Here is a 55,621-nt window from a genome sequence, read left to right on the forward strand (position 1 = left end):
GTGCGGGCGCGTCACCCGTGCGCCGGAGAGCGAACGCGGATTCGGCGCACGAGTCCGCCGGGAACTCAGGGCCCCCAGGGCGAGTGCTGACGAACAGATGCTCGGGAACAGGGAGTTGCGGGCGGCGGCCCGGCCGGCCGAGGCGCTTGGGGACCCGTTGCCGCGTCGGCGCCGTTAACCTTGCGGTATGTCAGAGCGTGTCATGCCCGGTCGCGCGGACAGCCTGATCACCCTGGGTGCCGCGGACGCCCTGTGGGTCGATCTGACGGCCGGCAGTGCTGTGCCGACGGCTCCTGGGGCGTTCACCTGCTCTCCCGCCCACGCCCGGGCGGGGTACGTCCTGCTCGGCGGCCAGCTGGTGGCGACGGTGAGGGCGAGCGGCGGTCAGTGGAGTGTTTCGGAGATCGAGGTGCGCCGGGCGGCTGCGGAACTGAACGCGGTCAGAATGGACCGGCAGGACCTGGTCCGCATCGGTCCGTTTCGTGGGGCGCCGAGGCAGGAGGGCGACGAGGAAACGCCGCTGCGCTGGCGCCGGCGCATCACGGGGGAAGTGCAGGAACGGGGCGGCCCCGAGCGAGCGGCACGACGTGAAGTCGGCCGGCCGTACCATCTGGCGGGGATCGACTGGCGACAGATACTCGTGGAGCGGGACCGCGACGGGACGCGGCGGACGTGGTGGCTGCCGCGCGCTGTGGTCAGGCTGCTGGACGCGGCCGAGCACGCGGAGACGCAGTGGGTGCAAGCGGCGCGGACCCGCCGGGCGGACGCGGCCGCCACCGAGCCGCCCTCCCACCCCCGGCAGGCCCGGGACGCCGGCGCCCGGCAGACAACGAGCCCCGAAGGCCCCACCGCCTCACCGCGCCCGTACGACGGAGAGCTGGAAGGTCAGCTGTACTCGGTGCTCAGCAGGAAGCCCGGTACCTCCCGCAGGGTGGCCGGGTGGGTGTGCGCCGTCTGCCGCGGCGGGCCCGCGGCAGTCCTCGACCACTGCCACGAACACGGCTACGTCCGCGCCCCCGTGTGCCAGTCCTGCAACACACTCGAACGTCCCGATCACCTGTACAGCAACGACATCCGCGTGGCCAACCGCTACACACGTCTCTTCCACACCGACACCGAGGACTGGCTGCGCCACTGGCACCGCTGCCCCGGCTGCCGCGCACGCACCACCCTGCCCCTGCCGCACCTCGCCGCATGGACCGCCCACACAGCCTGCCGATCGCTGCGCCCGACCCACCGCGCCCCCGGCGGGCGCAAGCCCTGCGGTGTCCTGCGGGTGTCCTGGACGGGCAGTCAGAACACGCCCCGTTCCTGCCTGCTCACGGTCGCGGTCGACTGCTGCCCCTCCGGCGAGCACCGTGTCCTGGCGCGCGTCCCCTACCGCGAAGCCGCCGAGCGGTTTCGTGTCTGGTTGGCGGAGACGGCCCCCGCCGTGGCCGCCGCGGCCGGTCCTGACCGCCTGGACGGCCTTCCCGCCGAGTCCCGGCCGGTCGTCGCGGACACCAGCGGCGAGGGCCTGGCACTGTTCTGAGCGGGCACGGGAGACCTGACACCGTTCCTGTTCACCGTGGCCCCCGGGCCACTGCCCGCGCTGCCGTCCTCAGCCACGCCGGTCCATTCGATCATGATCAGGGTCGGGCAGTGCGGGCAGCAGCACGACCCCCGCCTCCGCGTACGCGGCGCCGGGATCGGGCCGCTTATGGCGGTAGCCGAGTGCAGTGAGTCGGGCGTCTTCATCCTTGGTGATCCACGCCAGCCGCAAGCCGTCAGAGAGGATCTGCACAATCGCGCCGACGGAATCAGCGTAGGTCAGGGCGTTCACGATCTGGCTGACGGGATTCACGTGCTCGTAGTGGAACACCGCTCGCTTGGGATCAAACCTGGTCTGGGAATGCCACGTCTCCTGTCCCAGGTCGACCCCGATGGCTGCGGCCTGCTCAGCGGCAGCGACGCTGACCTGCGGATGTCGGGCATCGGGTATGAGCATGTCGCAGAGCTTGCGAACGTCGACGGAGACGGACTCCCTCAGTCGGGCTCGCTGGTGCTTGTCGAAATCCAGCTCGTTGAGCGCGCGGGTCTTGTCGAGCAGACCCTGGGCGAACGGGCGACAGATGTAGGCGAAACGAGTGGTGACCACGACAGATCCCGTTCACGAGTTCGGACACATGGGGTGGTCCGGGTCCGGGTTCAGCAACTCCCTGCGCATCGCCCATCCCCGACAACCCCGAGCCCCGCGGCCTGCTTTACCGGAGAGCCCACCGCAACGGATCAAGAACCCTCCGCCGGTACCAGGCCGCCCTCCGACTCGATCAGCTCCCCGGCGGCGGTCAGCGCGTCGATGTCGGCGGTCAGCGCGTCCCGGATGTCGGCTCCGAGCCGCGCCCACCCGAAGAAGCGGGCGGCTTCCCGCAGCAGGTCCTCACGGTGCACGCCGGGTCCTTCGTCGACCACCTGCCGGAGCACGAAACGCCGTTCCGCCGTGGGAACCTCCGCCACCCGCCGGGCGCACCAATCCGTCGGCGTGCGGGCGAACTCCGTCTCGTGGCCCGGCATGTCGTAGGCCGTGCCGACGTGGACGATCTTGCCCTGCTTGAGCAGGCGGCGTAGAGCCCGGTCGATGCGGTCGCGGACCACCTGGCCGGCTCGTCCGATGCCCCACGCGAGGCGGACCCGGGTGTAGATCACCTCCTTCTCGACGGGGCCTTCCACCTCGACCACGCACAGCGCCACGTCCGCCACTACGTCGAGGGCGTCCGGGTCCTGCAACTCCAGGCCCCACAGGCCCAGCCGACTACTGGACCTGTCACGTACCTCTGCCAGCAGGCGGGGGGAGACCTCCTGGTAGGGGCGGCTCCAGGGCGCGGGGCCCTCGTCGACCGTCACGAACTCCACTCGCGGGGCCACCGGACCGCCTGCCGGTCGCGCCGGTTCCACCGATTCCGCCGGTTCTCCGGCCTCCGCGCGCGCGGAGCTTTCCACGGCCTCCGTCGTTCGGCCGCCACCGATGCCGCGGCCGCCGTCGCTGTCGTCCTGCCCCACCGGTGGCGTCACGCGCACCGCATGCGGGTCCTCCGCACACGCCGTCTCCACCGCGGCCCGCAGCCGTGCCATCGCGTCCCGGCGGTTGCGATACCAGTCCGTGCCCCAGATGCGGTGCAGCCGCCAGCCCAGGTCGCGCAGGACCGCTTCCCGGAGCCGGTCGCGGTCGCGAGCCGCCCGCGAGGAGTGGTACATGGCGCCGTCGCACTCGATGCCCAGCGCGTACGTGCCGGGCGCGCCCGGGTGCCGTACCGCCATGTCGATGCGGAAACCGGCGACCCCCACCTGCGGCTGGACGTCGTACCCCCAGCCGCGCAGGACGTCGACGACCTCCTCCTCGAAGGGGCTCTCCGGAGCCGCGTCCGGATCGGCGGCCTGCGTCTGAAGGATCGCGGGACCCAGCTGGGCGTGCTGCAGGTACCGCTTGAGGTGCTGCACGCTCTTGTTGGCGCTGTCCGGCAGATCGCCTCCGTGGAAGGAGGCGACGACTTCCATGCGGCGCCGGGCACGGGTCACGGCGACGTTGAGGCGCCGCCAGCCGCCCTCCCTGTTGATGGGGCCGAACATCGACAGCAGCTTGCCGCGGTGGTCGGGACCGTAGCCGATGGAGAGGATGATGACGTCACGCTCGTCGCCCTGGACGGTTTCGAGGTTCTTGACGAAGAAACCGTCGAGCCGGCCCTCCGTGAAGTGGTGGTCCAGGTCCGGGCGGACCGCCCTCGCCTTCTGCACCGCCTCCTCGATCGCCTCCGCCTGTGCCTTCGACAGCGCGACGACGCCGAGGGTGTGCGCGGGGCGGGTGTCGAAGTGGTGGATGACCCGCTGGGCCACTTTGGCGGCCTCAAGGGGGTTGTCGCTGTTCCCGCCGCGGTCGTAGACGCCGTCCGCCTTGATGAACTCCACGCCGATGTCCGGGCCCTGTTCCAGCGCGCCCGGGAACGTGACCATGGAGTTGTCGTAGAAGTCGTGGTTGCTGAAGGCGATCAGGTTCTCGTGCCGGCTGCGGTAGTGCCAGCGCAGGGGCAGCCCGCGCAGGACTCCGCTGGCCTTGCACATGTCGAGAATGGACTCGAAGCCGTCGGTGGCGTCCTCGTCCCACTCGTCGCCGTCGTCGCCGTCCCCGGCCGCGGCGAAGAACGAGGTCGGCGGCAGCTGCTTCTGGTCACCCGCCACGATGAGGGCCTTGCCCCGGTAGACGGAGTTCACCGCGTCCTGGGGCAGCACCTGGGACGCCTCGTCGAAGACGACGACATCGAACTCGAAGTCCGGTGGCAGGAACTGGCTGACCGTCAACGGGCTCATCATGAAGCAGGGCTTGACCAGCCGTACGACGTCGCGCGTCTGCGTCAGCAGATGCCGTACGGGCATGTGGCGGCGCTGTTTCTCCGCCTCGCGGCGGATCACCGCGGCCTGCCCCACCGCCGTCCGGCGCGGACGGCGGGCGTTGCAGGCGGCGATGACCTCGGCGTGCGCCGCCGCCACCAGGTCCTGGTCCGCCCTCTGGAACCGCTCCACCAGCTGGTCCCGTTCCACCGCCCGCATCGGCTTCAGCCTCTGGTCCGTGCCCAGCTGGTGCTCGACCCAGGCAGTGAGCACCGCACGCTCCATCGCGGCGGGGAAGTCCTCGGCGGAGGCCTCTCGGCGCGCGAGCTGGTCGGGCAGCCCGTCGAGGTGGTAGCGGCGCAGCAAGGCCAGTGCGTCGGTGCGGCTGATCCACGCCTCCGGGCCGAAGGGGTCGCGGTCCAGGCGGGTCAGGACGGACCCGGCCGCGGAGAGGGAACCGGCGAGTTCGCGTCGCAGCTCCTCCGTGCGCTCGGGCTCGAAGTACTGGGCGAGTGCCTCGCGCTGGCGGCTCCAGTCGTCGGCGCGGGCCGCGACCGATGGGTCGGCGGGCGCGGTCAGCATCAGCCGGGCCGCTGCCTGCGGCAGGGACGCCGAGTGACCGCCGTGTGCGGCACGGCGGACCTTCTGGGACCAGTCCAGAGCGTCCAGGACCGCGTCACGGTCCGTGTCGACACCCCGGTAGAGGGCGCCGAGAAGGCTCCGGTTCGCGGCGTCGTTCTCGGCGAAACCGGACTCGGCGGCACGGGCGGAGACGACGGCGGCCACCGCTTCCCTGGCCCGGGACAGGGTCAGGCCCTCGTCCCCCTCCATGACGCGGTCGGTGGAGCGGATGAGGTCGGCCGCGTCCTCGAAGGGCTCCACGTGTGCCCTCAGCCAGCTCGCCGCCCGGTCGAGCGGGCCACCGGCGAGTACCGTGCCGACCGCGGCCACCTGCGGCTGCCGGGTGTACTCCTGCCAGAGGTCCAGGTCACGGCGGATCTGATCGGTCTGTGCGAGGAGTTCGCGTGGTTCGGGCCTGCCGTCGGCCAGTACGTCGACGAGGCTGCTCCGGCGCGCGGGGTCGGTGAGCGCGTCGGGCGCGAGGCGGGCGGTCAGCCGGGCGGAGTCCAAGGCGGCTCGCAGGGCCTCGGTGTCGGGGCGCCCTTGCAGGACGTAGCGGCCCAGCAGCTCGCGTTGCTGCTCCGTCGCGTACGGTCCCGGTCGCTGTCGCGTCAGGTCCAGACCGCGGCGCAGGAGTTCTCCCACAGGTTCGTATCCCGTTACGCCGTCGGGCGCCTCTTCGCGCAGGTCGTCCGCCTGCGTGTCGAGTCCCCCGTACCACGGGCCGAGAAGGCCGCGGTCGGATACGGCCTGGGCGTCGAACGCGGCTGTCTCCTTCTGGGCCGCGTGCGCGGCCGTGACCGCGGCGCGCGCTGCGGCGAGCGTGTGGGCGGAACCGGGGCCACTGTCGCGGCGGCCGACCGAGGCGACGGTGTCCAGCAGCGCGACGGCCTGTCGCAACGGGGCGAGGTGGGCGCGCAGCCAGCGGGCGGCGGCGTCGAGTGGCAGCTTGGCGAGGTCGGCCGCCTGCGGAGCCGGCGACGGGCCGTCCAAGTACTGTCGCCACATGGCGAGTTCACCGCGCAGTGCCGTGCCCTGCTCGACGAGTGCGGATTGCGGCTCGCGGCCGTCGGCCAGGTGAGTGGCCAGCAGGCTCCGGCGGTGGGGGTCGGCGACGGTTTCCGGCGCGAGTGCGTGGACCGCCTCGGCGTGCGCGAGTGCCCTGCGCAGGGCCGGGACGTCGGGCAGAGCCGTGCCCCGATAGCGTCCGAGCAGCTCGGCGTGGGTCGAGGCCAGTGACCGTAGCTTCCGGTGCGCGGTGTACCAGGCGTCGGCCAGGGGCAGCTTGTCGTACAGCTCGCCACGCCATGAGCCGCCGTGTGTCAGCCGGGCCACCAGCTTCCGGTCGGCCCGGATGCCGCTGGACAGCATGCCGGCGAGTCCCTGGCGGCCCGCCATGAGCCGGTGGACGGCTTCGGGCAGTTCGGGTGTGGAGACGACCTCGGGCAGGAAGGTCCCATGTGCCGCCTCGGCCGCGGCGGCCAGTTCTTCGGCGGCCGAGGAGATCTCCGCGACGGCTGCCTGGACCCCGGGTAGCGCCCGGGGGTCGAGCCACGCGTCGAGCGTGCGGTCCGAGGCGGCGGCGACTTCCACGAGCGTGGCCAGGTCCTCGGCCTCGGACATCGCTTTCGGTCGAGCGCACCCGAGGCGGTCGGCCACCGAGTCGGCGTGCCCGGCGGCCGTCTCAAGGGTGCCGGCGAGCGTGTCGAACCGCTCCGCCAGCTCCGCGGCCTCCCGGCCGGTCAGCGCCGCGATGTCGGCGCCGGGCGGTTCCAGTGCGGCGAGGGCCTGCTCGTTGGCCGGTCGCTCCGCACTCACTTCCGGACGCAGTTCGGCCCATCCGGGGCCCGCGTGGTCCGTGGCGAGGGCCTGGGCGGAAAGCACCTGGTCCCGTCGGGTGAAGAAGTCAGCGAGTGCGTCGGCGATGGCCCCGACCGCCGCCTCCTCCGCGCGCGCGGGGCCGTCGGGGACCAGCCACTGCTCAAGAGGGCGGTGTTCGGTGGCGGCCACGGCGACCACGTCACACAGATGACGTGCTTCCGCGGGGCTGCCGGGATGCGTGAGCCCGGTGAGGTGGCTGACGCGGGTGAGGCTCCGCAGAGTCCGCTCCAGCACACCAGCGGTCTCGTCGAACTCCCCGGCGAGCTGTCGCGCTCGCTCTTCCGTGAGTCCGGAGAGGTCGAGGCCGCGCGGCGCCATCGTCGAGAGCGCCCTCTCGGCCTCTCCCGGCTCGGCCGTCAGCCTGGTGGACAGCTCCTGCCAGCGCTCGCCCACCGTTGCCCGGACGGCGGTGCGCGTGCGCTGCGCCTTGCGCAGTTCCGCCAGGAAGGCGTCGACCCGGTCGTCCACCTCGTCGGCGAAGGCATCCGTGGTCAGCCACGCTTCCGGCACGGGACTGCGCACGTCGAGCAGCCGTAGGAGCCCGATCAGACGGTCGATTCCGCTCTGGTCCGTGACGGGTACTCCCTCGGATGCGAGATCCCGGTACCGGTCGACCGCCGTCGCGAGCGCGTCCCGCGCCGCCTGGGCCTGCTCCAGCACAGGGCGGGGATGCGGCAGGCCGGCTCGCAGGCCACGCCAGGGGAACGTCGGATCGGCGACCGCCTCCCAGGCGTCGGAGATGGCTTTCGTCGCCTCGACGATCAGGCGCAGGTCCTCGCCGCCGAGCGTCTCGGCGCGAAACGTCGCCTGCGCACCCGCAGGGATGTCGTCACCATGGCTCAGGTACGCCACCGGCGCCTCGGACAGTCGACCCACCTGACCGAGCACGTCGTGCAGGGTCCGTCCCAGCGGGTCGCGGACCTCGTTCATCGCTTCGGCGTAGGAGCTGAGCGCCAGGCGCAGTTCTCTGGCCTGCGCCAGGGTCTGCTGCGACAGCTGCGGTGCGCGCGGCTCCTCCCCGAGCGCCCGGCCCAGTTCCTGGGCCACCGCCTTGCGGCTGGTGTTGTGACTGTGGAGGGCCAGAGCGTACGAGTCGAGTCCGACCGACTTCAGCCGGTCGAGGACGACGTCGAGGGCCGCCGCCTTCTCACTGACGAACAGCACGCTGCGGCCCGCGTGCATCAGACCGGCGATCATGTTCGTGATCGTCTGGCTCTTCCCGGTGCCGGGCGGGCCATCGAGGACGAACGACCGCCCGGCCACGGCCGCGGCGACGGCCTGCCGCTGCGAGGCGTCGGCGTCGAGCACCAGCGGGCTGTCCTCGGGCGGGCTCAGTTCGTCGATCCGGTCGAGCTCGATCTCCTCGAAGTCGAAACGGTCGGAAGCGAGTCCGGAACGCGGGCCGAGCGCCATCGCCCGTACGAGGTCGCTGCCGAGGACCCGGCCCTCGTTGTCCAGCAGGTCCTGGTACATCGACTCCTTGTGGGAGGCGAAGAGCGCGAGTACGACGCGCTCGGAGACCTGCCATCCCGGCTTGCCCGCCACCGCGCGGGCCGCGGCGGAGAGCACCGCCTGCAGATCCGAAGGGTCCTGTTCGGCGACCGGCGTCCAGTCGATGTGGAACTGCTGCAGCTTCACTCTCAGGGCCGGGTTGAGACGTGGTTCCTCGTCGTCGCTCGCCCTGAGGCGGATCCGGCCGTTGCGCGTGCGCTCGATGACCGCCGGGATCAGGACCAGGGGGGAGTCGCTGCCCGTCTCGGCTCCGTCCTCACACCAGCGGAGCATGCCGACGCCGAGGCTGAGGGTCCAGAGGCCGTAGTCGTTGAAGACCTGCGTCGCCTTGGTGCGCAAGCTGTTCAACGCGCGCAGGAGAGAGGGCGCGGTGGTCTTCTGGGTGACGATTCCGCCGGTGCGGTCGCCCTTCTTCGCCAGAACCACGTCGCCGGGGCCCATGCCCTCGCCGGCCACCGGCTCCTCGTCCGGGAGCGGCGCGAAGTCCCAGCCCCGGGCCAGGCCTTCGACGAGCTCCTGCGCGGACGGGGTCGAGATCTCCAGTGTCGCCGACTTGGTGTGGCGGAAATTGAGCAGCCGGTTGCGGCCGCTCAGGTCCACCAGAGAGGTGCGCCAGTTCTCAAGCATCGCCTTGAGGCGGTCGAGTTCCTGGCTGCCCCCGAAGTCACCCGAGTTCGTCACGCTGGTCCCTGATGTCGTCGCCTCCGGGCCAACGGAGCACCGGCCTCGACGGCAGTGCCCCATGCCGTCAACGCAAAGCGCGGCCACGGACGTCCTGACTGTCCTGGTGGCCGCACAAGTCCCGTTGATCCCCCCTGGACGTGGAATTCTACGGTCAGCACACCAATGCGTGAAGCGCTAACTACGAATGGTTCTCCAGCGCGCACGAAACCCGGTGCCGCCCGGCGCGCAGCTCCTTCGTGAACAGCGACGGATCAGCGAGCGAAGGAAGCACCACCCACTCCCTCGGTCGGTACACGACTTCGACAGGTCCGCCCGTTCAGTGCGGGTGCATGCTTCGGGTACTTCTCAGCCCCGCATGTTCCCGCAGAAGCCGGACGACGGCGCCGAAGGTCCGGAGACTGTCGCACGGATCGGGCTCCCGCTCGGCTCAGCGTGACGGCAAGATGCCCGTACCGTCGGCCAAGGGGGCCCGTACGCTGACGCACCGTACGAGCGTCACTCCTGGAACGCGCCCCCGCGCGCCCGCCACGGTGGCCCCATGAGCGCAACCCTTCCCCAAGCGCCCCGCACCGTGGCCACGTTCGCCCAGCTCCTGTCCTCCACCCGCCGAGGAGCCCGCCTCGCCCGCCTCCTCGCCACCACTCAGCTCCGCACCTGGGACCTGTCACCCGACGTGACCGAGCGAGCCGAGCAGATCGTCGCCGAACTCGGCGCCAACGCTGCCCTGCACGGCCGCGTCCAGGGCCGCGACTTCCGGCTCGCTCTCACTCTCGACATCACGACCGGCCTCCTCCGCATCGCGGTCACCGACGCCAAGGGCGGGCAACTCCCCGTCGTACCGACCGACTCTGCGACGGACGGCGAGACGGGCCGCGGTCTGCTCATGGTCAGCGCGCTGGCCGACCGCTGGGGCACCGAACCGCATCCGCCGGGCGGCAAGACCGTCTGGGCCGAGGTGAGCCACCGTTCCAGCTGACATGGGACGCCCGCCCCGGCCAACAGACCGGCGAGAGTTCCCCGTTCGCTTCCAACGGTCGTCTTCGTCGCGCTACCGTCCCCACAGGTGAACCCGAGGGGACGTGACGTACGGAGCGTCCCTCGGACGCGGCATTCGGGCGACGCGGACCCCGGCGGCCGCGCGTCCGGCTTCTCCGTCCACCCGCTCCTCGTACCGCTCGTCAACGAGCTGGGAGACGAGGACGAGTCGTGACCACCGACCGGACATCGCACGGCGCGCAAGCGGCCGGCGAGGACGCGCTGCTACCCTCCGCGCCATGTCCCATGGAGCAACGCGGGAGATGCGCTCTCCGATCCTGTCCATCCACCCGTACATTCCGGCGTTCAAGCAACACGACAAGGTCATCTGTTCCATGGCCACGAGCGGCGAGTGCGACAAGAAGCTCGTCGCGGAAGTGCGCACCGAGTTCCGCGACGGCAGCGTCCATCACTGGCGAGTGTGCGGCGAGTGGCTGACCACCCATCCGTCAGCCGTTGCCCACATCAAAACGAACGGCTTCCAGGAGCCCGTCCGGGCCGAACTCGACCTCGAAGGCCACTGATCCGGCGAGGTCGCGCCACGCAGGCCCAAAACGCTCCACACCCCCTGCGACCCTCACCGGTCCGGCATCACGACGCGATGACCGACGGCGTGGACATGTGGGAAGCAGCGGCCTGGTTCGACCGGAGCACCGCCGCCAAGGACGAAGCCGGGGCGGAGCAGGAGCGCAAGCAGGTGCTGGCCCAGTTCCCCTGGAGGGTTGGCCCACGCTGCCCCTGGAGTGCTAGGCCCTGGCCTGAACCCGTCCGGTCCGGGAATGACATACTGCCGACTCATGGAGTTCGGCACCCAGTGCTTGGGCAGCATCAAGGGCCAAGCACTACGACCGCCACGGTGTCAGCGCCGCCGACATGCACCAACTCCTCACCTGTGGCGTCAGCTACGCCCCAACGCGGTGATCGTCCATCCCTGGCCGGGCGGCCACGCTCATCGCGTCCTCCGGGTCGATGGCTCGCAGGGCAGGCTCGGTATCATTCACGTCATCGGCATCGACACCCACGCGCCCCCTCAACGAGCGGTCGCGCGGCTTACGGAGCGGGCCGCATGGGCGTGCTGGCCGTCGCGCACTGAGCATCGGACGCAGGCAATGACTTTCGCCGCAGCGCCGTCATCCGTTCCAGACGATGTTGCAGACGTAGACGCACTCGTGCCGGGGGACGGCGAGGAACTGGATGAAACCGCGACCGCCGAAAATCGGGAAGTTCCTCAGCCCACCGGGTTTGTCTTCGGGTCTGCTACCTGCCGTCTCGGCGTCACGGCCCAGCGCGGCGATTTCGGTGGCGATGCGTTCCACCTCTGCGACAACGCCCACGGGGAGCCCGGCGGTCAGGTACTCCTCGCTCGGGTTGTAGTCCCACTTCCAGTCGGTCACAGTCCGGCCTCGGCCTCCGCCTCCGCGTGGATCCTCCTTATCTCGGTGATGGCATCCGCCGGATCCTGCACCCCGCCGCTCACCACGTCCTCCAGGTGCCGCAGGCGTGCGGCACGAGAGGGATAGCGCTGGATCGCGACGAACACACCCCACGTATGGACGAAGGTGCGTAGCGGCGCCAGAGACTGGGCCTGCTGAGCACTGGTGGTCGCGTCGACGAGATCACGGACGAACGCCGGCATACGGCTCGGTGTGAGCTCTTCGACAGCGGCACGCAGGGCGTCGGGGGTCAGGGCGGGCATGGGGATGAGCGGTTCACCGGGCTGCGGCTGCGCGTGCAGTGCGGTCACGGTCGTGCTCCCGGTTCGATGGTGGGCATTGGCTGCGGTCTAGACGGTACCCGCACCGCGCCGGTTCGTCGGTCGGATCAACGCATGGACATGAGCCGATCACGCTCGGTCGCTGGTCGATGAGCGGGTCACGTCGCGCAGAAAGAGCGTGCCCCGGGGGTGCGGGTCAGGCCGCAGCCGCCTCCCAGCGGTACCCCGCGCGCGTTTCGTCGTACGGGCGCAGTAGCGGTTCCAGCTCCGTGCGTCGAGTTCGGCATCGGCCGGCGGGAGGGTCAGCGACGCCCGCCGCATGCGGACGCTCCAGGTCGCTGGGTCAGGGAAGACGGACAGTCGGGGCACCAGGACACACAGGACCAGACCCTCACGGAATGGAGCCAGGCCCACACCTTCAGGCGGCAACCTTCGGAGAAGGAACGCTCGTTGAAGACCACCGGCTCGTCCAGAACGCGTACGGCGCTGGCGATCGTCGCCCGGCCGATGACCCGTCCCAGGTCCCGCGTCGGATTCCGGAAGCATCCGCGCGTGGTGCAGATGAAGACCTCTTCCCTCCCCTCCAACGCGCGCGCCGCCTTTGACCGGCCTGCCGGGAACGCCATCCGCTGCTCGGTGATTACCCAGCTCAGTGCGGTGCGGTCTCCGATGATCAGCAGGTGCGCGGGGGCATGCGGTCACTTTAGCGGCCTCGCTCGGCCGGCCCGAGACTGTCAACACGTACACAATTTCGAATAGCTGGAATCCAGTAATTGCGTTGACAGTGCTAACAGAGGATCATCATGCTTGATGGTGCCAACAAAGTGCATCAGCAGCCCGCGTGGCCCCTTGTGCCGCGCCCATACAACGGGGAACGACCATGACCGATCAGCCTCCCGCCTCTCTGCGTGATCTCCTCCTCGACCGCCTGCACCACTCCGGCCTCGCACCTGAGGTACAGGAGCTCCTGCACGAGCTGGTCCCCGACGAGGCGGCCAGGAGCAGCGGAGGGCGAGCCGGACCCGTGCAGCTCCGGTCCATCACCGCGGCGGGCTGGCGTGGCATCGGTCCGCGGACCACCCTCGAACTGCCGCCCGGGCCCGGCCTGGTCGTCGTGGCGGGGCCGAACGGCTCCGGCAAGTCGAGCTTCGCCGAGGCCGCCGAGACGGCGCTGACCGGCCGCAACTCCCGGTGGGACGGGCGGCGGGCCACCGACTGGCAGAAGGGCTGGCGCAACCTGCACAGCCCCGACGTCACCCCCGAGGTCTCCGTCGTGCTGTCCGTCGGCGAGCAGAGTGAAGCCGTCACCTTGCGGCGGACCTGGCACGGGCCCAAGGTCGACGAGGCCCGCACGCGGGTCGAGGGGGCGGACGGCTCGGAGCGGAAGCTGGAGGAGGTCGTCGACGCCGAGGCGCTGGATCTCGCCCGGCCCTTCCTGCCGTACAGCGAACTAGGTTCGATGATCAACGGCACGCTCGGTGGGCTGCACGACGCCTTCTTCAAGCTCCTCGGGCTCGAACTGCTCGCCGAGCTCGACGGCCGGGTCAAGGACGCCGTGAGTGAGTGCAAGCAGACGGTCGATCGCACGGACGCGCTCACCGCGCGGCTCCTCGGCGATCTGGTCGCGCTCGACGACCCCAGGGCCCGCGAGGCGGTCCAGGCGCTGTCGGGAGCGAAGCCCGATCTCGGCCGGGTGCGTGCGCTGCTGGAGAGCCGTGCTCCCGCCGCGGAGGCGGAGCTGGCCCGGCTGCGACGGCACGCGACTCTCACCGGGCCGGACCTGGCGGAGGTCGGTGGTGCTGTCGCCCGACTGCGGGAGGCCGCCGCGCATGCGGAAGAGGCCCGGCACGGCACCGCCGAGGAGGCCCGCCGCATGGCCCGGTTGCTGGAGGCCGCGATCGAGCACCAGCGGCGCTCCCGGAACACGGACTGCCCGGTCTGCGGAGCCGAGAACCGGCTCGACCGGGAGTGGGCCGAGCAGGCACGGGGGGAGGTGGAGCGACTCCAGACGGCCGCCGCGGACGCCGAGGCCGCCCGGCAGGAGGTGGCGGTCTCGCTTCGGGCCGGACACGGCCTCGTACAACCGGTCCCGGTGTGGCTGCGGGGCGAGCCCTCCCCCCTTGCGGCGGTGTGGCAGGAGTGGACCCGGTGCCGGGACATCACCCACCCCAGGGAGCTGGCGGACCGCCTCGAGCGTGCCGCTGCCGCGCTGGACGACGCGTGCCGGCAGGTGCGGGAGGAGGCGGCCCGGCGGCTCGCCGAGCACGACGGTGCCTGGCAGCCGTTCGCCGTACGGCTCGCCGAGTGGCTGGGCGCTGCGGAGGCGAAGGAGGCCGCACTCGACCGGGGCAGGCACGCGCGCAAGGCGCGGACCTGGCTGCGGCCGATCATCGACGAACTGCGGGACGCACGGCTGCGGCCCTTCGCCCGGCGGTCCCAGGAGGTGTGGCAGCTGCTGTGCGAGCACAGCAGTGTCACGCTCGGATCCGTCACCCTCGCCGGCACCCCCGGCCGCGGCAAGGTCGTCCTCGACGTCTCCGTGGACGACATGTCCGCGCCCGCCTACAGCGTGATGAGCCAGGGCGAGCTGCACTCCCTGGCGCTCTCCCTGTTCCTGCCGCGCGCCACGCACGCCGACAGCCCGTTCGGCTTCCTCGTCATCGACGACCCCGTGCAGTCCATGGACCCCGAGAAGGTCGAGGGGCTGGCTCGGGTGCTCGACGCCTGCGCCCGGGACAGGCAGGTGATCGTCTTCACCCATGACACCCGGCTCCAGCAGGCTGTCGCGCACCTCGGCATCAAGGCGACCATCCTGCGCGTGAGCCGCCAGACCGACTCGGTGGTGGGCGTGGAGACTCTCACCGACCCGGTGGAACAGGCTCTCGCGGAGGTGCGGGCCATCTCCCTGGACCCCGACCTGCCGCAGGCGGTGGCCGATCACGTGCTGCCCGCCATGTGCCGGGTGGCGGTGGAGGCCGCCTGCCTGGAGACGGCGCGACGCAGGCTCCGCGACGAGCAGGGACTCGGGCTGCGGGCGGTCGAGGAGCGCGTCCAGTCCCTCGATCGCACCAAGTCGTACGTGTCCCTCGCCCTGCTCGGCGACGAGCAGCAGCACGCCCGTGCGGCCGTCGAGCGGATCTGTCCCGGAGGCTGGACACTGATCGAGACCTTCAACTCAGGTGCTCACACGTCCCTGCCGACCGTCGACGACCGCAAGAGTCTCGTCCGCCGGACCAAGGCGCTCGCGACGGCCATCCGGAGCGGCACCGGGAGTCAGAACGCCGGGGGTGCCCGATGAAGGCGTCCCCGGAGACCCTCGTGACCGCCGCCGCCCGTCTCCTGCTCTGCGAGCCCGGCACCGTGAACGCCCTTGCCCCCGGCCTGCGCGCCCGTGCCGCCGCGGTCCTGCTCCGCATGGCGCTCGACCAGGCCCTGGACGCCTACTGGCAGCGGGTCACTCCGTCGATGACGCGGATCGGCAAGCACCGGATGCTGTGCCTGGAGTGGTACGCGGGACACGACACCGCCCGCCGGTGCCGTACCACCTGGTCGGCGCTGAGCGCGGCATGCCACTACCGCACGTACGAGCTGCCCCCGGCACCGGCGGAGATCCACACCCGGTTACTGGAGGTCACCGCCCTCCTCGCGGCCCTGCGCGCCAGACCGGACACGGCTTCCGTCCCGACGTCGGCAGAGACCTGAGTGCGGGTGCCGCACCTCGGTGCGCGGCCCGCCCTGGGAGTCCACTGTCGGCGGCGCCCCCTATCGTTCTGGTCAACGCACGGTGCATGAATGGGGAGAATGTGACCATGGCCGACGACGGCACGCCGTACCCGGAGTTCCGGCTGAGGCTGCCCAACGGCGGCCCCGAAGCCCGGGGCCGGCTGTTGACCGAGAAGGGGACGAACGGGAGCCAGAAGTTCGTCGTCCTGGCCGGCTCTCCCGGCCGGTCCGAGGTGGTGCCCTCGTTCCCCGTGCGCATGCCGTCGTCCCACCGGCTGAGGCAGCGGCTGATCGACGAAGGGGTCCTGACGGAATCTGCCGAGTGGCCCGGCTGGCTGGAGACGACGCGGGACGTCGTGTGCAACTCGCCGTCGGCCGCCGCCGAGATCCTGGTCGGTCGCAGTGCCAACGGATGGCTGGAGTGGAAGACCGCCGACGGCCATCCGCTCTCCGACTATCTCGACCAGGTGTGGTGGGGACCCAGCCGGGCCTGGCTGGTACGCGGCTCCAATGTCTCCGGCCTCGATCTCGTCCGGCGTCTGTGGCTGCCCGAGGGGCTGGTGACCCTGCGAGCACGTCACCTGCGACAGGGTGTCGAGCAGGGCATCAGCAAGGACCGGCTGCGCGCCGCCGTCGAGGAGGACTACGCCTCCACCGCGACGTACAACCAGAAGGTGCAGCTGGTCGAGGAACTGCACCTGTTCCTCTCCCGGATGCGGCCCGGCGACACCATGTGCACCATCTCGGGCGGCCGGCTCTACATCGGCAAGATCACCGGAGACGCCGCGCAGCTCACTCCCGAGGACGGCCCGTCGGATCTGCAAAGGGCAGTGGACTGGGCGGAGGACGGGCACGCGTACGAGGACCTGCCCGAGGCGCTCCAGCAGAAGCTCTCCGCACAGCATGACGTCGTCGATCTGACCGCGGTGAAGGACCTCATCGACGGTCTGGGGATGAGCGACGAGGATCTGATCGAGGAGGCCGAGGCCGCCGATCGCGACCCGAGCGTGGAGATCCCCGCGCTCACCGCCCGGCGCGAGCTGGAGCTGCCCGAGCCCACGGACGAGTTGGCCGGCGAACTCCTCGTGCACGACACCGCCTGGCTGCGCGAGGTGCGTGATCTGCTCTGGGACGAAAGGCAGTTGGTGCTGTACGGCCCGCCCGGGACCGGCAAGACGTATCTCGCCCTGAAGCTGGCCGAGTTCCTCGGCGGCGGGCCCGAGCAGGTCAAGCTCGTGCAGTTCCACCCCTCGTACGCGTACGAGGACTTCTTCGAGGGCTTCCGGCCGCAGGAGGACCCGCAGAGCCGGGAGGTCGCCTTCCGGCTCACCGCCGGCCCACTGCGTGAACTCGCCGATCTGGCCTCCCGCGAGGGCAACCGGCACATCCCGCACTTCCTGATCATCGACGAGATCAACCGCGCGAACCTGGCCAAGGTCTTCGGTGAGCTGTACTTCCTGCTGGAGTACCGCAACAAGTCGGTCCGGCTGACGTACTCCGGTGACGACTTCGCGCTGCCGCCCAATCTCTTCGTGATCGGCACCATGAACACCGCCGACCGGTCGATCGCCCTCGTCGACGCGGCGATGCGCCGTCGCTTCGCCTTCGTCGAACTGTCCCCGCGCACCGAGCCGACGAGCGGGCTGCTGCGCCGCTGGCTCGCGCGCGAGGGCCGCGCTGCCGAGCCGGCCGACCTGCTCGACGCGCTCAACTCCCGTATCGACGATGCTGACTTCCGTATCGGACCCTCGTATCTGATGAAGGCCGGTGTCTATCGGGAAGGCGGCCTGGAGCGGACGTGGCGGACCAAGATCCTGCCGCTGCTGGAGGAATACCACTACGGGGAGGGCGTGGACATCGAGAAGCGGTACGGTCTGGCGGCTCTGCGGGACTCGCTCGGGTGACGCACGTCATCGAACTCGTCGAGCACGCACCGGCCGTGGGCGTCGCGCTGCCGGACGCGGTCGGACGGGCACTGGCGGCCGGGGACGTCGTGGACGCGGCCCCCGATCCGTACGTCCCGGGGCACTGGTCCCTGCGGGCCGGCAGCAAGGTCGGTGCCGTGGCGGTCGCGGTACCGGGCGGCGACGGGCCGGTGACCGTACGCGTCGCCCCCAAGGTCCCCATCGCCCGGCTGTTCTTCCTGCTCGGGTACAGCCTCGCCCCGAAGGGCGGCTGGCGAGACGGGGAAGTCGAAGTCACCGCGCACCGCGATCTGCTGCCCGCGCTCGCCCATGCCGTGGAACGGCAGATCGACCGGGCCCTGCGGCAGGGACTCCTCCAGGGCTACCGGGTGACCGAGGAGACATCCCTGGTCGTCCGGGGCCGTATCCGGGAAGCCGAGCAGATACGGCGGCGGTTCGGGGCGACGCTGCCGGTGGAGGTGGAGTACGACGAGTTCACCACCGACATCGCGGAGAACCGCCTGCTGCGCGCCGCCGTCGAGCGCCTCCTGCGGCTGCCCGGCGTACCCCACGACGTGCGTCGCGGACTGCTCCACCAGCGCGCCCGCCTGGCCGATGTCACGGTGATCGTGCGCGGTCGGCCGCTGCCCGCCTGGCAGCCGAACCGGCTCAACGCGCGCTACCAGCACGCCTTGCGTCTCGCCCGAGCCGTCCTGGAGAACGCCTCCGTCGAGCACGCGCCCGGCGGGCTGCACGTCGACGGGTTCCTGTTCGACATGAACAAGCTCTTCGAGGACTTCGTGACGGTGGCGCTGCGGGAGGCATGCCGTGGCCTCGGGCACTCGGCGCGGCTCCAGGATCCGCATCACCTCGACGAGGCGGCGGCGATCCGCATGAGGCCCGATTTCGTGCTGTACGAGCCGGGCGGTGCCCCGTGCGCCGTGGTGGACGCCAAATACAAGGCCGAGAAACAGGACGGGTTCCCGGACGCCGACCTCTACCAGATGCTGGCCTACTGCACGGCCCTGGGCCTGCGCGAAGGCCACCTGGTGTACGCCAAGGGCAACGCGCCGCACGCGGCCCACACGGTGCGGCACGCGGGCATCGTCATCCACCAGCACGCCCTCGACCTCGACCAGGAACCCTCCGGGCTGCTCTCGGACGTGGCGAAGGTGGCCGCCCGGCTGGTGAACACCCAGCGCGTATGATCGACTGCCGAGTGTCCGTTCAGGGTGGGGAGGGCGCCTCGTGCCGCAGCTCGCGTTCGCGAACAGCTTCTGGGAGAGCTACGACGTCCTGGAGCGGCCCGTCAAAGCCGGCGTGCGCAAGGCGATGCAGAAGTTCCAGCAGCTCACGGTCCCCGAACTGCAGGCGGACAAGGGCCTGCACCTGGAGTCCGTGGAGAACGCCCGCGACCGTCGTATGCGGACCATCCGCATCAACGACTTCTGGCGAGGCGTCGTCCTCGCCCCTGACGACGGCAGCGATGTCTTCCTGCTCGTCAACGTCGTCCCGCACGACGACGCCTACACCTGGGCCGCGAAGCGGCTGTACACGACGAACTCCGCGACGCGGGCCCTGGAGGTCCGTAACGTCGCGGCGATCGAGCAGCTGACCCCGGCCCTGGAGAAGGCCGCCGCGGCCGCCGACTCACTGCTGTTCGCGAAGTACTCCGACACGGTGCTGCGCGAACTCGGGATCGACGACCAGGTGCTGAGGGCCGTGCGGACCATCGTCGACAAGGCGCAGCTTAGGGCCTTCGAGACGCTGCTGCCGGAGGACCAGTGCGAGGTGCTGCAGTACCTGGCCGAGGGGTTCAGCCCCGAAGAGGTGTACCGGGACGTGGTCGCCGTCCGGCGGCCCGTGGACGCGGGGCCCGACCCGGACGAGAGCCTGGCCGCCGTCATCGCCAACACCACGAGCCGCATCACCCTGGTCACCGGCCCCGAGGAACTCGCCGACATCCTGGAGAAGCCGTTCGCGGCCTGGCGGGTGTTCCTGCACCCCTCGCAGCGCCGCGTCGCCTACCGGGTGTCGTACGGCGGCCCGGTACAGGTCACCGGCGGCCCCGGGACCGGCAAGACGGTCGCGGCACTGCACAGGGTCAAGCACCTGCTCACCCGCTCCCCGGACACCCGCGTCCTGCTCACCACCTTCACCAACGCCCTGGCCGCGTCGCTGCGGGAGAACCTGTCCGTCCTGCTGGACGACGACGAGACGCTGCTCGCCCGCGTCGAGGTGACCACGGTCAACGCCTACGCACACGCCATCGTGACCCGCCTCGACGGCCGGGCGCCCTCCCCGATCGGCGACCGGGAGGAACGACAGGTCTGGCAGCGGATCGTCAGGAGGCTCGGCCTGCCGTGGACGGAGCAGTTCCTGGCCCAGGAGTACCGCCACGTCGTCCTCGCCCAGGACCTGCGCACTTTGGACGACTACCGCGCGGCCTCCCGGCGCGGTCGCGGCAGCGCGCTGCCGCCGACCAGGCGGGAGCAGCTGTGGCCGGCCGTCGAGCTGTTCGAGTCCCTGCTGCGCGACCAGAAGGCCACCACCCATCTCAAGGTGTGCGCCCGTGCGGCCGAGCTCCTGGCCGCTTCCTCACCCACGCACGACCACGTCGTGGTCGACGAGGCACAGGACCTGCACCCGGCCCAGTGGCGCGTCCTGCGCGGCGCGGTGGCGCCCGGCAGCGACGACCTGTTCATCACCGGTGACCCGCACCAGCGGATCTACGACTCGAAGGTCTCACTCGGGTCGCTCGGCATCTCGGTGGCGGGGCGCACGCATCGCCTGCGCATCAACTACCGCAGTACGGAGGAGATCCTCGCCTGGTCGACGGGCATTCTCACTCCGGTGCCGGTCGACGACCTGGGTGGCGAGGGCAGCGACACCCTGGCGGGCTACCGCTCGCTGCTGCACGGCCGCAGGCCGCACGTGGACGGGTACGGGTCGGAGCAGGCGGAGATCGCGACGCTCGTCGAGCGCATCGAGAACTGGATCGCGCAGGGCATCCGGCCGTCGGAGATCGGCGTGTGCGCCCGCTTCAACGTGCTGCTCGACAAGGCCTACGACAGGCTGACCGCGGCCCGGGTACCGGTGGTCCGGGTCAGGGAAAATCCGGGACCGGACACGGACGGCGTACGGCTGGCCACCATGCACGCCATGAAGGGGCTGGAGTTCCGCTGCGTCGCCGTCCTCGGCGCGACGGCGAGCGCGCTTCCCTTCGCCCGCGAAGTGACGCCGGCCTCCGTGGACGCGCTGCAGCACGACTCGGACCTGCTCCGGGAGCGATGCCTGCTGTTCGTGGCGTGCACACGGGCGCGGGAGGCGTTGGCGGTGTCGTGGAGCGGGGCAGCCAGTCCGTTCGTTCCGCAGCCGTAGTGACAGCGCTGTCCTAGTGATACGACGGAAAATCACTCTTCGGGTGAGAGGGCCCCGTTGCCGAGCCCGTTCCTGGCGAGTGCGGCCGCCTGCTTGCTGAGTTCGGCCACCCTCCGCGCCCGCTCCTCGAACTCCTGCAGGGCTCGGAACGCCGCCCCGTACCGGCGTTGCTCGGCGATGTCCATCTGCGGGATGCGGGCACCCTTGCCGTCGAGCCGGTAGGTTCCGCTGGCGCTCGTGGACCGCCGGGTGTTCGCCGCGCTGCGCAGAAAGCCCTGGAGGTAATCGGTGTCGAGCTGATCGCTCACCGAGACCGGCTCGGGAGCGCCGTACTCGATCAGCCCGGCTCGCGCGAGGTCGGCGACACTGACGGACGGACCGTCCAGGGCACTTGGACCGGCGGCTGCCGTCAAAGCGGGCAACAGGTCGGCCAGCAGCCGCACCTGCTCCGCCAACTCCTGCCGCAGAGCCTGGTACTCCGTCGTGTAGTCGCGGTGGGACTCCTCGACGTGACGGCCGGGAGTGAGATCCACGGCGTCGTCAAGCAGTTCGATCAGAGGTACGTCCGCCGTCTGGTCGGGCCCTGGCTCCAGCGGGCCGTCCGGATCGTTCGCCGTCAGATCCACCATGCTCACCTTGGCCACGGTATCGTCCGGTGACTGCGGGCGACGCAGACGCCAGAGATGCACGGGAAGCGCATGCGAGGCAGCGGTCCCGGGTGGGAGGGCGATGACATCTGTGAGGATGCCGCGTCGCACCAGCTCGGCCCGGATACGGCGACCGGCCTTGCGGTAGGCGACGGAGGCAGGCATGACCATGAGGACGCGGCCGCCCGGCGCGGTGTGCGCGTAGGCGTGCTGCAGCCAGGCGAGTTCGCCTTCGGCACGCGAAGGCGTACCGAGCTCCCACCGGGGATCGAGGAGCAGGTCCTCGCGTCCCCAGTCGGTGGTACCGACGGGCGGATCACAGACGACGAGATCGGCCTTGAGGTCCGGCCAGTGGTCGTCGCGCAGGGAATCTCCGATGCGGACGTCGACGCCGGAGCGTCCCGTGAGATCGGCTCGCAGCTGCGCGAATCGAGCACTGCGGGCGTCGGCCTCCTGACCACACCGTGTCGGCCCCAGTTCGGGTCCGACGGTCAACAGGAGCGTTCCGATACCGCACGCCGGGTCGAAGAGGATCGCCTCAGCGGGCACCTCGCCGGCGAAGTGCCGCACCGCCTGGACGACCCGTGGCGAGGTGACCTGGTCGGACCCCGCCCGGCGCACGGAGTCGGTGAAGCGTTCGGTGAGCGCGTTCACCACGTCACCCGGTGATCCACTCTCACCGAGTTGTCCGGCCAGTCGTACGGCATCCGGCGGCAGCGCTTGCGGGGCCTCGGCCTCGACACCGGCGAGCAACTGGGCGACATCGGCGAGCCCGCCGACCATCTCGTCGCCGTAGGCCGCTCGCAGGACCTGCCACAGCTGCACCTCCACGGAGATGTCCTGGCCCTTGCGTTGCTTGTCCAGCCACATCTGTACTGCGGCCAGGTCGAACAGCGGACTGTTCACACCGCCGCCTGCAGGTGCCGGAAAGTCCTCATACCTCCGCCGCCAGTTGGAGACTGCGGCACGCGTGACACCGGCGAGCCTGGCGATCTCAGAGCCGGTGACAAGCGGTCCACCGACTGGCGGGGTGGGATGGTCTGCCATGCGCGTCACCGTACACGGATCCTATGACTCAATCAATCATAAGAGCACGTTGACGATGTACACGTACCTACTCCAGTCGCCTGGGCATACAACGTGGGATTCCGCAAAAGCAGAAGTCACCCACGCCAAGAGCTCGCTACTCACTCCAACCCGCACCCAGCCTGGGCGGCCCCTCTGCCCCCTCCCCACCCGCGCGAAGATCCGGTCCAGGCGGGCGGAGGCAGTCAGCCATGCGCGCATGTCCACGAGCTCGCTCACGGTGCGGGCGAGACGGTCCACCCCCGATGGAGCGCGGCCGGGCCGACGCATCGCGATCACCGGGATCCGTGCCGCCTCCCCCGAGCGGCACGGGGCAGCCGTTCGCCCGCAGCAATCGATTCGAACGCCACTCGGCTGGCCACTGCCGGATCCCAGCAATGCCTGACGTTCTGATCCCAGGTGCTGCTTGACTGCGGACCTCCGCCCTCGACGCCGGCCTGACGCACCCCGCGCACCATCTACCTGCGGGAAGACACCGTGTGTCAGGCCCTGGATCAGTGGATCGCCCAGGTCTTCGCCCTCGACCGGCTCTCCGGCACCATCGAAGCCCTCCCTCACGCGAGCGCCGCAGCAAGCACCGCCGAGCCCCACACCCCCGAGCAGGCCCAAGCACGCCAGGCGATCAAGGAATGCGAACGCCGGCTCGCCCGTTACCAGGCAGCCCTCGACGCCGGAGCCGACCCAACCGTCGTCACCCAGTGGATCAACGAGGCCCAGCGAGACAAGGACGCGGCGCAGAAGAAGCTCGACACGCACCCCGCCGTCCCACGGAAGAAGCAATCCCCGCTCGATGCGCGACAGATCCGGCAGATCACTGAAAGCCTTGGAGACATTGCACAGCGCACCCAAACCGCCGCCCTCGAGAAGAAAGGCCCGCTTTACGACGCCCTGGGCATCACCATCAGCTACGAACACGCAGAGAGGACCGTGACCGTAAGGTCGAGGCCCTCATCGCCGTATCGTCAGTGGTTGTGTCCGAGGGGGGACTTGAACCCCCACGCCCGATAAAGGGCACTAGCACCTCAAGCTAGCGCGTCTGCCATTCCGCCACCCGGACTAGGTGTCTGTCACCTGACCGAGGGTGTTCCCCGCGGCGACACGGACAACAATACCAAGCTTTCGGAGCGCCCCTCACCTGCGTTTCCGTCGCCATATCCGCAGGTCGGCACGCCCTCACCGTGCGTGGCCGTCCCGCTACCCGCTCGCGGGCGCCCGCCGTGCGGGGAATCCGCGCGGGCCGCGGCACCGTGCCGTGCCGCGGCCCGCGCGTCGCGTCACGGCATCAGCTGGTACTCCGGGAAGTTCCCCGGCAGCCGCTCCCCCGCCGGACCCTTCGTGACCGCCCGCACCAGCAGCTCCCCGCCGACGAAGGCCCCCCGCCAGGAGGCGCCGAAGCCGCCGAACAGTTCGTCCCGGTCACCGCGCGAGCGCGGCTTGCCGTGGCCGACCTTGAAGGCGCGGATCTGCGGGGCCAGCCGCGCGAAGGTGGCCTCGTCGTCGGTGGACAGCGTGGCGACCAGCGCGCCGTTGGACGCGTTCATGGCGGCCAGCAGTTCGGCCTCCGTGTCGGCCAGGACGATCGTGTCGACCGGGCCGAACGGCTCCGCGTGGTGCAGCGGGGAGGACCGGGGCGGGTTCAGGAGGGTGACCGGGTGGACGTACGACGACGTGTCCTGGCCGGGCAGGAAGCGTGCGTCGGCCGGCCGGCCGCGGTGCAGGGGTACGGCGCCGCGGTCGACGGCCTCGGCCACCTGGTCGGTCAGGTCCTTGGCCTTGGTCGCGTTGATCACCGGCCCGAAGTCCAGCTCGGGCAACGGGTCGGCGGGGTCGGACACGGCCAGCGGATGGCCGATCCGCAGGCGCCGGACGGCCGGGAGGTAGGCGGTCAGGAACTCGTCGAACAGCTCGCGCTGGACGACGAACCGCGGGTAGGCGGTGCAGCGCTGCTTGCCGTAGTCGAAGAGCCCGGGAACGACGGCGGTGAAGGCCTCCCAGTCGGTGAAGTTCCAGATGCCCCAGGTGTTGAGCCCCTCCTGTTCCAGTACGTGCCGCTTGCCGAGGTCGGCGACGGCGGTGGCGACCGCGGCCCCGGTGTCCCGGCCGCCGACGAAGGAGACGCAGCCGATCTCCGGCGCCCGCACGAGCACCTCGGACAGCTCGCCCCCGCTGCCGCTCACCAGCGTGACCGGCAGGCCCTCCCGGGCGGCCAGTGCGCAGGCCAGGGTGAGGCAGGCGACACCGCCGTCGGTCGGGGTCTTCGCCACCACCGCGTTGCCCGCCAGGGCCTGGATCAGCACCGCGTGGACCAGCACGCTCATCGGGTAGTTCCAGCTGGCGATGTTGGACACCGGCCCGTCCAGCGGGGCACGCCCGGCGAGCATCGGCTCGATGCCGTCGACGTACCAGCGCACCCCGTCGACCGCCCGGTCCACGTCCGCCTGGGCCAGCCGCCAGGGCTTGCCGATCTCCCAGACCAGGAGCAGGGCGAGCAGTTCGCGGTGTTCGGTCAGGGCGTCCAGGGTGGCGGCCACCCTGGCCCGGCGCTCCGCCAGCGGGACATGCCGCCAGGCGCGGTGCTGGTCGAGGCAGGCGCGGACGGCCCGCTGGGCGGTGCCGCGGTCCAGCCGCGGGGCACCGGCGATGGGGCTGCCGTCGACGGGACTGGTCGCCGGCAGCGGCCGGCCGTCGGGCTGCCAGGTGCCGGCGTGCAGGTTGAGGACACGGTCGTCCCGGAAGGCCTCGGGGGCGAGGGCGACACAGCGTGCCCAGGCATCGTTCCACCCGGTGCCGGGCTTGCGGACCAGGACCATGGTCAGCCCCTCGCTTCCAGAAGATCCAGGACCAGCCGGGCGGTCTCGGTCGGTGTGCTCCCCACCCGCACCCCGGCCGCCTCCAGCGCCTCCTGCTTGCCCCGCGCGGTGCCGGCCGAACCGGAGACGATCGCGCCGGCGTGGCCCATGGTCCGGCCCTCGGGTGCGGTGAACCCGGCGATGTAGCCGACGACCGGCTTGGTGACGTGCTCCCGGATGTAGGCGGCGGCCCGCTCCTCCGCGTCACCGCCGATCTCGCCTATGACAACGACGAGTTCGGTGTCGGGATCCTCCTGGAAGGCGGCCAGGCAGTCGATGTGGCTGGTGCCGACGACCGGGTCGCCGCCGATGCCCACACAGGTGGAGAAGCCGATGTCCCGCAGCTCGTACATGAGTTGGTAGGTGAGGGTGCCCGACTTGGAGACGAGTCCGATCCGGCCGGCCTTGGTGATGTCGGCGGGGATGATGCCCGCGCCGGACTGACCGGGAGTGATCAGGCCGGGGCAGTTGGGCCCGATGATCCGGGTGCCCCTGGCGCGGGCGTACGAGGTGAAGGCGACGGAGTCGTGGACCGGGATGCCCTCCGTGATCACCACCGCGAGGCCGATGCCGGCGTCGGCGGCCTCCAGGACCGCCGCCCTGGCGAACGCGGGCGGCACGAAGACGACCGTGACATCGGCGCCGGTGGCGGCCATGGCCTCGGCGACCGTCCCGAAGACCGGGACGGAGCGTTCGTCGAAGTCGACGCTCTGCCCGGCCTTGCGCGGGTTGACCCCGCCGACGACGTCCGTCCCGGCGGCGAGCATCCGCCGGGTGTGCTTCATGCCCTCGCCGCCGGTCATGCCCTGGACGAGGACCTTGCTCTCCTTGGTGAGGTAGATCGCCATGTCGTCCCGTCTCCTCAGGCTGTGGTGGCGAGCCGCGCCGCGCGGCGGGCGGCGCCGTCCATGGTGGTGGCCTGTTCGACCAGGGGGTGTGCGCGGCCGTCGAGGATCGCCCGGCCGCGTGCCGCGTTGTTGCCGTCGAGGCGGACCACCAGCGGTCTGGTCAGCCGTACGGTCTCCAGGGCCTGCACGATTCCGTCGGCGACCGCGTCGCACGCCGTGATGCCTCCGAAGACGTTGACGAAGACCGACTTCACGGCGGGATCGGAGAGGATCACCGAGAGTCCGTCGGCCATGATCTGGGCGGAGGCTCCGCCGCCGATGTCGAGGAAGTTGGCGGGCCTGGCGCCACAGCCCGCCACCACGTCCAGGGTGGACATCACCAGGCCGGCGCCGTTGCCGATGATGCCGACCTCGCCGTCCAGCTTGACGTAGTTGAGGCCGCGGGCGGCGGCCGTGGCCTCCAGCGGGTCGTGGTGCTCGGCCTGGTCCGCGCCCCAACGGGTCTGCCGGAACGCGGCGTTGTCGTCGAGGGTGACCTTGCCGTCGAGCGCCAGGATCCGGCCCTCGGTGGTGCGCACGAGCGGGTTCACCTCGACGAGCAGGGCGTCCTCCCGCACCAGTACCTGCCAGAGGCGTACCAGGACGTCGACGCTCTGGGGCGGCAGGCCCGCGGCCCGGGCGATCTCCTGGGCCTTGGCCGAGGTGACGCCGGCCGCGGGGTCGACAGGGATGCGGGCCACCGCCTCCGGCCGGGTGGCGGCCACCTCCTCGATCTCCATGCCGCCCTCGGCGGAGGCGATCGCCAGGAAGCCGCCGGCCGCCCGGTCGAGGACGTAGGAGACGTAGAACTCGCTCTCGATGTGCACGGGTTGGGCCAGCATCACCTTGCCGACGGTGTGGCCCTTGATGTCCATCCCCAGGATCTGCCGGGCCGTCAGTTCGGCGGCGGCCGGGTCCGCGGCGATCTTCACTCCCCCCGCCTTGCCCCGGCCACCCGTCTTGACCTGTGCCTTCACTACGACCGGGCCGCCGAGTCGGCGGGCGATCTCGCGGGCCTCCTTGGGCGAGTCGGTGACCTCGGCCCTCGGCACCACGATGCCGTGTTCCTCGAAGAGTTCTCTTGCCTGGTGTTCGTACAGGTCCATTCCGGCTCCTGTCTGCGAAGTCATCCAGATGTCATCGCGAGGCCGAACTCCGATGACTGGAAAGTGCCGCACGCCCCCTGGACACCACCCACCGGATGCGGGATAACAAGCTTCATACAGTATTCGTCGACTGTATGCAATGTACGAAGACGGCATCCCCACCCCCTACGAAGGGACAGGACTTCGCCATGCCCGACGACACCCAGGACGCAATCTCCGGTGGTCACCTCGTTGCCAAGGCGCTGAAGGCCGAGGGGGTCGACCGCGTCTACACCCTCTGCGGCGGCCACATCATCGACATCTACGACGGCTGCGTGGACGAGGGCATAGAAGTCGTCGACGTCCGCCACGAGCAGGTGGCCGCGCACGCCGCCGACGGCTACGCACGCATCACCGGGAAGCCGGGATGCGCGGTCGTCACCGCGGGACCGGGGACGACCGACGCCGTCACCGGGGTCGCCAACGCCTTCCGCGCGGAGTCCCCGATGCTGCTGATCGGCGGCCAAGGGGCCCTCACCCAGCACAAGATGGGGTCCCTCCAGGACCTCCCGCACGTCGACATGATGGCGCCGATCACCAAGTTCGCGGCGACCGTCCCGGACACCGCCCGCGCCGCCGACATGGTCTCCATGGCGTTCCGCGAGTGCTACCACGGCGCACCCGGCCCCTCCTTCCTGGAGATACCGCGTGACGTGCTGGACGCCAAGGTACCGGCGGCGAAGGCGCGCGTGCCCCGGTCCGGCGCCTACCGGGCCTCCACCCGCTCGGCCGGCGACCCCGAGGCGATCGAGAAGCTCGCCGACCTCCTCGTGCACGCGGAGAAGCCGGCCGTCCTGCTGGGCAGCCAGGTCTGGACGACCCGGGGCACCGAGGCCGCCATCGAGCTGGTCCGCACCCTGAACGTCCCTGCGTACATGAACGGCGCCGGACGCGGCACCCTGCCGCCCGGCGACCCGCACCACTTCCAGCTCTCCCGCCGGTACGCGTTCTCCAACGCCGACGTCATCGTGATCGTCGGCACGCCCTTCGACTTCCGGATGGGCTACGGCAAGCGCCTCTCCCCCGCCGCGACCGTCGTCCAGATCGACCTCGACTACCGCACGGTCGGCAAGAACCGGGACATCGGCCTCGGGATCGTCGGCGACGCGGGGCTGGTCCTCAAGTCGGTGACCGAGGCGGCCTCGGGCCGGATCGACGGTGGTGCCGCCCGGCGCAAGGAGTGGCTCGACGAGCTGCGGGCCGCCGAACAGACCGCGCTGGAGAAGCGGTTGCCGAGCCTGAAGTCGGACGCCTCGCCCATCCACCCCTACCGCCTGGTCAGCGAGATCAACGACTTCCTCACCGAGGACTCGATCTACATCGGCGACGGCGGCGACATCGTCACCTTCTCCGGTCAGGTCGTGCAGCCGAAGTCGCCCGGGCACTGGATGGATCCCGGCCCGCTCGGCACTCTCGGCGTCGGCGTCCCCTTCGTGCTCGCCGCCAAGCAGGCCCGCCCGGACAAGGAGGTGGTCGCCCTCTTCGGCGACGGTGCCTTCTCCCTCACCGGCTGGGACTTCGAGACGCTGGTCCGCTACGACCTCCCCTTCGTCGGGATCGTCGGCAACAACTCCTCGATGAACCAGATCCGTTACGGCCAGGCCGCCAAGTACGGCAAGGAGCGCGAGCGGGTCGGCAACACCCTCGGGGACGTCCACTACGACAAGTTCGCCCAGATGCTGGGCGGTCACGGCGAGGAGGTCCGCGACCCCGCCGACATCGGCCCCGCGCTGCGCCGGGCCCGCGAGTCGGGCAAGCCGTCGCTGATCAACGTCTGGGTCGACCCGGACGCGTACGCCCCCGGAACCATGAACCAGACCATGTACAAGTGAGGTGGAACGCCCATGACCACCAAGGCACTTGAGGGCATACGCGTCCTCGACATGACCCACGTCCAGTCGGGCCCCTCCGCGACCCAGCTGCTCGCCTGGCTCGGCGCGGACGTCGTCAAACTGGAGGCGCCGACCGGGGACATCACGCGGGGGCAGCTGCGCGACCTTCCGGACGTCGACTCCCTCTACTTCACGATGCTCAACTGCAACAAGCGGAGCATCACCCTCAACACCAAGACCGAGCGCGGCAAGGAGCTCCTCACCGAGCTGATCCGCCGCTCGGACGTGATGGTGGAGAACTTCGGGCCCGGCGCGGTCGACCGTATGGGGTTCACCTGGGACCGCATCAAGGAGATCAACCCCCGGATCGTCTACGCCTCCATCAAGGGGTTCGGGGACGGCCCGTACACCAACTTCAAGGCGTACGAGGTCGTCGCCCAGGCGATGGGCGGCTCGATGGCCACCACCGGCTTCGAGGACGGGCCGCCGCTGGCCACGGGCGCCCAGATCGGTGACTCCGGCACCGGGGTGCACGCGGTGGCCGGGATACTGGCGGCGCTCTTCCAGCGCGAGCGGACCGGACGCGGCCAGCGGGTCAACGTCGCCATGCAGCACGCCGTGCTCAACCTCTGCCGGGTCAAGCTCCGCGACCAGCAGCGGCTGGCGCACGGACCGCTCGCCGAGTACCCCAACGAGGACTTCGGCACCGAGGTGCCCCGCTCCGGCAACGCCTCCGGCGGCGGTCAGCCCGGCTGGGCGGTCCAGTGCGCGCCGGGCGGCCCGAACGACTACGTGTACGTCATCGTGCAGCCCGTCGGCTGGCGGCCGATCACGGGGCTGATCGGCCGCCCGGAGCTGGCGGACGACCCGGAGTGGGCGACCCCGCAGGCCCGGCTCCCCAAGCTCAACAAGATGTTCCAGCTGATCGAGGAGTGGTCCTCGACGCTCCCCAAGTGGGAGGTGCTGGAGCGGCTCAACGCCCACAACATCCCGTGCGGGCCCATCCTGTCCACCAAGGAGATCATCGAGGACGAGTCGCTGGTCGCCAACGAGATGGTGGTCACCGTCCCGCACCCCGAGCGCGGGGAGTTCGTCACCGTCGGCAGCCCGCTCAAGCTCTCCGACTCCCCCGTGGACGTGACCGGTTCACCACTGCTGGGCGAGCACAACGCCGAGGTCTACATCGGCGAACTCGGCCTCGGTGACGAAGAGCTGCGCCTGCTCAAGTCGAACGGAGTGATCTGACGTGATGGCAGAGGACCGGGAGCCGCGGGTCCGCGAGCTCCTCGACTCCGTGCGCGCGGAGGGCCGCAACGCGCTCACCGCACCCGAGGGCAAGGTGATCGCCGACGCGTACGGGATCGCCGTACCGGGCGAGGAGCTGGCGAGGGACGTCGACGAGGCGGTGGCGTGCGCGGCGCGCTTCGCCGGGCCGGTGGTGATGAAGATCGTCTCGCCGGACATCCTGCACAAGACCGACGCGGGCGGGGTGGTGGTCGGGGTCGAGGGCGCGGCGGACGTACGGGCGGCCTTCCACCGGATCGTCGAGAACGCGCGGGCCTACGACGCCGCGGCGAAGATCGAGGGCGTCCAGGTGCAGGAGCTGGTGCCGAAGGGCACGGAGGTGATCGTCGGCGCGGTCACCGACCCCACCTTCGGGAAGGTGGTCGCCTTCGGGCTCGGCGGGGTGCTGGTCGAGGTGCTGAAGGACGTGACGTTCCGGCTGGCGCCCGTCTCCGCCGACGAGGCGCTGTCCATGCTGGACTCCGTCAAGGCGGCCGAGGTGCTGCGCGGGGTGCGCGGGCAGGCCGGCGTGGACCGGTGGGCCCTCGCCGAGCAGATCCGGCGGGTCTCCCAACTGGTCGCGGACTTCCCGGAGATAGCCGAGGTGGACCTCAACCCGGTGATCGCCACCCCGCAGGGCGCGGTCGCCGCCGACATCCGGGTCATCCTCGCCGAGAAGCAGCCGCCGCCGCGCCGGAGGTACGGACGCGAGGAGATCCTCACCTCCATGCGCCGGCTGATGCAGCCCCGCTCGGTCGCCGTGATCGGCGCTTCCAACGAGCCCGGCAAGATCGGCAACTCGGTGATGCGCAACCTCGTCGACGGCGGCTTCGCCGGGGAGATCCATCCGGTGAACCCCAGGGCCGATGACATTCTGGGCCGCAAGGCGTACAAGAGTGTCACGGACGTTCCCGGTGAGGTGGACGTGGCAGTCTTCGCCATTCCGGCCAGGTTCGTGGCGGCGGCGCTGGAGGAGGTGGGCCGGAAGAGGATCCCCAACGCCGTCCTGATCCCCTCCGGTTTCGCGGAGACCGGCGAGCACGCGCTCCAGGAGGAGATCGCCGCGATCGGCGAGCGCCACGGCGTCCGCCTCCTCGGGCCGAACATCTACGGCTACTACTCCACCTGGCAGGACCTGTGCGCGACGTTCTGCACGCCGTACGACGTGAAGGGCGGGGTGGCGCTGACGTCCCAGTCGGGCGGCATCGGGATGGCGATCCTCGGCTTCGCCCGGACCACCAGGACGGGTGTGTCGGCGATCGTCGGCCTCGGCAACAAGTCGGACCTGGACGAGGACGACCTGCTGACCTGGTTCGGCGAGGACCCGCACACCGACTGCATCGCGATGCACCTGGAGGACCTCAAGGACGGCCGCGCCTTCGTCGAGGCGGCGCGGGCCACCGTACCGAGGAAGCCGGTCGTGGTCCTCAAGGCGGGCCGTACGGCGGCCGGTGCCAGGGCGGCCGGTTCGCACACCGGGGCCCTCGCGGGGGACGACGCGGTGTACGACGACATCCTCCGGCAGGCCGGGGTGATCCGCGCGCCGGGCCTGAACGACATGCTGGAGTACGCGCGGGGCCTGCCGGTGCTGCCGGCCCCGCAGGGCGACAACGTCGTGATCATCACCGGCGCGGGCGGCAGCGGTGTGCTCCTGTCCGACGCCGTCACCGACAACGGCCTGTCCCTGATGGAGATACCGCCGGACCTGGACGAGGCGTTCCGCCGCTTCATCCCGCCCTTCGGAGCCGCGGGCAACCCGGTGGACATCACGGGCGGCGAGCCGCCGTCGACGTACGAGGCGACGATCCGGCTCGGCCTCGAGGACCCGCGCATCCACGCCCTGGTCCTCGGCTACTGGCACACCATCGTCACCCCGCCGATGGTGTTCGCCGAGCTCACCGCGCGGGTGGTCGCGGAGTTCCGGGAGCGGGGCATCGAGAAGCCGGTCGTCGCCTCGCTCGCGGGGGACGTCGAGGTCGAGGAGGCCTGCCAGTACCTGTACGAGCGGGGGGTCGTGGCCTACCCGTACACGACCGAACGGCCGGTGGCCGTGCTCGGCGCCAAGTACCGCTGGGCGCGGGCGGCCGGACTGCTGGGGGGCGGGTCATGACCTAGCCGAGGAGGGGGCCGGCCGGCGGTGCGCTGCGGCCGGCCCCGGGACCCGTGCGCGCACGAAAGGCATTGGACAGGGGGCGCTGGCCAGAGCTTTCGACGCAAGGGGTGCTGAACGAACATGTCATCCATCGATCTCACGGCGTCCGTCCCCTTCAGGGAGGTGACGGACCGCAACGGCCGCACGTACCGGATCGGCGAGAGTGACGTCGATCTGATGGGCCGGACACGCAAGTGGATGGTCATCCTGCCCTGGGTGGGCATGATGGGCATCAGTTCCGCCGAGTACGCGTTCACGTCGGCGGAGGACACGCTGCACGAGGCGCATCTGTGGAGCAGCGGGCACATCTTCTGGCTGATGGGCGTCTGGGTGTTCTTCCAGGCGGCCGTGGCCTTCCCGGCCGGGCAACTGCGGGAGAGCGGACGGCTCCCCGCGCGTACCGCCATGCTGATCGGCGCGGTGGGCACGCTGCTCGGCTACGTGGCACTGGCGTTCGCACCGAACGTGGTCGTCGCCTATCTCGGCTTCGGCATGTGCAGCGGCATCGGTGCCGGTCTCGTCTACGCGACCTGCGTGAACATGGTCGGCAAGTGGTATCCGGAGCGCAAGGGCGGCAAGACGGGCTTCGTGAACGGCGGTTTCGCCTACGGGTCGGTGCCGTTCGTGTTCCTGTTCACCTCAGTTCTGGACCTGAGCAACTACAAGGTCCTGCTCACCTCGGTCGGCGTCGGGCTCTGTCTGGTGGTGGCATCGGCCGGCTGGTTCTTCAAGGACCCGCCGAAGAACTGGTGGCCGCCGCACGTCGATCCCCTGAAAGCAACCCAGGATCCGCGCATACGACGGGCGTTGGAGAAGAACCCGCCCGCGGTCAAGCAGTACACCCCCAAGGAGGCGGCCCGTACGCCCGTCCTGTGGATGATGTGGTTCTGCCTGCTGTGCACGGCCGGGATCAACATCTTCGGCATCGCCTTCCAGGTGCCGTTCGGCAAGGACATGGGGTTCGCCGGCGGGATCGTGGCCACGGCCATGTCCCTGAAGGCGATCGTCAACGGCACCGGCCGCGGGGTCATCGGCTGGATCTCCGACCGCTACGGCCGCCGCAACACGCTCATCATCGTGTGCATCGTGCTCGGCAGCGCGCAGTTCGGCGTGCTGGTCTCCGGCCAGATGGGCAGCATGCCGTTCTTCCTGTTCTGCTCCATGGTCTCGGGATTCGGCGGCGGGGCGATCTTCCCGCTGTTCGCGGCCATGACGGCGGACTACTTCGGTGAGAACAACAACGCCACCAACTACGGGATGGTCTACAGCTCCAAGCTGATCTCCGGCCTGGTGGGCTCCGGTCTGGGTGCGGTCGTCGTGGGTGAGTGGGATTACCACGGCGCGTTCGTCCTGGCGGGTTCCGTGGGCCTGGCCTCCGCGGTACTGGCCCTCTTCCTCAAGGCACCGGGCAGGCCCAGCGCCCGGCGCATCGTCCCCAACCCGCATCCGCTCGGCGAGGAGATGGCGTGACATGACGGCTGACCCTGTGGCCACGAACAGCACCGGCGCCCAGCGGCGCCCGTACCGCGAGGTGACGGACGCCCGCGGCCGGGTGTACCGGATCGGGGAGACCGACCGGGACATCCTCGGCCACTCCCGCAACCTCATGGTGTACCTCCCGTGGGTGGCCATGATGGCCATCAGCGTCTTCGAGTACGCGTACGGCTCGGCGGAGGACACCCTGTCGCACGCGCACGGCTGGACGCAGTCCAACACCTTCTGGATCCTGAGCATCTGGGTGTTCTTCCAGGCCGGTATCGCCTTCCCGGCGGGCTGGCTGCGCGAGAAGGGCATCCTGACCGCACGCCGGGCCATGTACACCGGGTCCGTGATGTGCCTGATCGGGTTCCTCGCCCTGTCGCACATCAGCGAGATCTGGCTGGCGATCATCGGCTTCGGCGTGATCGGCGGCCTCGGCTCCGGCCTGGTCTACGCGACCTGCATCAACATGGTCGGCAAGTGGTTCCCCGAACGCCGGGGCGCCCGCACGGGGTTCGTGAACGGCGGCTTCGCCTACGGCTCACTCCCCTTCATCTTCATCTTCAACTACGCCTTCGACACGGCCAACTACCACCGGGTCCTGGACCTCATCGGCGCCTACGTGATGGTCGTGGTCCTGGTCACCGCGTTCTTCTTCAAGGACCCGCCGAAGAACTGGTGGCCGGCCGACATCGACCCGCTCTCCCAGACGGGCGACGCCAAGAGCGCCACGGCGCTCGCCAAGAACCCGCCCGCGGTACGGCAGTTCACGCCGAAGGAGGCGATACGCACCGGCATGCTCCCGCTGATGTGGATCGCGATCGTGATGACGGCCGGTGTCTCGATCTTCGGTATCTCGTTCCAGGTGGACTTCGCCAAGGACGTCGGCTTCGGCCCTCTGGTCGCGGCCTCGTCCATGGGCGTGATGGCGGTCATCAACGGCATCGGCCGCGGTGTGGTCGGCTGGCTCTCCGACCGCCTCGGCCGCAAGCCGACCCTGGTCTTCGTGATCGTCGTCCTGGGTCTCGCCCAGTTCGGCGTGATCTGGGCCGGCGACATCAAGAGCGAGTGGCTGTTCCTGTTCTTCGCCTTCCTCTCCGGCTTCGGCGGCGGCGCCTTCTACCCGCTCTTCGCCGCCCTCACCCCGGACTACTTCGGCGAGAACTACAACGCCACCAACTACGGCCTCGTCTACAGCGGCAAGCTGATCAGCGGCCTGTTCGGCGGCGGCCTCGGCTCCATGGTGGTCGGCGCCTGGGGCTACAACGGCGCCTACGCCCTGGCCGGCGGCATCTCGATGCTGGCGGCGGCGGTGGCCCTGCTGCTCCGGCAGCCGGGCCGGGACCCGGGCACGAGGACGAAGGTGGGGGTGGTCCAGCCACAGACGGCTGGCTGACCGTCGGCGTGCTGAGTCCCGGACCCACGTCCGGGACTCAGCCGCTGCCGGGACAGGGGGCGTTCCCCTCCGCCCTCCCGGACGACACCGTGCCCCGTCCGCGAACCGACCGGCCTCGGCGGCAAACCCGGAACACCTGGACCGGCCCATCGACGAGGTCTGGCGGAGAACGCGTTCGCCATGGGCCCGGGCACGCCGATCACCCGGTGCCCGTCGGTCCGCTCGCGGTGTCCTTCGTGCCGGGACGGTTCCGGCCGTGCGATCCCGGAGAGGCGGGATGTGGCGAGGTCCCGCCGGTCGCCCTTTCCGCCCCTGCCCGCGGCCGCGGGCAGCAACGCGAGCGGGAGCAGGGCCCCGCGAAATTCGTGGGCGCGGACTGCCCGACGGCCCGTAGATTCCGGGCTGGAGGCCCGCTCGCGGCGCTCCGATTCTTCCGAGGGGGACATCGATGACCGTGGAGTCCATACCGGTGAAGTCGGTGCCGAAGTCGCTGGTGTGGCAGGGGGACGAGCTGGTCTCCGTGGTCGGGGGCGGGCGGCGTTGGGGCCTCGACGGCGTGGAGCGCAGGGCGCCGTTCGCGTGGGGTTTTCCGTTCGACGCCGGGACCGCTTCCGCATCGGGGGCGTTCTCCGCCGTGTACCAGGAGCGCGGTACCAAGGCGGTTCTGCTCGAAGGCGAGCAGGCCGTACGGGAGCTGAACCGCAGCTACTACCGCGCGGCGGACTACGACTACCCCCTCGCGCTCGGCCGGCTGGGCGACGGGCGCGAGGTCGTCGTGCACTGTCCCGACGAGTACAACGTGCTCGAGATCGAGGACGCGGCGAGCGGCGAGCGGCTGACCGCCGGCGGGCGGGAGCCGGAGGACGTCTTCCACTCCAGGCTGAGCCTGAGCCCGGACGGCCGGTACTTGCTCTCGGTCGGCTGGTACTGGCATCCCTTCGGCACGGCCATGGTCTACGACACCGCGCTCGCGCTCGCCGACCCCGGCACGCTCGACGGACCGGGTGTGCTGGCGACGGAGGTGGTCACGTGCGGCGAGGTGACGGCAGGCTGCTGGCTCGACGCCGACCGGCTGGTCCTGGCGACGGGGACGGAGGAGGGCAGCGACGAGGAGCCGGCCGGTCTGCCGCCGAACCACCTCGGGGTGTGGTCGGTGTCCGAAGGACGCTGGCTCCACCGCAGCCCGATCGCCGACGCCGAGCCGGGTGTCCTGCTGCTGCCCCGCGGCGACCAGGTGATCTCGTTCTCCGGCCACCCGCGCCTGCTCGACACGGCCACCGGGGTCGTCGTCGCGGAATGGCCCGAGGTGAGCGTGCCCCTCAAAGCCGGGTGCTTCGGGTACCGCCGCGTGCCGAGCCCGGTGGCCGCCCTCCACCCCGACGGCATCCGGCTGGCCGTCACGCAGCCGGACGGGATCGCCCTCGTCACGCTGCCGTGAGCCCGCGTCACACCGTCGTGAGCCAGACCCGGTTCAGGACGTCGCCCGCTCGTGGTACGACCGGCGCGTGTGCTCGGTGTGTTCGCGCATCAGGGTGGTCGCCAGCTGTTCGTCGCGGGCCGTGATCGCCGCTATCAGCTCGCGGTGTTCGATCCAGGACTGGCGGCCGCGCTGCCGTGCCACCGGCGTGTAGTACCAGCGGACCCGGCGGTCGACCTGGGCCGCGAGTTCGGCGAGCACCGCGTTGCCGGCCAGGTCCATGACCTTGGCGTGGAACGCGGCGTTCAGGGCGACGGCCGCGTCCACGTCGTCCGCGGCGACGGCCTTCTCGCCCTCGGCGCACAGGGACTCCAGCGCGGCCACTCCCGCGCTGCCCGCGGCCGCCGCCGCCAGCCGCGCCGCCTCGGCCTCCAGCAGCGTGCGGACCGTGAGGAGCTGGTCGGCCTCGTCCTCCGTGGGTTCGTGCACGAACGCGCCCTGGGCGGGCCGCAGATCCACCCAGCCCTCGGTGTTCAGCCGCTGGAGCGCCTCGCGCACCGGCTGCCGGGAGACACCGAGGTGCCCGGCGAGTTCGCTCTCCACGAGATGCTGGCCGGGCTGGAGGGACCGGGTGGTGATGAGTTCCAGCAGCGCCTCGTAGACACGGTCGCGGAGCGGTCCGGGGCGTTCGAGCTTGGGCACCGCGCCCTGCGGCAGTCCGGCTGACAACATCGGGTCCCCCTTCGGCAGACACCCGTCACGAGCGGACACTCAGTGCGTAGACTCAGTATCGATTGTCTTTCGTCTACAGTCTACGGCGCACAACCGCCAGAGGAAGCGGGAGTTGACCACGTCACACCGCGGAGCGCGCCCCTCAGGGACACCGCACGACCTGCCCCGCGTACGACAGGTTGCCGCCGAAGCCGAACAGCAGGACCGCGTCGCCGCTGGAGACGCGCCCCTGCTCGACCAGCTTGGACAGCGCGAGCGGGATGCTCGCGGCCGAGGTGTTGCCCGATTCGGTGACGTCCCTGGCGACCACCGCGTTGGCCGCGCCGATCTTCTGGGCGAGCGGCTCGATGATCCGCAGGTTGGCCTGGTGCAGGACGACGGCGGCGAGGTCGAGGGGGTCCACCCCGGCCTTCTCGCAGGCGCGCCGGGCGATGGGCGGCAGCTGGGTGGTGGCCCAGCGGTAGACGCTCTGCCCCTCCTGCGCGAACCGGGGCGGGGTGCCCTCGATGCGTACCGCGTTGCTCATCTCGGGGACGGAGCCCCACAGCACCGGGCCGATCCCGGGCTCCTCGCCCGGCCCGCAGGCCTCGACCACGGCCGCGCCCGCCCCGTCGCCGACCAGTACGCACGTCGTCCGGTCGGTCCAGTCCGTCACCTCGGACATCTTGTCGGCGCCGATGACGAGGGCACGGGTGGCGGCCCCGGCCCGTACGGTGTGGTCGGCGGTGGCGAGGGCGTGGGTGAAGCCGGCGCACACGACGTTGATGTCCATCGCGGCGGGCTGCGGGACGCCGAGCCGGGCGGCGACGCGGGCGGCCATGTTCGGAGAGCGGTCGATCGCGGTGGAGGTGGCGACCAGTACCAGGTCGATGTCACCGGGGGTGAGCCCGGCGGCGGCCAGGGCCTTGGCCGCCGCGTGCGCGGCGAGTTCGTCGACGGGTTCGTCGGGGCCCGCGATGTGCCGGGTGCGGATGCCCACCCGGCTGCGGATCCACTCGTCACTGGTGTCGACCATGCTCGCCAGGTCCTCGTTGGTGAGCACCCTGGCGGGCTGGTAGTGGCCGACGGCGGCGATGCGCGAGCCGTTCATGAGCGGTGGGTCCCCCTCGTTGCCTCGGTGTGGGCCCACCAGTCTGTTCAGTGACTCACGGGTACGACGGCATGTAAGGCCACAGGAAACGGGCGCCCGAGTTGTCGGCTTCTTGCAGACCCTCGGACGCCCGGCCGCCGTCCTGGTTCATCCGTTGAACAGCTGTGTGGCCTTCTGTACGAGTTCGTACACGCCGTAGGCGAAGGGCGCGCCGACCCAGAGCCAGGCGACGGCGATCAGCCAGCGGCGGTCGGGCTCACGCCGGCTGCTGTCGTTCGACATCGACGGCCTCCCTGGGTGCGGGGATGTGGTGGCGGGTGTTGACGGGCCGGATCAGCTCGTTGGCGACGAAGCCGACGACGAGCAGTCCGATCATGATGCCGAAGGACAGGGTGTACAGGTCGGAGCCGTGTTTGCCGGCGTCCTTCTGGTGGTCGGCGATCCAGTTGACGATCAGCGGCCCGAGCACACCGGCGAGGGACCAGGCGGTGAGCAGCCGGCCGTGGATCGCACCGACCTGATAGGTGCCGAACAGGTCCTTCAGATAGGCGGGGACGGTCGCGAAGCCACCGCCGTAGAAGGAGAGGATCACCAGCGCGCAGAGGATGAACAGCGGCTTGGAGGAGTCTCCGAACAACGTGATGAGCAGGTACATCAGCGCGCCGACGCCGAGGTAGAGGCGGTAGATGTTCTTGCGGCCGACCAGGTCGGAGGTGGACGACCAGCCGATGCGGCCCGCCATGTTGGCGGCGGACAGCAGGGCGACGAACCCGGCCGCCGCTGACACCGTGACCGGGGTGGAGCTGTCGGCGAAGAAGTCCGTGATCATCGGGGCGGCCTTCTCCAGGATGCCGATGCCCGCGGTCACGTTCGTGCAGAGCACGACCCACAGGAACCAGAACTGCGGAGTGCGGATCGCGGTGTTCGCCGGGACCTGCACGCCCTCGAAGGCGCTGGGCGCGTCCGCGACCGGCTTCTCGCTGCGCGGCACCCGGATCAGCAGCACGCCCAGCGTCATGAAGACGGCGTAGGACAGCCCGTGCACCAGGAAGGCGAGGGCTATGCCATCGTTGTCACCGCCGAAGGACGAGAGCATCTGCGCGGACCACGGCGAGGCGATCAGCGCGCCGCCGCCGAAGCCCATGATGGCGATGCCGGTGGCCATGCCGGGACGGTCCGGGAACCACTTGATCAGGGTGGAGACGGGCGAGATGTAGCCGATGCCGAGGCCGATGCCGCCGACGAAGCCGTAGCCGAGGACGATCAGCCAGTACTGCTTCGTCTCGGCGCCGAGCGCGGAGATCAGGAAGCCGGTGGAGAAGCAGACCAGGGCGACCGTCATGGCCCAGCGCGGCCCGTTGCGTTCGACGAGGGTGCCGCCGAACGCGGCCGACAGCCCGAGCATCACGATCGCGAGCTGGAAGGGCAGCGCGCTCTGGGTGCCGCTGAGGTGCAGCGCGGATTCGAGCGGCGGTTTGAAGACGCTCCAGGCGTAGGCCTGGCCGATGGAGAGATGGACGGCGAGGGCGGCGGGCGGGACGAGCCAGCGGCTCCAGCCCGGCGGTGCTACAGGGGGGCTGCTCATGAGTCCCGAACGGTAGGGCCGGGCCCGGGTGGTTGAGAACCCGACGGCCGGATCGTATGCGATGAGCGGTATCCAGAATGCGCCGAACGGTCATGGCCGGAACCCTTGCCCACCTCAAGTCCATACTGTAGACAATATTTCGTCGACATCTTCCGGCCCCTACGGGCCACCTCCGCGGTATCCCTCAAACCGAACGGAGTGTTCCGTGAAAGTCGCAGTCCTCGGCGCCGGTGCGATCGGCGCCTACGTCGGTGCCGCGCTCCACCGCGCGGGTGCCGATGTGCATCTCGTCGCCCGTGGACCCCATCTGGCGGCCATGAGGCGGTACGGAGTACGGGTGCTGAGCCCGCGCGGCGACTTCACCGCGCACGCGCACGCCACCGACGACCCGGCCGAGGTCGGCCCGGCCGACTACGTCTTCCTGGGGCTGAAGGCCAACTCGTACGCGGCGTGCGGGCCGCTGATCGAGCCGCTGCTGCACGAGCGCACGGCGGTGGTCGCGGCTCAGAACGGCATCCCCTGGTGGTATTTCCACCGGCACGGCGGCCCCCACGACGGACACCGCGTCGAGAGCGTCGACCCGGGCGGCGCGGTCAGCGCCGTACTCGCCCCCGAACGCGCCGTCGGCTGCGTGGTCTACGCCGCCACCGAGCTCGAAGCCCCGGGCGTGGTACGGCACTTGGAGGGCACGCGGTTCTCGGTCGGCGAGCCCGACCGCAGTGTGTCCGCACGCTGTCTGCGATTCAGCGACGCCATGCAGACCGGCGGCCTGAAGTGCCCGGTCGAGCCGGATCTGCGCAACGACATCTGGCTCAAGCTGCTCGGCAACATCTCCTTCAACCCGATCAGCGCGCTGGCCCGCGCCACCATGCGGCAGATGTGCCTGCACGGCGGCACCCGCCGGGTCATCGAGATCATGATGCGCGAGACGCTCTCGGTCGCCGAGGCCCTCGGCTGCGAGGTCGGCGTCTCCATCGAACGCCGGCTCGCGGGTGCCGAGAAGGTCGGCGACCACCGCACCTCCACCCTCCAGGACCTGGAACGTGGCAAGCCGCTGGAACTCGACGTGCTCCTCGCGGCCGTCGTCGAGCTGGCGGAGATCACCGGTGTGGAGGTGCCCACCCTGCGCACCGTGCACGCCATCTCGGACCTGCTCGCGCTGAGGAGCGCCGCATGAGGAAACGGCAGCAGAAGACCTACACCCGGCTCACCCACCCCCTGGTACGGGACTCCCGTGACGGGCCGTTCCGGCGGGCGAGCTGGCAGGAGGCCCTGGACCGCGCGGCCCGCGGCCTGGACCGCAACCGCGGGGCGTTCGGGATGTTCTCCTGCGCCCGCGCCACCAACGAGATGAACTACGTGGCCCAGAAGTTCGCCCGGGTGGTGATGGCCACCAACAACGTCGACTCCTGCAACCGGACGTGTCACGCCCCGAGCGTGGCCGGTCTGAGCGCGGCCTTCGGCTCCGGCGGGGGCACCTCCTCGTACGAGGAGATCGAGCACACCGACGTCATCGTGATGTGGGGCTCCAACGCCCGCTTCGCGCACCCGATCTTCTTCCAGCACGTGCTCAGGGGCATCAGGAACGGCGCCCGGATGTACGCCGTCGACCCGCGCCGCACCTCGACCGCCGAGTGGGCGGAGAGCTGGCTCGGGCTGAACGTCGGCACGGACATCCCGATGGCGCACGCGATCGGCCGCGAGATCATCCACGCCGGGCTGGCCAACGAGGCGTTCGTCGAGCGGGCGACCACCGGCTTCGAGGAGTACCGGGCACTCGTCGAACCGTGGACGCTGTCGCTGGCGGAGAAGGTGACCGGCGTTCCGGCCGCCGCGATCCGGGACCTGGCGCACGCCTACGCCCGTGCCGAGCGCGCCCAGCTGTGCTGGACCCTCGGCATCACCGAGCACCACAACGGCACCGACAACGTCCGCGCGCTGATCAACCTCTCCCTGCTCACCGGTCAAGTGGGACGCTACGGCGCCGGGTTGCAGCCGCTGCGGGGCCAGAACAACGTGCAGGGCGGCGGCGACATGGGCGCGATCCCCAACCGGCTGCCCGGCTTCCAGGACATCCTCGACCCGGACGCCCGGCTGAAGTTCGAGTCGGCCTGGGACACGGTCATCCAGCCGCACTACGGGCTGACCCTCACCGAGATGTTCGAGGCCATGGAGGAGGGCACGCTCAAGGCGGTCTACTGCATCGGCGAGAACCCCGCGCAGTCGGAGGCCGACAGTGAGCAGGCGATCCGCCGGCTGACGGCCCTGGACTTCCTGGTCGTGCAGGACATCTTCCTCACCAGGACCGCCGAGCTGGCGGACGTGGTGCTGCCCGCGACCGCCGGCTGGGCGGAGACCGAGGGCACCACCACCAACAGCGAACGCCGGGTGCAGCGGGTGCGCCGGGCCGTGACCCCGCCCGGCGAGGCCCGCGAGGACATCGACATCATCTGCGACCTCGCCGCCCGGCTCGGCCACGACTGGAAGTACGCCGACGCGGAGACCGTCTGGAACGAGCTGAGATCGGTCTCCCCGGACCACTACGGGATGACCTACGACCGGCTCGCCGAGCACCAGGGCATCCAGTGGCCGTGCCCGAGCACCGAGCGCCTCGAACCGGCCTATCTGCACGGCAGGTTGTGGGAGAAGGATCCGGCACGGCGCGGGGCACCGGCCCCCTTCGGGCTGGTCCGGCACGATCCGCCGGTCGACCTCACCGACGAGGAGTACCCGGTCCGGCTCACCACCGGACGCCGGCTCGACTCCTACAACACCGGGGTGCAGAGCGGTGGTTACGCCTCCCCGCTGCGGCGCGGCGAGTACATCGAACTGTGCCCCGAGGACGCCGAACGGTACGGGGTCGCGGTCGGCGAGGAGGTCCGGGTGTCCTCGCGGCGGGGCTCGGTGGTGGCCCCGGTCTGGGTCGACACCGCGCTGCGCCCCGGCCTCGCCTTCATGACCATGCACTTTCCCGACGAGGTGGACACCAACCAGCTGACGATCGAGGCCAACTGCCCGATCGCGGGGACGGCGGAGTTCAAGGCGTCGGCGATCCGCATCGAGAAGCTCCCGGTCGCGACCATCGTGAGGTGACCCAGTGGACCTGCACTTCGGCGACAGCAAACCGACGGACGAGGAACGGGCGGCCGTCGACGCCCTGCTGGGCCCCCCGGAATCCTCCTGGGAGGGCGCCGACCGTTGCGACGCGGACCTGAGGTGGGCGCGCGGCGGCCGGGAGGCCCGGGACCGCCGCGACCTGCTGCTGCCGGGGCTGCACGCGATCAACGACCGGGTCGGCTGGATCAGCGCGGGCGCCCTCGACTACCTGTGCCGCCGCCTGACGGTCCCGCCGGCCGAGGCCTACGGCGTGGCCACCTTCTACGCGATGTTCTCCGTCACCCCCCGCCCTGCGACCGTCCTGCACGTCTGCACGGACCTGGCGTGCACGGCGGCCGGGGCGTCCGCGCTGTGCGCCGGGGCGGAGGAGAAGCTGGGCGCTGACGTGCACGTCGAGCGCGGCCCCTGTCTGGGGCTGTGCGAGCGGGCCCCGGCCGCCCTCGCCATCCGGGCCGGGGAAACGGTGCGTACGGCGGTGGCGGCGCCGGCGACCGTGGCCACGGCCGTCCTCGCGGCCACCGCGCCCGACTCGGCACCGCAGGAGCCACCGGCCGCGTCGGCCGTGCCGCAGGCGGGCCAGGAGGGCCTCGTCCTGCTCCGGCGGGTCGGCGTGGTCGACCCGGCGTCCCTGGACGACTACCGTGCGCACGGCGGCTACACCGCCCTGCGCCGGGCCTTCGCGCTCGGTCCCGCCGGCGTCATCCGCGAGGTCACCGACTCCGGCCTGGTCGGGCGCGGCGGCGCCGCCTTCCCCACCGGCCGCAAGTGGCAGGCCACGGCGTCCCACCCGGACCGGCCGCACCACCTCGTCTGCAACGCCGACGAATCCGAGCCGGGCACCTTCAAGGACCGCGTGCTCCTGGAGGGCGACCCGTACGCGCTGGTGGAGGCGATGACCGTCGCGGCGTACGCGATCGGCGCGCACCGGGGCTTCGTCTACGTCCGCGGCGAGTACCCGCGAGCGACCCGGCGTCTGCGGCACGCGATCGGCCAGGCGCGCGCCCGGGGCTTCCTCGGCGACGACGTCCTCGGCCAGGGCTTCGCCTTCGACATCGAGATCCGGCGCGGTGCCGGGGCGTACATCTGCGGTGAGGAGACGGCCCTGTTCAACTCCATCGAGGGGTACCGGGGCGAGCCGCGCTCGAAGCCGCCGTTCCCGGTGGAGAAGGGGCTGTTCGGGAAGCCGACGGCCGAGAACAACGTGGAGACGCTGGTCAACGTGCTGCCGATCCTGACCATGGGCGCCCCGGCGTACGCGGCGATCGGCACCGCGAAATCCACCGGCCCGAAGCTCTTCTGCGTGTCGGGGAGCGTGGCCCGCCCCGGGGTCTACGAGCTGCCGTTCGGCGCCACGCTCGGCGAGCTGCTCCGGCTCGCCGGAGTCCGGGAGGACCTGCGGGCCGTGCTGCTCGGCGGGGCGGCCGGCGGCTTCGTACGGCCCGACGAACTGGGCATCCCGCTCACCTTCGAGGGCACCGCACAGGCGGGCACCACACTCGGCTCCGGTGTGGTCATGGCCTTCGACGGCACCGTGCCGCTCCCCCGGCTCCTGCTCCGGATCGCCCAGTTCTTCCGGGACGAGTCCTGCGGTCAGTGCGTGCCGTGCCGGGTGGGCACGGTCCGGCAGGAGGAGGCACTGCACCGGATCGTCGCGCGCACCGGCGCCGGGGCGGCCGACGACATCGCGCTGCTGCGCGAGGTCGGCCGGGCGATGCGGGACGCCTCGATCTGCGGTCTGGGCCAGACCGCCTGGAACGCCGTGGAATCCGCCATCGACCGTCTGGGAGCGTACCGATGACCGTCACACCGCTGGGGATCCCGCGCCGGCTCCTCGAGTTCACGATCGACGGCGATCAGGTCCGGGCCCCGGAGGGCTCGACGATCCTGGAGGCCTGCCGGGCGGCCGGCACGGACGTCCCGACGCTCTGCGAGGGCGACACCCTGCGCCCGAAGAACGCCTGCCGGGTGTGCGTGGTCGAGGTGGAGGGCGCCCGGACCCTGGTGCCGGCCTGTTCGCGGAAGGCCGAGCCGGGGATGGTGGTGCGCACCGGCACCGAGCGCGTCCGGCACAGCCGCAGGATCGTCCTGGAGCTGCTGGCCTCCTCCGTGGACCTGTCGACGACCCCGCGGGCAGCCGAGTGGATCAAGGAGTACGAGGCGAGACCGGACCGCTTCGGCCCCGGCGCGGCCCGGCTGGACGAGGAGCCCCGGGTCGACAACGATCTGTACGTGCGCGACTACGGAAAGTGCATCCTCTGCTACAAGTGCGTGGACGCCTGCGGCGACCAGTGGCAGAACAGCTTCGCGATCTCGGTCGCCGGGCGCGGCTTCGACGCCCGGATCGCCGTGGAGCACGACGCCCCGCTGACCGACTCGGCCTGTGTTTACTGCGGGAACTGCGTGGAGGTGTGTCCCACCGGGGCGCTGTCGTTCAAGTCGGAGTTCGACATGCGGGCGGCGGGCACCTGGGACGAGTCGCGGCAGACGGAGACGACCACCGTGTGCGCGTACTGCGGTGTGGGCTGCAACCTCACCCTCCATGTGCAGGACAATGAGATAGTCAAGGTCACCTCGCCGCACGACAACCCGGTGACCCACGGCAATCTCTGCATCAAGGGCCGTTTCGGCTACCAGCACGTACAGAACCGGGGCTGATCAGACCATGGGACGAGTCACGGAACGACGCAAGGTCCTGCGGATCCGGGACGGAGCGGTCTCCGCCCGGCCGGACACGCTCGTCGCCGAGGAACCGCTGGAGATCAGACTCAACGGGAAACCGCTGGCCGTCACGATGCGCACGCCCGGCGACGACTTCGCGCTCGCGGCCGGGTTCCTGGTGAGCGAAGGCGTCCTGGCGACCGCCGACGACCTGCAGAACATCGTCTACTGCGCGGGGGCGACGGTGGACGGCTCCAACACCTACAACGTGGTCGACGTACGGACCACGCCCGGGGTCGAGCTCCCCGACTTCACCCTGGAGCGGAACGTCTACACCTCCTCGTCCTGCGGCCTGTGCGGCAAGGCGAGCCTCGACGCGGTGCGTACGACGGCCCGCTGGCCGATCGCCGACACTCCCCCGGTCCGGGTGGAAGCCCGGCTGCTCGCGAGCCTCCCCGACCGGCTCCGCGCGGCCCAGCAGGTGTTCGACCGGACCGGGGGGCTGCACGCGGCGGCCCTGTTCACCGAGGACGGGGAGCTGGTGGACATCCGTGAGGACGTCGGCCGGCACAACGCGGTCGACAAACTGGTCGGACGGGCCCTGCAGAACGGCGGCCTGCCGCTCTCCCGGGCGATCCTGCTGGTCTCCGGCCGGGCCTCCTTCGAACTTGCGCAGAAGGCGGTGATGGCGGGCATCCCGATGCTGGCGGCGGTCTCCGCGCCGTCCTCGCTGGCGGTGGACCTGGCGGCGGAGACCGGTCTGACCCTGGTCGGCTTCCTGCGGGGTCCGAACATGAACGTGTACGCGGGCGAGGACCGCATCGCCCTGCGGGCCGCGGCCGCCCAGGGCTGAACCGGTTCCCCGCGGCACGGCGGCGGGGCCCCGACCGGCGGGGAGCGCCCCCTGCGCCGCAGGGGCCCCGCCTCAGCCTGGTTCCGCGACGCCCGCCGCGGCCTCGGCGAACGCGGCGATCAGCGGGGAGCGGCGGCCGGCCGCCCAGGCCAGCAGCACCTGGTCGGGTTCGGCGTCGGTGACCGGGACGTAGGCGATGTCGGGACGGGAGTACTGCTGGGCGACCGAGCGCGGCACCATCGTGATGGCGGTGCCGGCGGCCACGCACTCGAACTTCTCCTCGATGGTGCGCAGCGGCAGGTCGCCGGGGAGCGGGTCGTTGTAGCGCACCCACTGCTCGCCCTGGAGGTCGGCCAGTGAGATCTCCTGTTTCCCGGCCAGCCGGTGCCGGTCCGGGAGCATGGCCACCCGGGGCTCGCTGTACAGCGGGCGCAGTTCGAGTCCGTCCGGCCGGACCGGCTGCCGTACGCAGGCGATGTCGACGGTGCCCTGGAGGATCAGTTCCTCCTGGTCGTCCCACTCGACCCGGCAGGCCTTGGTCTCGACGTCCGGGTGGGCCGCGGTGAAGGCACGCAGGGCCCGGGTGACGACGACACCGGCGCGGAACCCGACGACCAGACGGCGCCGGCCGCGGGCGGCCTGGAGGACGCGGCGCCGGGTGCCGGCGGCGACCGCCAGCAGCTGCCTGGCGTCGTCGAGCAGCTGACGCCCGGCGTCGGTCAGGGTCACACCGTGGCTGTCGCGGACGAACAGCTCGGCGCCCAGGTCCTTCTCCAGCGCGCGGATCTGGCGGCTGAGCACCGGCTGGGCGATGTGCAGGCTCTCGGCCGCCCGGCCGAAGTGGAGGAGGTCGGCGACCGCCACGAAGTAACGGACCTTGCGCAGATCCAGATCCATGCCCACGCCTCCCGGCCGGTGACGACGATGTCTTCAGGGTATCGCCACCGACGAAAGAGGTCTTGGACGGCGGCTGCCGAAAGGTCGCAGGCTGGAAGCGTCCGAACGGGACGGAACAGCAGCTCGGAAGGGGCCGGTCATGGATCTGCAGGGTCAGCGCGTGGTTGTCGTCGGGGGTACGTCGGGCATCGGGCTCGCGGTCGCGCAGGGCGCGGCGCGGGAAGGCGCTCACGTGGTGGTCGCCTCGCGCCGTCAGGAGAACGTGGACGCGGCGCTGAAGGTGCTGCCCGAGGGGGTCGAGGGGCGGGTGCTGGACGCCACGGACGAGGAGGCGGTGCGCGGCTTCTTCGCCGCGGTCGGCGGCTACGACCACCTGGTGTTCACGGCGGGTGACGCGCTGCTGCTGGAGACGGTGGCCGGGACGAGTGTCGAGGCGGCCCGGCGTTTCCTGGACACCCGGCTGTTCGGTGCGTACACGGTGGTGAAGCAGGGCGTCGGGTCGATCCGTCCGGGCGGTTCGGTGGTGCTGACGACCGGGACGGCGGGGCAGCGGCCGCTGCCGGGGTCGAGTGTCGCGTCGGCGCTGTGCGGGGCGATGGAGTCGCTGACGCGGGCGCTGGCCGTGGAGCTGGCGCCGGTGCGGGTCAACGTGGTCTCGCCGGGAGTGGTGCGCACCGAGCTGTGGCGGACGCTGCCGGAGGCTACGCGCCAGGAGCTGTACCGGTCGTCCGCCGAGTCGCTGCCGGTGGGGCGGATGGGCGAGCCGGCGGATGTGGCGGAGGCGTACCTGTACCTGATGCGGGGGGGATACAGCACCGGGTCGGTGGTGGTCGTGGACGGAGGCGGGTCGCTGGTCTGAGCGGTCAGGCGGGGGTGAGGCGTACGTCGGCCGCGGTCACGACCGTGCCCAGGCGCGGGAAGTCGAGCCGGACGGAGGCGTCGTGCTCGGCGGCGGTGAGGGCGGCCATGGCGTCCGCCACGAAGACGAGGTCGTAGCCGAGGTCGGCGGCGGCACGGGCGGTGGACTCGACGCCGAGGTTGGTGGCGATGCCGCCGAACACCAGACGGGTGACGCCGAGCCGGCGCAGCCGGGCGTCGAGTTCCGTGCCCTGGAAGCCGCCGATGGTGTGCTTGACGATCTCCAGGTCCCCTTCTCTGCGGAGTCCGGCCACCAGCCCGCTGCCCGGCGGCTGGTCGGCGAGTGCGGGCCGTTCCACGCGGAGCAGCACGACGGGTGCGCCGGCCGCCCGGAAGGAGTGGGCCAGTTCCTCGGCGGTGTGCAGGACGTCGGTGCCCTTGCGGGGCTCCAGGGGCAGCGCGACGATGCGGTCCATCAGGTCGACGAGGACGAGAGCGGTGCGCGCCGGGTCGAGCGCCAGGGGTGCGGTCATGACGGAACGTTAGCCGCCATCAGCCGTCCGTACCGGAAATCCGGATCAACAGGCCCGTGACCTGGTCGCGTCCGCCCACGTGTCCGCTCAGCGGCCGGAGGTCCCGGTGCGCACCGGCGGCCGTGGCGTCGCCGCGGGGGCGGCAGGGGGCGCGGCGTCCGCCTCCTGGGCCTCCGGGTCATGGGCGCGGCGCTTGGCGATGACCGCGCACACCATGAGCTGCATCTGGTGGAACAGCATCAGCGGCAGCACGGCCAGCGAGGCGTGGGCGCCGAACAGGACACTGGCCATGGGCAGCCCGGACGCGAGGGACTTCTTGGACCCCGCGAACTGGATGGCGATCCGGTCCCCGCGGCCGAAGCCGAGCGCCCTGGCGCCGTACCAGGTCAGCAGGAGCATCACGGCGAGCAGTACGGCCTCGACGGCGAGCAGCCCGGCCAGCCGGACGGCGCTGACCTGGTGCCAGATGCCGCGGACCATGCCCTCGCTGAACGCGGTGTAGACGACGAGCAGGATCGACCCGCGGTCGACCAGGCCTAGGATCTTCTTGTGCCGGGCGATGAACTTCCCGGCCCACGGGCGCAGCAGCTGTCCGGCGAGGAACGGCACCAGCAGCTGGAGGACGATCTTGACGATCGAGTCGGCGGAGAAGCCGCCTCCGCCGCTGCCGAGCAGTGCGGCGGCGAGCAGCGGGGTCAGGACGATCCCGATCAGCGAGGAGAAGGACCCGGCGCAGATCGCGGCGGGCACGTTGCCCCGGGCGATCGAGGTGAAGGCGATCGACGACTGGATGGTCGAGGGCACCAGGGTGAGAAAAAGGAGCCCCTGGTAGAGCGGATGGGTGAGCAGCACGGGCACCAGGCCGCGGGCGGCCAGGCCGAGCACCGGGAAGACCACGAAGGTGCAGACCAGGACCGTGACGTGGAGCCGCCAGTGCCGCAGTCCGTCGACGGCCTCCCGGGTGGACAGCCGGGCGCCGTAGAGGAAGAACAGAAAGGCGATCGCGGCCGTGGAGGCGCCGGAGGCCACGTCGGCGGCCGTGTCCCGGGCCGGGAGGAGCGCGGCGAGGCCCACCGTCCCGAGCAGCAGCAGGACGTACGGGTCGATCGGCATCCGACGGGGCCAGCTCAGGCGTTTCACGGTGCTCCACTTGCGGTCGGTCCACGGTGTCGGCCGGCGCGTGCGCCGGGCTGTCGCTGGAGGCCGGAAGGCCCCTCCCCATCGTCCTCCTCCGAAAGGTGATCGGGAATCCGGTATACCACTCTGACTGCCATCGCGTTCCGCGATAGCCTGCCGGAGTGTACGAACCCTCGCAGCTGCGGACCTTCCTCGCGGTGGCCCAGACCCTCAGCTTCACCCAGGCGGCCCGCCGGCTGGGACTGCGCCAGTCGACGGTCAGCCAGCACGTCCGCCGTCTGGAGGACGCGGCCGGCCGCCAGCTGTTCTCCCGGGACACGCACTCGGTGGAACTGACCGAGGACGGCGAGGCGATGCTCGGCTTCGCCCGCCGGCTCCTGGAGGTGCACGAGCAGGCGGCGGCCTTCTTCACGGGTACCCGGGTCGGCGGCCGGCTCCGCTTCGGCGCGTCGGAGGATTTCGTCCTCACCCGGCTGCCGGAGATCCTGGAGGGGTTCCGCCACGACCACCCCGAGGTGGACCTGGAGCTGACGGTGGAGCTGTCGGGCACCCTGCACGAGCAGCTGGCCGCCGGGAAGCTGGACCTGGTACTGGCGAAGCGGCGCGCGGAGGATCCGCTGGGCGAGCTGGTCTGGCACGACGACCTGGTGTGGATCGGCGCGGAACGGCTCCGCGTGGACCCCGACCGCCCGGTCCCGCTGATCGTCTATCCCCCGCCGGGCATCACCCGCACCCTGGCCCTGGAGGCCCTGGAACGCCAGGGCCGCCCGTGGCGCGTCGTCTGCACGAGCGGCAGCCTGAACGGGCTGATCGCGGCGGCCAGGGCGGGCCTGGGCGTGATGGCCCACTCGAGGGGCCTGATCCCCCCGGGCCTGTTCCGCGTCCCCGACCGGGCGGACCTCCCGGACCTGGGCAAGGTCGACTTCGTCCTGGTGCACGGCCCCAGGCGGTCACCGGCCCAGTCCGCGGCGGACGCGCTGGCCGCGGCGATCCTGGCCAGTGGCACCCACCTCAGGCGCCCCTGACCGGCGGCGCCCCGGGCCCTCCGTGGCCGGCACCCACACCACGACCCCCGCTACGTCGCGGTATCACGCGGCACGGGCGCCGAGCACCGCCTGGCCGAGGTCGCCCGCACCGGCGCCGGCCGGCCGGGCTGCTCGCCTCCGGGGCGGCCTGCATCGACGTCGGGCACCGGTCCGAGGTGCTGGGATTCTCGAAGTCCGCGGTGCTGTGGATCACCACCACACCGGCCGCGATGCACGCCGTGGGCCAGGCGCTGGCGGGGCACGACGAGGCGGCTCCTGACGGGCTGCCCCGACACCGGGGTTCGCGCTGGTGGGTGTCGGCACCGGGCGCGTGTCACCGACGGTCGCGGGCGCGGCGCCGACGGCGGTGCCGGCCGACCGGGCCCGGGACGGCGGGTGGTGCGGTGAACACCGTCCGGCGGCCGGGGTACGCGCTCGGGGTCGCCGTCTCCGGGAACCGTGGTGAGGGCACGGATGACCCGTGCGCGGGCGGCGCGGGGGCCGACAACGGACCCGGTCAGGCAGTCGCCGGAGGACACGGCCCTGCCGCGGGGCCGACCGGCCGGTAACCGGCCAGGGGCGGTAACCGGGTCGTACAGATTCAGTGGAGATTACGGAGGCGGAACTTACTCTGCCGTAGGTATTCTGTCCGACCCTTCCCCATGTGAGCGCATTTTCCAGGCCCTGACGGGCGCATACGAGCGCAATGCTCGATTTCGCACCCCCTCCCGAACGGTTCTCCGGTGGGGTAGCTTTCACGGCGCTGTGCGGAGCGTGACTGGGGAGCGAGAAGCGGGAGCGGGGTTTGCGCGAGTTCACCAACCCGCCGTTGGCGTCGACGCCGCCGGTGGGCGGTCTGGCCGACTGCGTGTTCGAGCATGCCCTGACGGACCCGCTGCACATCGCCCTGGGCCGCAAGGACGACCTCGGAAACTGGCGTGATGTGACCTCCGCCGAGTTCCGCGACGAGGTCCTGGCCCTCGCCAAGGGCCTGCTGGCACGCGGCATCCGGTTCGGTGACCGGGTCGCGATCATGTCCCGCACCCGCTACGAGTGGACGCTGTTCGACTTCGCCCTGTGGACGATCGGCGCCCAGGTCGTGCCGGTCTACCCCACGTCGTCGGCCGAACAGTGCTTCTGGATGCTGTACGACGCCGAGTGCACGGCCGCGATCGTGGAGCACGAGGACCACGCGATGACGATCGCCACCGTCATCGACCGGCTGCCGCAGCTGCGCCAGCTGTGGCAGCTGGACTCCGGCGCGGTGCAGGAGCTGTACGACGCGGGCGCACACCTGGAGGACGAGGTCGTGCACCGGCACCGGCAGGCGGTCACCCCGGACTCGGTCGCCACGATCATCTACACCTCGGGCACCACCGGCCGGCCGAAGGGCTGTGTCCTCTCGCACGGCAACTTCATGTACGAGGCGGACACGGTCGTCGGCCGCTGGGAGTCGGTGTTCCGTGCGAAGAAGGGCGAGGAGGTCTCCACCCTGCTCTTCCTGCCGCTCGCGCATGTCTTCGGCCGCATGGTCGAGGTTGCCGCGATCCGGCACGGCGTCCGCTTCGGCCATCAGCCGCAGCTGAACGCCGCCGCGCTGCTGCCCGACCTGGCCGCGTTCCGGCCGACGTTCATCCTTGCCGTGCCGTACATCTTCGAGAAGGTGTTCAACGCGGCCCGGCGCAAGGCGGAGAAGGAGGGCAAGGGCGGCCCGTTCGAGAAGGCCGTCGAGATCGCCGTGAAGTACGCCGACGCCGTCGAGGCGAAGGCGTGGGGCACCGGAGCCGGCCCGTCGGCGTCACTGCGGGTGCAGCACCAGGTCTTCGACAAGCTCGTCTTCGCCAAGGTGCGGGCGGCGATGGGCGGCCGGATCCGCAACGCGATGTCCGGCGGCTCGGCCATGGACCGCAGGCTCGGCCTGTTCTTCGCCGGCGCGGGCGTGCAGATCTACGAGGGTTACGGCCTGACCGAGTCGACGGCGGCCGCCACCGCCAACCCGCCCGAGCGCACCCGCTACGGCACGGTCGGCCAGGCCATCCCGGGCACCGCCGTGCACATCGCGGACGACGGCGAGGTGTGGCTGCACGGCGACAACGTCTTCCAGGGCTACCTCAACAACCAGAAGGCCACCGACGCATCCCTGCACGACGGCTGGCTGGCAACCGGCGACCTCGGCGTTCTCGACGAGGACGGCTATCTGACCATCACCGGCCGCAAGAAGGAGATCCTCGTGACCTCCGGCGGCAAGAGCGTCTCCCCCGGTGTCCTGGAGGAGCGGGTGCGCGACCATCCGCTGGTCAACCAGTGCATCGTGGTGGGCAACGACCGCCCCTACATCGCCGCTCTGATCACCCTGGACACCGAGGCCGTCGAGCACTGGCTGCAGATGCGCGGCAAACCGCCGATGTCCGCGGCCCAGCTGGTGCGCGACGACGACCTGGAGACCGAGGTGCGGCGCGCGGTGGTGGCCGCCAACACTCTGGTCTCACAGGCCGAGTCGATCCGTACCTTCCGTATCCTCGCCCAGCCGTTCACCGAGGAACACGGCCTGCTGACCCCGTCGTTGAAGCTCAAGCGCAAGGCGATCGAGAACGCCTACGCCAACGAGGTCGAGGCCCTCTACCGGGCCTGAGGGACCATCGGCCGGCACCTGATGTCGATCCGGAGGACCTGGTCGGATCCGTCGGGCTCGTCGCCCCTGTTGTCGCAGCCGGTGGTGGACAGCCACAGCCAGACCGCCCGGCACCTTGGTCACGGTGGAGCGCTCGGGTACGGGCCCGGAGCAGGACCAGGGTGAGCGCGTCCTCGCCGCCGAGGGCGTAACCGGTCACTTCGAGTGCCGTCTCCACGACCTGGTGACCAGGGCTTCGCCCGACCTTTTCATCGGATGTCTGCCGGACGGCGGGTTCCGGCCGCTTGCCTTCGGGCCTCATCTCGCCCATGGGCACGTACCTGCTTTCGTGAGGTCGGGGGTCTCAGAGCGCAGACAGCGGCAGGAACGGGCCGCGGTCAATGGTCCGGACCCGTAAGGCCGGATGCATTTCCGGCCAATCTCCGTCTCGGGAGGCCGACTCGGCGCACGGTTCCGGCGGATTCCGGGCTCAGGAATGCATCACGGCCGGTGATCGTTGACGATGGGGGTACCACCTGTCGACAACCTAAGGATCGAGAGCTCGTGAGCAGCAAGGTCCCCCCGAAAATCCTCAACAACGGCATCGAGATGCCCCAGCTGGGCTTCGGTGTGTGGCAGGTGCCCGACGACGAGGCCGAGCGGGCCGTCGCCACGGCACTGGAGGCCGGGTACCGCAGCATCGACACAGCGGCGATCTACGGCAACGAGGAGGGCACCGGCAAGGCCATCGCCGCCTCCGGTGTGCCTCGCGAGGACATCTTCGTCACCACCAAGCTCTGGAACGCCGACCACGGGTACGACGCCACCCTGCGCGCCTTCGACGCGTCGCTGGCGAAGCTGGGTCTGGACCACCTGGACCTGTACCTCATCCACTGGCCGCTGCCGACCCGGGGCAAGTACGTCGACTCCTACCGCGCGTTCGAGAAGCTGCTGGCCGACGGCCGGGTCCGGGCGATCGGCGTCTCGAACTTCCTCCCGGAGCACCTGGAGCGGCTGATCGAGCAGACGTCGGTCATCCCGGCGGTCAACCAGATCGAACTGCACCCGCACCTGCAGCAGCACGCGGCCCGGGAGTTCCACGATGAGCAGGGCATCGCCACCGAGGCCTGGTCGCCGCTCGGCCAGGGCAAGGGCCTGCTGGAGGTGCCCGCGATCGTCGCCATCGCGCAGAAGCACAACCGCACCCCGGCCCAGGTCGTGCTGCGCTGGCACATCCAGCTGGGCAACGTGGTGATCCCGAAGTCGGTCACGCCGTCCCGGATCAAGGAGAACATCGAGGTGTTCGACTTCAGCCTGGACACCGAGGACCTCGCGGCGATCAGCGCGCTCAACGAGGACCGCCGCATCGGCCCCGACCCGGCCACCTTCGACGTGGGCTGAGCCGCAGCCCGCCGCGCAGCGCACCGGCCGTGCCCCCCGGGGTACCGGGGGGCGGGCCGGCCCCGTGCCCCCCCCCCCGGCGGGGGGGCGGCAGACGGGGGGGCTTTACGCGGGGGCGGCCACCAAAACACCC

Annotated in this window: 39 protein-coding genes and 1 tRNA gene; 24 read left to right on the forward strand and 16 right to left on the reverse strand. The window is 70.9% G+C overall.

All coding sequences use genetic code 11. The features are described from left to right. The first annotated feature begins 187 nt into the window (after positions 1 to 187). Positions 188 to 1,531, forward strand: coding sequence for an endonuclease domain-containing protein (locus tag ACFXI4_RS12550; RefSeq protein ID WP_384989851.1), 1,344 nt, complete (start codon positions 188 to 190; stop codon positions 1,529 to 1,531). Between the two features lie 69 nt (positions 1,532 to 1,600). On the opposite strand, the gene ACFXI4_RS12555 is transcribed toward ACFXI4_RS12550, so the two are convergent. Continuing rightward, positions 1,601 to 2,137, reverse strand: a complete 537-nt coding sequence (locus ACFXI4_RS12555; RefSeq protein WP_384989853.1) for a hypothetical protein — start codon at positions 2,135 to 2,137, stop codon at positions 1,601 to 1,603. Between the two features lie 131 nt (positions 2,138 to 2,268). After that, positions 2,269 to 9,057: a DUF3320 domain-containing protein gene (locus ACFXI4_RS12560; RefSeq protein WP_384989854.1), complete on the reverse strand. Its 6,789-nt coding sequence runs from the start codon at positions 9,055 to 9,057 to the stop codon at positions 2,269 to 2,271. 541 nt (positions 9,058 to 9,598) lie between these two features. Between ACFXI4_RS12560 and ACFXI4_RS12565 the strand changes: the two genes are divergently transcribed. Both ACFXI4_RS12565 and ACFXI4_RS12570 read left to right on the forward strand, forming a co-directional pair. After that, positions 9,599 to 10,036 carry an ATP-binding protein gene (locus tag ACFXI4_RS12565; protein WP_384989856.1) on the forward strand — a complete coding sequence of 146 codons (438 nt, stop codon included), beginning with the start codon at positions 9,599 to 9,601 and terminating at the stop codon, positions 10,034 to 10,036. A 298-nt stretch (positions 10,037 to 10,334) separates the two neighbouring features. Further along, entirely contained in the window at positions 10,335 to 10,619 is a 285-nt protein-coding gene (locus tag ACFXI4_RS12570; protein WP_384989857.1) for a hypothetical protein, read from the forward strand. Between the two features lie 606 nt (positions 10,620 to 11,225). Here the strand turns inward: ACFXI4_RS12570 and ACFXI4_RS12575 are convergent. Together ACFXI4_RS12575 and ACFXI4_RS12580 are read right to left on the reverse strand one after the other, a co-directional pair. Continuing rightward, the gene (locus ACFXI4_RS12575) at positions 11,226 to 11,489 is read right to left on the reverse strand and encodes a hypothetical protein (protein WP_384989859.1); all 264 of its coding nucleotides are present in this window, start codon (positions 11,487 to 11,489) and stop codon (positions 11,226 to 11,228) included. Then, positions 11,486 to 11,839 carry a DUF6247 family protein gene (locus tag ACFXI4_RS12580; RefSeq protein ID WP_384989860.1) on the reverse strand — a complete coding sequence of 118 codons (354 nt, stop codon included), beginning with the start codon at positions 11,837 to 11,839 and terminating at the stop codon, positions 11,486 to 11,488. The genes ACFXI4_RS12575 and ACFXI4_RS12580 overlap by 4 nt, the downstream gene beginning before the upstream one ends. A gap of 850 nt (positions 11,840 to 12,689) precedes the next feature. On the opposite strand from ACFXI4_RS12580, the gene ACFXI4_RS12585 reads away from it, so the two are divergent. The 5 genes from ACFXI4_RS12585 to ACFXI4_RS12605 all read left to right on the forward strand — a co-directional run bounded on the left by ACFXI4_RS12585 (position 12,690) and on the right by ACFXI4_RS12605 (position 20,817). Next, entirely contained in the window at positions 12,690 to 15,107 is a 2,418-nt protein-coding gene (locus ACFXI4_RS12585; protein WP_384989862.1) for an AAA family ATPase, read from the forward strand. Next, a complete protein-coding gene (locus ACFXI4_RS12590) occupies positions 15,104 to 15,511 on the forward strand; it encodes a hypothetical protein (RefSeq protein ID WP_384989863.1) in 408 nt (135 codons plus the stop codon). The genes ACFXI4_RS12585 and ACFXI4_RS12590 overlap by 4 nt, the downstream gene beginning before the upstream one ends. Before the next feature lie 107 nt (positions 15,512 to 15,618). Further along, positions 15,619 to 17,436 (forward strand): DUF4357 domain-containing protein, encoded by a 1,818-nt coding sequence (locus ACFXI4_RS12595; RefSeq protein ID WP_384989864.1) that lies wholly within the window; start codon positions 15,619 to 15,621, stop codon positions 17,434 to 17,436. Next, positions 17,433 to 18,644: an McrC family protein gene (locus ACFXI4_RS12600; RefSeq protein ID WP_384989866.1), complete on the forward strand. Its 1,212-nt coding sequence runs from the start codon at positions 17,433 to 17,435 to the stop codon at positions 18,642 to 18,644. Before ACFXI4_RS12595 ends, ACFXI4_RS12600 begins: the two co-directional genes overlap by 4 nt. Positions 18,645 to 18,684: 40 nt before the next feature. Next, the gene (locus ACFXI4_RS12605) at positions 18,685 to 20,817 is read left to right on the forward strand and encodes a UvrD-helicase domain-containing protein (protein WP_384989867.1); all 2,133 of its coding nucleotides are present in this window, start codon (positions 18,685 to 18,687) and stop codon (positions 20,815 to 20,817) included. A 32-nt stretch (positions 20,818 to 20,849) separates the two neighbouring features. Here ACFXI4_RS12605 and ACFXI4_RS12610 read toward each other — a convergent pair whose 3' ends face one another. Then, a complete protein-coding gene (locus tag ACFXI4_RS12610) occupies positions 20,850 to 22,511 on the reverse strand; it encodes an N-6 DNA methylase (protein WP_384989869.1) in 1,662 nt (553 codons plus the stop codon). A gap of 516 nt (positions 22,512 to 23,027) precedes the next feature. Between ACFXI4_RS12610 and ACFXI4_RS12615 the strand changes: the two genes are divergently transcribed. Continuing rightward, the gene (locus tag ACFXI4_RS12615; protein ID WP_384989871.1) at positions 23,028 to 23,558 is read left to right on the forward strand and encodes a hypothetical protein; all 531 of its coding nucleotides are present in this window, start codon (positions 23,028 to 23,030) and stop codon (positions 23,556 to 23,558) included. Here ACFXI4_RS12615 and ACFXI4_RS12620 read toward each other — a convergent pair. From ACFXI4_RS12620 to sucC, 4 genes are all read right to left on the reverse strand, one after another. Continuing rightward, positions 23,523 to 23,607: transfer RNA gene (locus ACFXI4_RS12620), tRNA-Leu, on the reverse strand. The two genes, ACFXI4_RS12615 and ACFXI4_RS12620, sit on opposite strands and share 36 nt — an antisense overlap. 217 nt (positions 23,608 to 23,824) lie before the next feature. Beyond that, the gene (locus ACFXI4_RS12625) at positions 23,825 to 25,360 is read right to left on the reverse strand and encodes an aldehyde dehydrogenase family protein (RefSeq protein WP_384989873.1); all 1,536 of its coding nucleotides are present in this window, start codon (positions 25,358 to 25,360) and stop codon (positions 23,825 to 23,827) included. A gap of 2 nt (positions 25,361 to 25,362) precedes the next feature. After that, positions 25,363 to 26,247, reverse strand: a complete 885-nt coding sequence (gene sucD, locus ACFXI4_RS12630) for a succinate--CoA ligase subunit alpha (RefSeq protein WP_384989875.1) — start codon at positions 26,245 to 26,247, stop codon at positions 25,363 to 25,365. Positions 26,248 to 26,261: 14 nt separating this feature from the next. Next, positions 26,262 to 27,392, reverse strand: coding sequence for an ADP-forming succinate--CoA ligase subunit beta (gene sucC, locus ACFXI4_RS12635; protein WP_384989876.1), 1,131 nt, complete (start codon positions 27,390 to 27,392; stop codon positions 26,262 to 26,264). 188 nt (positions 27,393 to 27,580) lie between these two features. On the opposite strand from sucC, the gene ACFXI4_RS12640 reads away from it, so the two are divergent. The 6 genes from ACFXI4_RS12640 to ACFXI4_RS12665 all read left to right on the forward strand — a co-directional run bounded on the left by ACFXI4_RS12640 (position 27,581) and on the right by ACFXI4_RS12665 (position 37,012). Further along, positions 27,581 to 29,263, forward strand: coding sequence for a thiamine pyrophosphate-binding protein (locus ACFXI4_RS12640; protein ID WP_384989878.1), 1,683 nt, complete (start codon positions 27,581 to 27,583; stop codon positions 29,261 to 29,263). Positions 29,264 to 29,275: 12 nt separating this feature from the next. After that, positions 29,276 to 30,508, forward strand: a complete 1,233-nt coding sequence (gene frc, locus ACFXI4_RS12645; protein ID WP_384989879.1) for a formyl-CoA transferase — start codon at positions 29,276 to 29,278, stop codon at positions 30,506 to 30,508. A 4-nt stretch (positions 30,509 to 30,512) separates the two neighbouring features. Further along, entirely contained in the window at positions 30,513 to 32,657 is a 2,145-nt protein-coding gene (locus ACFXI4_RS12650) for an acetate--CoA ligase family protein (RefSeq protein WP_384989881.1), read from the forward strand. A 123-nt stretch (positions 32,658 to 32,780) separates the two neighbouring features. After that, complete coding sequence (locus tag ACFXI4_RS12655; protein ID WP_384989882.1) at positions 32,781 to 34,169, forward strand: OFA family MFS transporter; 1,389 nt, start codon at positions 32,781 to 32,783, stop codon at positions 34,167 to 34,169. Position 34,170: 1 nt separating this feature from the next. Continuing rightward, entirely contained in the window at positions 34,171 to 35,574 is a 1,404-nt protein-coding gene (locus ACFXI4_RS12660; protein ID WP_384989884.1) for an OFA family MFS transporter, read from the forward strand. 448 nt (positions 35,575 to 36,022) lie between these two features. Further along, the gene (locus ACFXI4_RS12665) at positions 36,023 to 37,012 is read left to right on the forward strand and encodes a hypothetical protein (RefSeq protein WP_384989886.1); all 990 of its coding nucleotides are present in this window, start codon (positions 36,023 to 36,025) and stop codon (positions 37,010 to 37,012) included. 33 nt (positions 37,013 to 37,045) lie between these two features. Here the strand turns inward: ACFXI4_RS12665 and ACFXI4_RS12670 are convergent, their stop codons facing one another. The 4 genes from ACFXI4_RS12670 to ACFXI4_RS12685 all read right to left on the reverse strand — a co-directional run bounded on the left by ACFXI4_RS12670 (position 37,046) and on the right by ACFXI4_RS12685 (position 40,398). Continuing rightward, the gene (locus tag ACFXI4_RS12670) at positions 37,046 to 37,723 is read right to left on the reverse strand and encodes a GntR family transcriptional regulator (protein WP_384989888.1); all 678 of its coding nucleotides are present in this window, start codon (positions 37,721 to 37,723) and stop codon (positions 37,046 to 37,048) included. 142 nt (positions 37,724 to 37,865) lie between these two features. Further along, positions 37,866 to 38,813 carry a beta-ketoacyl-ACP synthase III gene (locus tag ACFXI4_RS12675; RefSeq protein WP_384989890.1) on the reverse strand — a complete coding sequence of 316 codons (948 nt, stop codon included), beginning with the start codon at positions 38,811 to 38,813 and terminating at the stop codon, positions 37,866 to 37,868. A 147-nt stretch (positions 38,814 to 38,960) separates the two neighbouring features. Beyond that, entirely contained in the window at positions 38,961 to 39,095 is a 135-nt protein-coding gene (locus ACFXI4_RS12680; protein ID WP_362723548.1) for a hypothetical protein, read from the reverse strand. After that, positions 39,070 to 40,398, reverse strand: a complete 1,329-nt coding sequence (locus ACFXI4_RS12685; protein WP_384989892.1) for an OFA family MFS transporter — start codon at positions 40,396 to 40,398, stop codon at positions 39,070 to 39,072. Before ACFXI4_RS12685 ends, ACFXI4_RS12680 begins: the two co-directional genes overlap by 26 nt. 205 nt (positions 40,399 to 40,603) lie before the next feature. Between ACFXI4_RS12685 and ACFXI4_RS12690 the strand changes: the two genes are divergently transcribed. Genes ACFXI4_RS12690 through fdhD form a run of 5 tightly spaced genes read left to right on the forward strand, consistent with a single transcriptional unit; the run spans position 40,604 to position 47,026 of the window. After that, positions 40,604 to 41,575: a 2-dehydropantoate 2-reductase gene (locus ACFXI4_RS12690; protein WP_384989894.1), complete on the forward strand. Its 972-nt coding sequence runs from the start codon at positions 40,604 to 40,606 to the stop codon at positions 41,573 to 41,575. Further along, positions 41,572 to 43,491: a molybdopterin oxidoreductase family protein gene (locus ACFXI4_RS12695; protein ID WP_384989895.1), complete on the forward strand. Its 1,920-nt coding sequence runs from the start codon at positions 41,572 to 41,574 to the stop codon at positions 43,489 to 43,491. The genes ACFXI4_RS12690 and ACFXI4_RS12695 overlap by 4 nt, the downstream gene beginning before the upstream one ends. Before the next feature lie 4 nt (positions 43,492 to 43,495). Then, positions 43,496 to 45,313, forward strand: a complete 1,818-nt coding sequence (locus ACFXI4_RS12700) for an NADH-ubiquinone oxidoreductase-F iron-sulfur binding region domain-containing protein (RefSeq protein ID WP_384989897.1) — start codon at positions 43,496 to 43,498, stop codon at positions 45,311 to 45,313. Beyond that, positions 45,310 to 46,170, forward strand: coding sequence for a 2Fe-2S iron-sulfur cluster-binding protein (locus tag ACFXI4_RS12705; RefSeq protein ID WP_384989899.1), 861 nt, complete (start codon positions 45,310 to 45,312; stop codon positions 46,168 to 46,170). The genes ACFXI4_RS12700 and ACFXI4_RS12705 overlap by 4 nt, the downstream gene beginning before the upstream one ends. 7 nt (positions 46,171 to 46,177) lie before the next feature. Beyond that, positions 46,178 to 47,026 (forward strand): formate dehydrogenase accessory sulfurtransferase FdhD, encoded by an 849-nt coding sequence (fdhD, locus tag ACFXI4_RS12710; RefSeq protein ID WP_384989900.1) that lies wholly within the window; start codon positions 46,178 to 46,180, stop codon positions 47,024 to 47,026. A 72-nt stretch (positions 47,027 to 47,098) separates the two neighbouring features. On the opposite strand, the gene ACFXI4_RS12715 is transcribed toward fdhD, so the two are convergent. Continuing rightward, entirely contained in the window at positions 47,099 to 47,923 is an 825-nt protein-coding gene (locus ACFXI4_RS12715; RefSeq protein WP_384989902.1) for a LysR family transcriptional regulator, read from the reverse strand. A gap of 139 nt (positions 47,924 to 48,062) precedes the next feature. Here ACFXI4_RS12715 and ACFXI4_RS12720 point away from each other — a divergent pair, with 139 nt between their 5' ends. Continuing rightward, positions 48,063 to 48,782, forward strand: a complete 720-nt coding sequence (locus ACFXI4_RS12720) for an SDR family oxidoreductase (protein WP_362731215.1) — start codon at positions 48,063 to 48,065, stop codon at positions 48,780 to 48,782. A 4-nt stretch (positions 48,783 to 48,786) separates the two neighbouring features. Here the strand turns inward: ACFXI4_RS12720 and ACFXI4_RS12725 are convergent, their stop codons facing one another. Both ACFXI4_RS12725 and ACFXI4_RS12730 read right to left on the reverse strand, forming a co-directional pair. Beyond that, entirely contained in the window at positions 48,787 to 49,314 is a 528-nt protein-coding gene (locus tag ACFXI4_RS12725) for an isochorismatase family protein (protein ID WP_384989904.1), read from the reverse strand. An 87-nt stretch (positions 49,315 to 49,401) separates the two neighbouring features. Continuing rightward, positions 49,402 to 50,454: a bile acid:sodium symporter family protein gene (locus ACFXI4_RS12730; RefSeq protein ID WP_384989906.1), complete on the reverse strand. Its 1,053-nt coding sequence runs from the start codon at positions 50,452 to 50,454 to the stop codon at positions 49,402 to 49,404. A 158-nt stretch (positions 50,455 to 50,612) separates the two neighbouring features. Here ACFXI4_RS12730 and ACFXI4_RS12735 point away from each other — a divergent pair, with 158 nt between their 5' ends. From ACFXI4_RS12735 to ACFXI4_RS12745, 3 genes are all read left to right on the forward strand, one after another. Continuing rightward, complete coding sequence (locus tag ACFXI4_RS12735) at positions 50,613 to 51,476, forward strand: LysR substrate-binding domain-containing protein (RefSeq protein WP_384989908.1); 864 nt, start codon at positions 50,613 to 50,615, stop codon at positions 51,474 to 51,476. A gap of 805 nt (positions 51,477 to 52,281) precedes the next feature. Then, on the forward strand, positions 52,282 to 54,108 hold the full coding sequence (locus ACFXI4_RS12740) for an AMP-dependent synthetase/ligase (protein ID WP_384989910.1): 1,827 nt from the start codon (positions 52,282 to 52,284) through the stop codon (positions 54,106 to 54,108). A 543-nt stretch (positions 54,109 to 54,651) separates the two neighbouring features. Then, a complete protein-coding gene (locus ACFXI4_RS12745) occupies positions 54,652 to 55,488 on the forward strand; it encodes an aldo/keto reductase (protein WP_384989912.1) in 837 nt (278 codons plus the stop codon). Positions 55,489 to 55,621: the final 133 nt, after the last annotated feature.

Origin of the sequence: Streptomyces sp. NPDC059224 (assembly GCF_042754285.1) — a bacterium.
Classification (GTDB): Bacteria; Actinomycetota; Actinomycetes; order Streptomycetales; family Streptomycetaceae; genus Streptomyces.

Bases quoted from the DNA above. Each gene is read 5' to 3' on its own strand.
- ACFXI4_RS12550 (WP_384989851.1), top strand. From the start codon at position 188: ATGTCAGAGCGTGTCATGCCCGGTCGCGCGGACAGCCTGATCACCCTG.
- ACFXI4_RS12565 (WP_384989856.1), top strand. From the start codon at position 9,599: ATGAGCGCAACCCTTCCCCAAGCGCCCCGCACCGTGGCCACGTTCGCC.
- ACFXI4_RS12570 (WP_384989857.1), top strand. From the start codon at position 10,335: ATGTCCCATGGAGCAACGCGGGAGATGCGCTCTCCGATCCTGTCCATC.
- ACFXI4_RS12585 (WP_384989862.1), top strand. From the start codon at position 12,690: ATGACCGATCAGCCTCCCGCCTCTCTGCGTGATCTCCTCCTCGACCGC.
- ACFXI4_RS12590 (WP_384989863.1), top strand. From the start codon at position 15,104: ATGAAGGCGTCCCCGGAGACCCTCGTGACCGCCGCCGCCCGTCTCCTG.
- ACFXI4_RS12595 (WP_384989864.1), top strand. From the start codon at position 15,619: ATGGCCGACGACGGCACGCCGTACCCGGAGTTCCGGCTGAGGCTGCCC.
- ACFXI4_RS12610 (WP_384989869.1), bottom strand. From the start codon at position 22,511: ATGGCAGACCATCCCACCCCGCCAGTCGGTGGACCGCTTGTCACCGGC.
- ACFXI4_RS12625 (WP_384989873.1), bottom strand. From the start codon at position 25,360: ATGGTCCTGGTCCGCAAGCCCGGCACCGGGTGGAACGATGCCTGGGCA.
- sucD (WP_384989875.1), bottom strand. From the start codon at position 26,247: ATGGCGATCTACCTCACCAAGGAGAGCAAGGTCCTCGTCCAGGGCATG.
- sucC (WP_384989876.1), bottom strand. From the start codon at position 27,392: ATGGACCTGTACGAACACCAGGCAAGAGAACTCTTCGAGGAACACGGC.
- ACFXI4_RS12640 (WP_384989878.1), top strand. From the start codon at position 27,581: ATGCCCGACGACACCCAGGACGCAATCTCCGGTGGTCACCTCGTTGCC.
- frc (WP_384989879.1), top strand. From the start codon at position 29,276: ATGACCACCAAGGCACTTGAGGGCATACGCGTCCTCGACATGACCCAC.
- ACFXI4_RS12650 (WP_384989881.1), top strand. From the start codon at position 30,513: ATGGCAGAGGACCGGGAGCCGCGGGTCCGCGAGCTCCTCGACTCCGTG.
- ACFXI4_RS12655 (WP_384989882.1), top strand. From the start codon at position 32,781: ATGTCATCCATCGATCTCACGGCGTCCGTCCCCTTCAGGGAGGTGACG.
- ACFXI4_RS12660 (WP_384989884.1), top strand. From the start codon at position 34,171: ATGACGGCTGACCCTGTGGCCACGAACAGCACCGGCGCCCAGCGGCGC.
- ACFXI4_RS12665 (WP_384989886.1), top strand. From the start codon at position 36,023: ATGACCGTGGAGTCCATACCGGTGAAGTCGGTGCCGAAGTCGCTGGTG.
- ACFXI4_RS12670 (WP_384989888.1), bottom strand. From the start codon at position 37,723: ATGTTGTCAGCCGGACTGCCGCAGGGCGCGGTGCCCAAGCTCGAACGC.
- ACFXI4_RS12675 (WP_384989890.1), bottom strand. From the start codon at position 38,813: ATGAACGGCTCGCGCATCGCCGCCGTCGGCCACTACCAGCCCGCCAGG.
- ACFXI4_RS12680 (WP_362723548.1), bottom strand. From the start codon at position 39,095: ATGTCGAACGACAGCAGCCGGCGTGAGCCCGACCGCCGCTGGCTGATC.
- ACFXI4_RS12685 (WP_384989892.1), bottom strand. From the start codon at position 40,398: ATGAGCAGCCCCCCTGTAGCACCGCCGGGCTGGAGCCGCTGGCTCGTC.
- ACFXI4_RS12695 (WP_384989895.1), top strand. From the start codon at position 41,572: ATGAGGAAACGGCAGCAGAAGACCTACACCCGGCTCACCCACCCCCTG.
- ACFXI4_RS12705 (WP_384989899.1), top strand. From the start codon at position 45,310: ATGACCGTCACACCGCTGGGGATCCCGCGCCGGCTCCTCGAGTTCACG.
- fdhD (WP_384989900.1), top strand. From the start codon at position 46,178: ATGGGACGAGTCACGGAACGACGCAAGGTCCTGCGGATCCGGGACGGA.
- ACFXI4_RS12715 (WP_384989902.1), bottom strand. From the start codon at position 47,923: ATGGATCTGGATCTGCGCAAGGTCCGTTACTTCGTGGCGGTCGCCGAC.
- ACFXI4_RS12720 (WP_362731215.1), top strand. From the start codon at position 48,063: ATGGATCTGCAGGGTCAGCGCGTGGTTGTCGTCGGGGGTACGTCGGGC.
- ACFXI4_RS12725 (WP_384989904.1), bottom strand. From the start codon at position 49,314: ATGACCGCACCCCTGGCGCTCGACCCGGCGCGCACCGCTCTCGTCCTC.